This window comes from Halomonas citrativorans (assembly GCF_900163645.1).
GTDB lineage: Bacteria > Pseudomonadota > Gammaproteobacteria > Pseudomonadales > Halomonadaceae > Vreelandella > Vreelandella citrativorans.
In genome coordinates, this window is record NZ_FUKM01000007.1 from 1 (window position 1) to 57,671 (window position 57,671).

47 protein-coding genes are annotated in these 57,671 nt (G+C 52.6%); 40 read left to right on the plus strand and 7 right to left on the minus strand.

Going from position 1 to position 57,671, the window contains the following annotated elements:
- Both CZ787_RS02085 and dsbG read right to left on the minus strand, forming a co-directional pair.
- The coding region (locus CZ787_RS02085) for a cache domain-containing protein (RefSeq protein ID WP_254908537.1) at positions 1-712 on the minus strand (712 nt) is incomplete at its 3' end.
- 177 nt (positions 713-889) lie between these two features.
- The gene (gene dsbG / locus CZ787_RS02090) at positions 890-1,771 is read right to left on the minus strand and encodes a thiol:disulfide interchange protein DsbG (RefSeq protein WP_087105676.1); all 882 of its coding nucleotides are present in this window, start codon (positions 1,769-1,771) and stop codon (positions 890-892) included.
- A gap of 345 nt (positions 1,772-2,116) precedes the next feature.
- On the opposite strand from dsbG, the gene nrdR reads away from it, so the two are divergent.
- The 12 genes from nrdR (at position 2,117) to CZ787_RS02150 (ending at position 16,978) form a co-directional block, all read left to right on the plus strand.
- Positions 2,117-2,605, plus strand: a complete 489-nt coding sequence (gene nrdR, locus CZ787_RS02095) for a transcriptional regulator NrdR (RefSeq protein ID WP_087105677.1) — start codon at positions 2,117-2,119, stop codon at positions 2,603-2,605.
- Entirely contained in the window at positions 2,605-3,765 is a 1,161-nt protein-coding gene (gene ribD, locus CZ787_RS02100; protein ID WP_087105678.1) for a bifunctional diaminohydroxyphosphoribosylaminopyrimidine deaminase/5-amino-6-(5-phosphoribosylamino)uracil reductase RibD, read from the plus strand. Before nrdR ends, ribD begins: the two co-directional genes overlap by 1 nt.
- A gap of 212 nt (positions 3,766-3,977) precedes the next feature.
- A complete protein-coding gene (gene ribBA, locus CZ787_RS02105) occupies positions 3,978-5,144 on the plus strand; it encodes a bifunctional 3,4-dihydroxy-2-butanone-4-phosphate synthase/GTP cyclohydrolase II (RefSeq protein ID WP_087105679.1) in 1,167 nt (388 codons plus the stop codon).
- A gap of 4 nt (positions 5,145-5,148) precedes the next feature.
- Positions 5,149-5,637, plus strand: coding sequence for a 6,7-dimethyl-8-ribityllumazine synthase (ribE, locus tag CZ787_RS02110; RefSeq protein WP_087105680.1), 489 nt, complete (start codon positions 5,149-5,151; stop codon positions 5,635-5,637).
- Positions 5,634-6,137 carry a transcription antitermination factor NusB gene (gene nusB / locus CZ787_RS02115; RefSeq protein WP_087105682.1) on the plus strand — a complete coding sequence of 168 codons (504 nt, stop codon included), beginning with the start codon at positions 5,634-5,636 and terminating at the stop codon, positions 6,135-6,137. The genes ribE and nusB overlap by 4 nt, the downstream gene beginning before the upstream one ends.
- 36 nt (positions 6,138-6,173) lie before the next feature.
- Positions 6,174-7,151, plus strand: a complete 978-nt coding sequence (thiL, locus tag CZ787_RS02120) for a thiamine-phosphate kinase (RefSeq protein ID WP_087105684.1) — start codon at positions 6,174-6,176, stop codon at positions 7,149-7,151.
- Positions 7,148-7,621 carry a phosphatidylglycerophosphatase A gene (locus CZ787_RS02125; protein ID WP_087105686.1) on the plus strand — a complete coding sequence of 158 codons (474 nt, stop codon included), beginning with the start codon at positions 7,148-7,150 and terminating at the stop codon, positions 7,619-7,621. Before thiL ends, CZ787_RS02125 begins: the two co-directional genes overlap by 4 nt.
- 66 nt (positions 7,622-7,687) lie before the next feature.
- Positions 7,688-8,944, plus strand: a complete 1,257-nt coding sequence (locus CZ787_RS02130) for a DUF945 family protein (protein WP_087105688.1) — start codon at positions 7,688-7,690, stop codon at positions 8,942-8,944.
- 93 nt (positions 8,945-9,037) lie between these two features.
- Positions 9,038-11,500, plus strand: a complete 2,463-nt coding sequence (gene lon / locus CZ787_RS02135; RefSeq protein ID WP_087105690.1) for an endopeptidase La — start codon at positions 9,038-9,040, stop codon at positions 11,498-11,500.
- Between the two features lie 198 nt (positions 11,501-11,698).
- Positions 11,699-13,861, plus strand: coding sequence for a methyl-accepting chemotaxis protein (locus tag CZ787_RS02140; protein ID WP_087105692.1), 2,163 nt, complete (start codon positions 11,699-11,701; stop codon positions 13,859-13,861).
- 198 nt (positions 13,862-14,059) lie between these two features.
- A complete protein-coding gene (gene ilvD, locus CZ787_RS02145; RefSeq protein ID WP_087105783.1) occupies positions 14,060-15,904 on the plus strand; it encodes a dihydroxy-acid dehydratase in 1,845 nt (614 codons plus the stop codon).
- Positions 15,905-15,922: 18 nt separating this feature from the next.
- Positions 15,923-16,978 carry an oxidoreductase gene (locus tag CZ787_RS02150; RefSeq protein WP_087105694.1) on the plus strand — a complete coding sequence of 352 codons (1,056 nt, stop codon included), beginning with the start codon at positions 15,923-15,925 and terminating at the stop codon, positions 16,976-16,978.
- A 542-nt stretch (positions 16,979-17,520) separates the two neighbouring features.
- Here the strand turns inward: CZ787_RS02150 and nudE are convergent.
- Positions 17,521-18,120: an ADP compounds hydrolase NudE gene (nudE, locus tag CZ787_RS02160; protein WP_176372155.1), complete on the minus strand. Its 600-nt coding sequence runs from the start codon at positions 18,118-18,120 to the stop codon at positions 17,521-17,523.
- 71 nt (positions 18,121-18,191) lie between these two features.
- Between nudE and yrfG the strand changes: the two genes are divergently transcribed.
- From yrfG to CZ787_RS02210, 10 genes are all read left to right on the plus strand, one after another.
- Positions 18,192-18,869, plus strand: a complete 678-nt coding sequence (gene yrfG / locus CZ787_RS02165) for a GMP/IMP nucleotidase (RefSeq protein WP_087105701.1) — start codon at positions 18,192-18,194, stop codon at positions 18,867-18,869.
- Complete coding sequence (gene hslR / locus CZ787_RS02170) at positions 18,869-19,258, plus strand: ribosome-associated heat shock protein Hsp15 (protein WP_087105703.1); 390 nt, start codon at positions 18,869-18,871, stop codon at positions 19,256-19,258. The genes yrfG and hslR overlap by 1 nt, the downstream gene beginning before the upstream one ends.
- A gap of 93 nt (positions 19,259-19,351) precedes the next feature.
- Positions 19,352-20,227 (plus strand): Hsp33 family molecular chaperone HslO, encoded by an 876-nt coding sequence (gene hslO / locus CZ787_RS02175; RefSeq protein WP_087105705.1) that lies wholly within the window; start codon positions 19,352-19,354, stop codon positions 20,225-20,227.
- Between the two features lie 311 nt (positions 20,228-20,538).
- Positions 20,539-22,095: a phosphoenolpyruvate carboxykinase gene (locus tag CZ787_RS02180; protein ID WP_087105708.1), complete on the plus strand. Its 1,557-nt coding sequence runs from the start codon at positions 20,539-20,541 to the stop codon at positions 22,093-22,095.
- A gap of 628 nt (positions 22,096-22,723) precedes the next feature.
- Positions 22,724-23,677: a glutaminase A gene (gene glsA, locus CZ787_RS02185; RefSeq protein ID WP_217883831.1), complete on the plus strand. Its 954-nt coding sequence runs from the start codon at positions 22,724-22,726 to the stop codon at positions 23,675-23,677.
- 171 nt (positions 23,678-23,848) lie between these two features.
- On the plus strand, positions 23,849-26,191 hold the full coding sequence (locus CZ787_RS02190; RefSeq protein ID WP_087105710.1) for a Tex family protein: 2,343 nt from the start codon (positions 23,849-23,851) through the stop codon (positions 26,189-26,191).
- Between the two features lie 193 nt (positions 26,192-26,384).
- Positions 26,385-28,025 carry a glutamate--cysteine ligase gene (gene gshA / locus CZ787_RS02195; protein ID WP_087105712.1) on the plus strand — a complete coding sequence of 547 codons (1,641 nt, stop codon included), beginning with the start codon at positions 26,385-26,387 and terminating at the stop codon, positions 28,023-28,025.
- Entirely contained in the window at positions 28,022-28,522 is a 501-nt protein-coding gene (locus CZ787_RS02200) for a disulfide bond formation protein B (protein WP_087105715.1), read from the plus strand. The genes gshA and CZ787_RS02200 overlap by 4 nt, the downstream gene beginning before the upstream one ends.
- Positions 28,523-28,653: 131 nt before the next feature.
- Positions 28,654-29,124 carry a sigma D regulator gene (gene rsd / locus CZ787_RS02205; protein ID WP_087105718.1) on the plus strand — a complete coding sequence of 157 codons (471 nt, stop codon included), beginning with the start codon at positions 28,654-28,656 and terminating at the stop codon, positions 29,122-29,124.
- A gap of 255 nt (positions 29,125-29,379) precedes the next feature.
- Positions 29,380-30,534, plus strand: coding sequence for a linear amide C-N hydrolase (locus CZ787_RS02210; protein WP_087105720.1), 1,155 nt, complete (start codon positions 29,380-29,382; stop codon positions 30,532-30,534).
- 86 nt (positions 30,535-30,620) lie between these two features.
- On the opposite strand, the gene CZ787_RS02215 is transcribed toward CZ787_RS02210, so the two are convergent.
- The gene (locus CZ787_RS02215) at positions 30,621-33,698 is read right to left on the minus strand and encodes an efflux RND transporter permease subunit (RefSeq protein ID WP_087105722.1); all 3,078 of its coding nucleotides are present in this window, start codon (positions 33,696-33,698) and stop codon (positions 30,621-30,623) included.
- Positions 33,698-34,780, minus strand: coding sequence for an efflux RND transporter periplasmic adaptor subunit (locus CZ787_RS02220; protein ID WP_087105725.1), 1,083 nt, complete (start codon positions 34,778-34,780; stop codon positions 33,698-33,700). The genes CZ787_RS02215 and CZ787_RS02220 overlap by 1 nt, the downstream gene beginning before the upstream one ends.
- Before the next feature lie 222 nt (positions 34,781-35,002).
- Here CZ787_RS02220 and CZ787_RS02225 point away from each other — a divergent pair, with 222 nt between their 5' ends.
- A complete protein-coding gene (locus tag CZ787_RS02225; protein WP_087105728.1) occupies positions 35,003-35,977 on the plus strand; it encodes a malate dehydrogenase in 975 nt (324 codons plus the stop codon).
- Positions 35,978-36,649: 672 nt separating this feature from the next.
- Here CZ787_RS02225 and CZ787_RS02230 read toward each other — a convergent pair.
- Complete coding sequence (locus CZ787_RS02230; RefSeq protein WP_087105733.1) at positions 36,650-37,306, minus strand: HAD family hydrolase; 657 nt, start codon at positions 37,304-37,306, stop codon at positions 36,650-36,652.
- 199 nt (positions 37,307-37,505) lie between these two features.
- On the opposite strand from CZ787_RS02230, the gene CZ787_RS02235 reads away from it, so the two are divergent.
- Both CZ787_RS02235 and ptsP read left to right on the plus strand, forming a co-directional pair.
- Positions 37,506-38,000 carry an RNA pyrophosphohydrolase gene (locus CZ787_RS02235; RefSeq protein WP_087105735.1) on the plus strand — a complete coding sequence of 165 codons (495 nt, stop codon included), beginning with the start codon at positions 37,506-37,508 and terminating at the stop codon, positions 37,998-38,000.
- 83 nt (positions 38,001-38,083) lie between these two features.
- Entirely contained in the window at positions 38,084-40,345 is a 2,262-nt protein-coding gene (gene ptsP / locus CZ787_RS02240) for a phosphoenolpyruvate--protein phosphotransferase (RefSeq protein WP_087105737.1), read from the plus strand.
- Positions 40,346-40,358: 13 nt separating this feature from the next.
- On the opposite strand, the gene CZ787_RS02245 is transcribed toward ptsP, so the two are convergent.
- A complete protein-coding gene (locus tag CZ787_RS02245) occupies positions 40,359-41,117 on the minus strand; it encodes an NRDE family protein (RefSeq protein ID WP_087105739.1) in 759 nt (252 codons plus the stop codon).
- A gap of 140 nt (positions 41,118-41,257) precedes the next feature.
- On the opposite strand from CZ787_RS02245, the gene CZ787_RS02250 reads away from it, so the two are divergent.
- From CZ787_RS02250 to rfbB, 15 genes are all read left to right on the plus strand, one after another.
- The gene (locus CZ787_RS02250) at positions 41,258-42,433 is read left to right on the plus strand and encodes a response regulator (protein WP_087105741.1); all 1,176 of its coding nucleotides are present in this window, start codon (positions 41,258-41,260) and stop codon (positions 42,431-42,433) included.
- Positions 42,430-43,227, plus strand: a complete 798-nt coding sequence (locus CZ787_RS02255) for a sulfite exporter TauE/SafE family protein (protein ID WP_087105743.1) — start codon at positions 42,430-42,432, stop codon at positions 43,225-43,227. Before CZ787_RS02250 ends, CZ787_RS02255 begins: the two co-directional genes overlap by 4 nt.
- A 56-nt stretch (positions 43,228-43,283) precedes the next feature.
- On the plus strand, positions 43,284-44,072 hold the full coding sequence (gene lgt, locus CZ787_RS02260) for a prolipoprotein diacylglyceryl transferase (protein ID WP_087105745.1): 789 nt from the start codon (positions 43,284-43,286) through the stop codon (positions 44,070-44,072).
- Between the two features lie 485 nt (positions 44,073-44,557).
- Positions 44,558-45,385 (plus strand): thymidylate synthase, encoded by an 828-nt coding sequence (locus CZ787_RS02265; protein WP_419866531.1) that lies wholly within the window; start codon positions 44,558-44,560, stop codon positions 45,383-45,385.
- The gene (locus tag CZ787_RS02270) at positions 45,382-45,921 is read left to right on the plus strand and encodes a dihydrofolate reductase (protein WP_087105747.1); all 540 of its coding nucleotides are present in this window, start codon (positions 45,382-45,384) and stop codon (positions 45,919-45,921) included. Before CZ787_RS02265 ends, CZ787_RS02270 begins: the two co-directional genes overlap by 4 nt.
- A gap of 21 nt (positions 45,922-45,942) precedes the next feature.
- A complete protein-coding gene (locus CZ787_RS02275) occupies positions 45,943-46,743 on the plus strand; it encodes a ProQ/FINO family protein (protein ID WP_087105749.1) in 801 nt (266 codons plus the stop codon).
- Positions 46,744-47,007: 264 nt separating this feature from the next.
- A complete protein-coding gene (locus tag CZ787_RS02280) occupies positions 47,008-48,129 on the plus strand; it encodes a porin (protein ID WP_087105751.1) in 1,122 nt (373 codons plus the stop codon).
- Positions 48,130-48,508: 379 nt separating this feature from the next.
- Positions 48,509-49,825, plus strand: coding sequence for a polysaccharide biosynthesis C-terminal domain-containing protein (locus CZ787_RS02285; protein WP_087105753.1), 1,317 nt, complete (start codon positions 48,509-48,511; stop codon positions 49,823-49,825).
- A 21-nt stretch (positions 49,826-49,846) separates the two neighbouring features.
- Complete coding sequence (locus tag CZ787_RS02290; RefSeq protein ID WP_087105755.1) at positions 49,847-50,521, plus strand: WecB/TagA/CpsF family glycosyltransferase; 675 nt, start codon at positions 49,847-49,849, stop codon at positions 50,519-50,521.
- A gap of 3 nt (positions 50,522-50,524) precedes the next feature.
- Positions 50,525-51,166: a glycosyltransferase family 32 protein gene (locus CZ787_RS02295; protein WP_087105757.1), complete on the plus strand. Its 642-nt coding sequence runs from the start codon at positions 50,525-50,527 to the stop codon at positions 51,164-51,166.
- 62 nt (positions 51,167-51,228) lie between these two features.
- Positions 51,229-52,512, plus strand: coding sequence for an O-antigen ligase family protein (locus tag CZ787_RS02300; protein WP_087105759.1), 1,284 nt, complete (start codon positions 51,229-51,231; stop codon positions 52,510-52,512).
- A complete protein-coding gene (locus CZ787_RS02305) occupies positions 52,513-53,919 on the plus strand; it encodes an undecaprenyl-phosphate glucose phosphotransferase (RefSeq protein WP_087105761.1) in 1,407 nt (468 codons plus the stop codon). It begins immediately after the preceding gene.
- Between the two features lie 9 nt (positions 53,920-53,928).
- Positions 53,929-54,939 (plus strand): UDP-glucose 4-epimerase GalE, encoded by a 1,011-nt coding sequence (galE, locus tag CZ787_RS02310; RefSeq protein WP_217883832.1) that lies wholly within the window; start codon positions 53,929-53,931, stop codon positions 54,937-54,939.
- Between the two features lie 193 nt (positions 54,940-55,132).
- Positions 55,133-56,398, plus strand: coding sequence for an O-antigen ligase family protein (locus tag CZ787_RS02315; protein WP_087105765.1), 1,266 nt, complete (start codon positions 55,133-55,135; stop codon positions 56,396-56,398).
- A gap of 180 nt (positions 56,399-56,578) precedes the next feature.
- On the plus strand, positions 56,579-57,646 hold the full coding sequence (rfbB, locus tag CZ787_RS02320) for a dTDP-glucose 4,6-dehydratase (RefSeq protein ID WP_087105767.1): 1,068 nt from the start codon (positions 56,579-56,581) through the stop codon (positions 57,644-57,646).
- Positions 57,647-57,671: the final 25 nt, after the last annotated feature.

Here is a 57,671-nt window from a genome sequence, read left to right on the forward strand (position 1 = left end):
GCTGGGTACTACGGGTAAGGTCGCCATCCGCAATATAACGCACCACCGTTGCCGCGTAGCGCGGGTCGCCGCCCAAGCGGCGAGAAACATCACGAATGACCCAGCTCATCAGCACCGCAACAGGAATGCCAATAATTAACAGCGCAATCAGCGAGCGAATGATACTGCTAACAAAAGCAGTTCTAATATCATCTACATACACACCTGCGCCAAAGGCCCAGTTCCATTCGGGAATATAGGCAAAATAACTGATTTTAGGGAACTGTTCGTCACCGGAGATTCGGCGCGAAAAGTAATCAACGTGCCCACCCCCTGAGCGTGCAGCATCAAGAAACGCGGCGTACAAATGCATGCCTTGTGTGTCTTGGTAACCACTCATGTCCTCGCCAAGCGGTCGATTTGGATGTGATACGATCTTTAGTTGGTCGTCAAAGGCAAACAGATACTCCCCTTCAGCGAAGCTGGCGTTTGCTAGACTGTCAATTCCGCGTTGCTGCGCTTCGGCGAGAGTGAGTTCGCCGCTGGCTACCTTGTCTTGAAGTGCCCCTAGCTGAGAGTGAAGACTTTCAACGACGTTTTGAATAGTGTTACGACGTTCCTGCTCAATGGTTTGACGAGTCTCCCAGGTTAGCCAGCCAACCAGCGTTAGCATGGCAAGGCAAATAATTCCCAGGATGCTCCAGAGTTTTTGATTCGTGGTTAATCGTGTCATGGTGTTCTTATCATAGCCTTTCAAATAATGATTGAAGCTTGTATATCGGCCGAATTGGCGATGTATTTAAGAGAAAGGCCGTTTAATTTTTCAAGAAGGGGACAAAAACGAAATGCCTGCGGTGCAGGCATTTTTAAAACAGCACGTTAGCTATTTTTGTTAAGAAAAATTAATGTGTTATTGTGTTTCTGGCGCCGGGCTGCCCATCAGTTCGATCAACTGTGCTTCCTCCGGCATTCCTTGAATGCGATCAATGCGCACAACGCCGTTGGCTACTTCACGCTGAAAAGCGCTGGTGGGTGTTGCGTAAAGCCCTAATGCGTCAAACAGCTGGTTATTCGTGTACACCTGCTCTTCAATATCACGGGGTTGTGCGCTGGCTGTTATTGCTTCCCCCTCTTCATGACGCTTGAGGGCTGCACTTGGGTCATCAGCCGCCAGCAGCGTTGCGGCTTTGGCAGGGCTGTCAGGCGCTAAAACACCCACCATGATATGGCGTAACTGTACCTCTCCTGCCTCTACCCACGGGCGGGTTTTCTTCCAAAATGCCTGACAGTAGGGGCAGTTGGCATCAGTGAAGGTATATATCACCCTGGGGGCTTCGGTGCTGCCATCCTGTATCCAGTGACTATCTTCGAGTAGTTGCCATGTTTCGGCTTCCAATGCTGCGCGGACATGCTGGTCCAGCTGGGCTTCCGTCAGGTTCTCGCCCTGGCGATCCGTTAGCGTGCCGACAATCGCGTGCTCACCATCTGGTGTTAAATAAATGGCTATTTCCTGGCCCTGGGCGCTCGCACCGAAACCGCTTAGCCCTCCTGGCGCTTCAAACTGACCATGAATTTCCCAGCCCTGGTCGGCCAATGCCTGCACCGGTGCAGGTAACTCGTTAGCTTGGCTGATATTGAAGCCTGCTAACAGTATCAAGCCGCTGAGCGCGGCAGGCAGCGTGAGCGCAGAGCCTTGGAAGGCAGGAAGTTTAAACGCAAACAATGTAAAAGCAGGGCGTTTTTTAATAGAGTATTTAATAGAGTAGTTTGATGTGCCAAACGTAAGCGGCATTACAACATCCTTGCGTAAGAACCAGAATAAGGTGACTAACTTATCAGAGCTTGTTCTGGTGGCATACCTTAACCCCCCGTGAACGTGTTGATAGAAGAAAAGGCAAACGCAGGTATTGAACCAATGCAGCGTGTGTGTCAAATCGTTACAATGGCGGGCTAGACACTGCTGTTATTGCATCATGGTCTGCGCTTAAACGCTGCAGGCATAATGTTTGGGCGATTGATGAATGAAAACGCGTTTGAGAACAGTCTTGAAAAAGTCTTGAAAAACAGTGAGTGATAACAGGTTGTAACATGCTTACTCGTGCGGCTTACAGCACGGACTGACAACAGGTTGACCGCTATGCATTGCCCTTTTTGTGGTGCTAATGATACTCGAGTGAGCGATTCGCGCTTGGTAGCGGATGGTGATCAGGTGCGTCGGCGCCGACAGTGCGCCAGTTGCCAGGAGCGCTTTACTACCTATGAAACGGCAGAGCTTTTGATGCCAAGGGTAGTAAAATCGGATGGCTCGCGCGAAAGCTTTAATGAAGTAAAGCTACGTGACGGAATGTTGCGCGCCTTAGAGAAGCGCCCGGTCAGCGCTGAAGCCATTGAAGCGGCGGTTGAGCGTATTCGCCAAACCCTGCGCGCCCGAGGCGATCGTGAAATCAATGCGCGTGATATTGGTGAATCTGTGATGCAGGCATTAAGCAACCTGGATCAGGTGGCGTATATCCGGTTTGCCTCGGTCTATCGTAAGTTCCAGGACATAGACGAGTTTCGCGCTGAAATTGATCGTCTCTCCCAAGCGCCCTCTTTGCCATCGGAGCGTGACAAGGAAGATACGTAATGAGCACCGTTGCCGCGTTTAGTGACGCTGACCACCGCTATATGGCTCGTGCCTTGCAATTAGCCAGGCAAGGGCTTTATACCACTGACCCTAACCCGCGCGTAGGCTGCGTCATTGTACAGCAGCCGTCTGGCCAGCCCGGGCATATTGTGGGGGAGGGTTTTCATGTGCGGGCGGGCGAGCCGCATGCGGAAGTTCATGCGCTTAACGCTGCGGGTGAACAAGCCAAAGGGGCAACGGCTTACGTCACGCTGGAGCCCTGTTCCCATACAGGGCGGACAGGACCATGTGCGTTGGCGCTTAAAAATGCCCAGGTGGCACGTGTTGTGGTCGCCATGGTCGACCCTAATCCGCAAGTCAGTGGGCAAGGAGTTGAGCTACTAAAGGCGGCCGGTATCGACGTGCAAATCGGCTTGTTAGAGCAAGATGCACGGGCGTTAAATCCTGGTTTTATCGCTCGTATGCAGCATAAACGGCCCTTTGTGCGTCTAAAAATGGCCATGAGCCTGGATGGGCGTACGGCGATGGGGTCGGGTGAATCGCAGTGGATAACGGGTCCTGAAGCGCGCAGCCATGTTCAGCGCCTACGTGCGCGTTCGAGCGCTATTTTGAGTGGCGTTGACTCGATTATTATGGATGATTCACGGTTGACGTTGCGGGCTGATCAACTGCAAGTAGAGCATGCTGATATCGTGGCGTTACGTCAGCCGCTGCGCGTTATTGTGGATACGCGTTTGCGCCTGCCTTTAGCGGCGGCCTGTTTAAGTGAGCCTGGCCGTACCTTGATAATGACCACGCCCGCACACTCGTCAGAAAAACGCGCCAAGTTAACGGTGGCTGGCGCAGAGGTGCATGTGTTTGAGGCGGGGAGCGATGGGCGTCTTCCGCTGGGCGAATTGCTTGGTTGGCTGGCTGAAAACGAACAGGTCAACGAGCTGCTGGTGGAGACTGGCGCCACGTTAGCTGGGGCGCTGCTGGATGCCAGGTTGGTGGATGAGCTGCAGCTTTTTGTGGCGCCTACTTTATTGGGTGGTGAGGCAAAGCCGCTCTTTGCGCTACCTGGGCTCTTACAAATGGCGGATCAGCGGCGTTTAACCATTCATGATATACGAGCGATAGGGCGAGATTGGCGTATTATTGCCTCTCCAGAGCCCGACTAGCGCAGGCGGCGATAGCAAGGTACTCTGTCGCAATTAATCGTGTCGCAATTAATCGTGTCGCAATTAATCGTGTCACAATTCAGAGGGTCGCTATCGGTCATTGATGGTTGCCCGCTTATTGTCATCAACGTGGTGTCACGATGGTTACGTAGTGCGCAGCCCAAGTGTTGCGCAGCATCGCATACTCTGCGAACTCATATTTAGGAGCTTCCATGGCGCACTCTTCCTCGGGGGGCTTGGCCTCTATTGCTGAACTGATAGACGATATCCGCCAAGGCAAGATGGTGATCCTTATGGATGATGAGGGTCGCGAAAATGAAGGCGATATCATCATGGCGGCCGAAAAAGTTCAGGCCGAGCATATCAACTTTATGGCGCGGTTTGCCCGTGGCCTGATTTGTATGCCGATGACGCGTGACCGGTGCGAGCAGCTTAACCTGCCATTGATGGTACGCGACAATGGCTCAGGGTTTGGTACCAAGTTCACGCTCTCTATTGAAGCAACCCAAGGCGTGACCACAGGTATTTCTGCGGCAGACCGTGCGCGAACGGTTCAAGCGGCCTGTGCGCCTTATGCCAAACCGACCGACCTTGTTCAGCCGGGGCACATTTTTCCGTTAATGGCTGAACCCGGCGGAGTGTTGCGTCGTGCAGGTCATACCGAGGCGGCCTGTGATCTGGCGGCGCTGGCGGGCTGTGATCCTAGCGGCGTGATTTGTGAAGTGATGAACGATGATGGCAGTATGGCGCGCCGCCCGGAGCTTGAGGCGTTTGCCCAGCAGCATGGTATCAAAATCGGTACCATTGCCGACTTGATTCATTACCGTATTATTCATGAGCAAACCGTTGACCATGTTGAAACATCAACGGTAATGACGTCCCAGGGCGAGCTGGCGTTGCATGTTTTTCGTGATCGTATTCAAGGCGCACATCATTTGGCGCTGGTGAAAGGGCAGCCGACGCCTGAGCAGACCACTACCGTACGCGTTCATTTAGCCGATACGCTGCGTGACGTGCTTGGTTTGGCGAAAGATGATCAGGGGCGCTGGAATGCCCATCGTGCCCTGGAAGAGGTCGCGAGTTCTTCCGCCGGTGTGCTGGTGCTTATTGATGACGGCCGCCCACATCAGGATTTGAAAGACCAGTTGGATGTGTTTTTAGATCGTGTGCGCACCCCGCGCACCAGTGAATCTGATGGCACAGGCAACTATTTAACGATTGGTACTGGCTCGCAAATTCTACGCCATCTAGGGGTAGGTAAGATGCGGCTACTAAGCTCACCGTGGAAATTTTCAGCGCTCTCGGGCTTCGACCTTGAAGTGGTCGAGCTTGTGGGGCCTGATGACATCACGTGTGAGCCAATTTCTCAGCAGGAATAAATTGATGCAATCCCTCTCTCAAGTAGAAGGCACGTTTGTCGACGTCGATGGTCGCTACGTTATTGTGGTTGGCCGGTTCAATCACCATGTGGTTGATAGCCTTGTAGAAGGCGCGATTGATAGTTTGACGCGTCATGGCGTAGACGCCGAAAACATTCACCTTGTTCATGTGCCGGGCGCCTGGGAATTGCCGCTCGCTGTGAAGCGTGTTCTGAAGGTCATGAAACCTGATGCAGTGATTGCGCTGGGCGCGGTTATTCGTGGCGGTACGCCGCACTTTGAGTACGTGGCGGGCGGCTGTAATACGGCTATCAACCATTTGCAGCTGGAGTTTGATACACCGGTTGCCAATGGCGTTTTAACCGTTGAGTCCATCGAGCAGGCAATTGAGCGTGCGGGTACCAAAGCGGGTAATAAAGGAACGGAAGCTGCAATGGCCGCGATGGAGATGGTCTCATTGCTGCGTGCGTTACCGCTAGGAGAGTCACAATGAGCGAGCGCCGTGAGCGTAAGGCCTCTGCTGCCCAGCAGAGCCGCCATGCTGCCCGTGAGCTTACCGTCCAGGGTCTTTACCAGTGGCAGATGACGGGTAAATCAATCACCGCCGTTGAAGCCGAGTTCCGCAGCCAGGTCGCCGATGACGATCTGGAAGATCATGAAAATTGGGTTAAGGTAATGGAGATTGCTGACAAGGCACTCTTTCATGAGCTTTTGCACAATACGGCACGCTATAAGACCGAGCTGGATCGCGAAATATCACCGTTGCTGGATCGCCGTCTGGAAGACCTGGACGCCGTCGAACTGGCTATTCTACGCTTGGGCGCCTATGAGCTTTCTCGCCGTATGGAAGTGCCGTATCGCGTGGTGATTAACGAAGGCGTTGAACTGGCCAAATCCTTTGGCGCAACCGACGGCCATAAATACGTAAATGGTATTCTCGACAAGCTGGCTAACCGCTTGCGAAGTGCCGAGGTCAGCGCCCGCCGCCTGTAACGGCGCGCCGTCTGGTACTGTGGTTAAGGGGCCTTTGTGCTTGCTGAATTTGATTTGATTCGCCGTTATCTGATGCCGTCGCAAGCGCCACTCCCGGCAGATGGTGTCGCACTGGGTGGTGGCGACGACGCCGCACTGTTAGTGCCTAAAGCGGGTCATCAGCTAGCGGTGAGCGTTGATACCTCTGTCGTTGATGTTCACTTCCCGCATGATGCGCCCGCCTTTGCGGTAGGGCATCGTTCGCTCGCCGTCGCATTAAGCGATTTGGCGGCCATGGGGGCAGACCCTCGCTGGTGTTTTATGGCGCTCACGCTTGATCAGCGTACCTTTGCCAATGATCAAGCGATTCATGCCTGGCTTGAAGCGTTCGCCAAGGGGTTTCATACGCTTTGTCAGCGTCATGCCACCACCTTGGCCGGTGGCGATGTTACCTCAGGTGCGCTTACGATTGGCGTTACCGTGATGGGAGAGGCGCCTACGGGGCATGCCTTGACCCGCTCTGGGGCGACGCCTGGCGATATGATCGCCGTGACCGGCGCCTTGGGCGGCGGGGCGGGTGGGCTAGCCCTTTGGCAACGTGGCGAGCGTGATCTTCAGCATCCCCTGCTACGTCGTTATCTCCTGCCTGAGCCACGTTTGGCCGCAGGCGTTGCGCTTCGAGGGCTAGCCAACGCCGCTATTGATATTTCTGACGGGCTGCTGGCGGACCTTGGTCATCTACGCAAGGCATCAGGCGTTGGGGCGGCGCTTGATATGGCATCGCTGCCGCTGGCTGAGGCGCTGGAAAGTACCCTTGGCCGTGACGCTGCCTGCAACGCTGCGCTCTCGGGGGGGGATGATTATGAACTGTTGGTTACTCTGCCTGCTGAGAACGTTGCCAGCGCGCAGCGTGCGCTTGGCAAGCTGGGGCTACCCTTAACCGTTATTGGCCAATGCAGCGACACGTTGGGTGTAAAAGGGATTTCACCTAACCTGGATACTGGCTGGCAGCATTTTCATGAGGGGGCGCCATGAACCGTGCACCACCAAGTGTGTGGCGTCGCCCAACGCATTTTTTTGCGTTTGGTTTAGGCAGTGGAACGGTGCCCTGGGCGCCAGGCACCTTTGGCACGCTGGCCGCTATTCCTTTCTACTGGATTATGGCGGAGCTGCCCTTGGGTTGGTATTTGGGCATCGTGTTCGTGGCCTTTGTGGTTGGCGTTTGGCTCTGTGATAAAACATCGCACGATTTAGGGGTACATGATCATTCCGGCATTGTTTGGGATGAGTTTGTCGGCTACTGGATCACCATGGCTGCCGTTCCCTTCTCCTGGGAGGCGGCGCTGTGGGGCTTTATTGTATTTCGCATTTTTGATGTGTTTAAGCCTTGGCCTATCCGCTGGGCTGACCGACGTGTGGCTGGTGGCTTTGGTATCATGATTGATGATGTCATGGCCGGGATCTATGCCTGGAGCACCATGCACTTATGGTATTGGTTGCACTAAAACGCAACCGCAGGTGACACTGGGCAGCACTCACTTCCTATTCGTGCGGTTGCTCAAGGAGATGGCATGCGCAAGGAACGCTTAATTGTCCCTATTGTGGCAGCACTAGCCATTGTTTGGATGGCGGGGCAGCTGCTATCCAGCGTACTGTTTGAGCGTAGCCTCCGCCAAGCGCTGGAAGACCTGGAGGCACGAGGCGAGTGGCGCGTGTCTCGTGTTGAGAGCAGTCGGGGATGGTTAAGTTCTCAGGGGCGCCTTCTGCTTTCCCCCCTGCTGGGACGCCCCTGGCAGTTGGAGCTTACTTACCGTGCACGTCACGGTATTTTAAGCACGGACGTCGAAGGTACTTTTTTGCCCCGGTTGGATACGGCGTTACAGCGTGCGGTAGGGGAGGTAACCGCCGCCTCCGCACCACGTTGGAAAGGCCGTTACCACACGCTTACTGGGCATAGTGAGCTACAGCTGGCGCTGGCGCCGTTTATCATTCAGCAAAGCGGGCGGGAGCTTGAGGTCCGTGGGGGGCGGCTGCGGTTGGAGGGCGTGTTTGGCGATTGGCGATTACGCGTTCGCATGGACCAGTTGGCGCTAACCGATGGTGCGGCACAGTTAACCCTGGGACCGCTGCTGCTTGAAAGCCGTTACACCTATATCGAAGATGCCCACCACTTCGCTCAACGCGACCATCTGCATATTGAGGCCTTGTCACTTCACTACCCAGCGTATGACGTAAAACTGGCACCGCTGGATATACACAGCTACATGGTGCTGGATGAAAGTGAGTTGCGCCTCACCGGAGAACTCATTATGGGCGACGTTATGGTGCCTACGGAGGCACCCGATACGGCGCTGCTTAATGGGCATATTGTCATGGAACTATCACGCCTTAACGCTGATGCGATACGTCAGGCTATCCGTCGGCTGCGCCAGGAAGCTGCTTGGGGAGATGCCAGCTTGCCGATGGCCGAAGGGCTGCTATCCCGGCTTGAACCTGATCTACTGAAAATATTGAGTGACTCTCCGCGATTGGATGTTCTCACCGTGGACGTGGATAGCCCGCTGTTGGGAATTCGTGTTGACGCCGATGGCGCTCTCTTTTTCGATGCTCGAAAGCTGGATCAGCTCAATGTCACCTTGCTTGATAAGCAGGAAGAACGTGACCGTTGGCTTGAGCGCCTTGATGGCGATTTTATTTGGCATGATGCACCGACGGTGGCCGCCTTATGGCTGGGCTTGCCGTTAGGAACCCGTGAGCTGCAGTTTGACGTTATACGCGGGAATTGGCGTGTGAATGGTCGTCCCATGCCGGACCTCTGGTCGCAATAGGCGGCTCCAAGGGTTGAAGTTTAAGCCGGTTGCCCGCATTCCATAAGCAATGCTAAGCGGTATATCCGCTAGTCACTGTTTACCGGAGGGTATATGAGCGACCAGGATTACGACCGCGATGATGATAATCTCGGCTGGCTGGGAGAAGATGTCCCGTCATCTGCTGAGACTGAACATACAGGTGAAGAGCATCATCGCTCCGATGGCGAGCGGACAAATTCGCTTGTTCCTGCCAGTGATATGCTGCCTGAACGTATTTATTTACTGCCCATTCATAACCGCCCTTTTTTCCCCGCCCAGGTTCAGCCACTGGTCATTAACCGTGAACGCTGGGAAGAGACCATGCGTCGTGTAGGTAATACGCCCCATAAAACATTGGGCGTTGCCTTTGTGGGTGAGGGCGGTGTGGAGTCGTTAGGTCATGACGATTTTCCCGAGATAGGCACCGCCGTTAGAGTGCATAAACTAAAGGGCGAAGATCAGCAGATTCAGTTTATTGCCCAAGGCGTGCAGCGTTTTCAAATCAAACGCTGGCTGTCTAAAGAGCCGCCGTATCTCGTTGAAGTTACCTATCCCAAAGAGCCCGTTGATGCGGAAAACGAGGAGACGCGTGCGTATGCCATGGCGATTATTAACGGCATCAAAGAGCTGCTGCCGATTAATCCGCTGTATGGCGAAGAGTTAAAGCACTATCTGAACCGTTTTAGCCCTCATCAGCCAGGCCCCCTTACCGATTTTGCCGCCGCAATTACGTCAGCCAAAGGTCCTGAGCTTCAGGATGTGCTGGATACGTTGCCGGTGGAAGAGCGGATGCACAAGGTGCTGCCACTGCTGCGTAAGGAAATTGAAGTCGCGCAACTGCAAAGCGAGATCAGCGAGCAGGTTAATGCGCAAATGCAGGACCGACAGCGTGAATTCTTCCTGCGCGAGCAGTTAAAGGTCATTCAGCGTGAGCTGGGTATTTCCAAGGATGACCGCGAAAACGACGTTGATACCTTTAAAGGCCGTTTGGAGTCGCTGGTTGTTCCTGAGCGCGTCCAGAACCGTATCGATGATGAGCTTAATAAGCTAAGCGTGTTGGAAACCGGGTCACCCGAGTACGGTACGACCCGCAACTACCTGGATTGGCTAACGTCATTGCCTTGGGGAGTCACCAGCCAGGATAAGCTTGATCTAAGCCATGCCCGTGAGGTGTTAAACCGCGACCACGATGGTTTGCAGGACGTTAAAGAACGCATTGTCGAGTTTCTCGCGGAAGGCACATTTAAAGGCGATGTAGGCGGTTCCATCGTTTTGCTCGTGGGCCCGCCAGGGGTCGGCAAGACGTCTATTGGCCGTTCTATCGCAGAGGCGCTGGGCCGCGAGTTTTATCGTTTCTCTGTCGGCGGAATGCGCGATGAAGCCGAGATTAAAGGCCATCGACGTACCTACGTGGGCGCCATGCCCGGTAAGCTGGTGCAGGCGTTTAAAGAAGTCGAAGTCGAGAATCCGGTGATTATGCTGGATGAAATCGACAAGCTGGGGCAGTCGTTCCAAGGGGACCCTGCCTCAGCACTGCTTGAAGTGTTAGACCCTGAGCAGAATGTCGACTTCCTGGATCACTACCTGGATGTCCGGATGGACCTTTCCAAGGTGCTGTTTATCTGCACGGCTAACACGTTGGACTCGATCCCCGGCCCGTTGCTGGACCGCATGGAGCAAATTCGCCTTTCAGGTTATATCGCGGAAGAGAAGCAGGCGATTGCCAAGCACCACCTGTGGCCGAAGCTTCTTAAGCGCAATAACATGCCTAAAAAGTGTATTAACTTAACCGAGGCAGCGTTAAAGCAGGTTATTGAAGGCTACGCCCGTGAGGCCGGGGTTCGGCAACTCGAAAAGCAGCTTCACCGTATTGTACGTAAAGCGGCGGTTAAGCTTCTGGAGGAGGAGATCGAAACCGTCAAGATTTCGGTCAACAATCTGGAAGAGTTTTTGGGAGCGCCTCTTTTCCGTAAGGAAAAAGTACTCAAAGGCGAAGGCGTGGTAACAGGGCTTGCCTGGACATCCATGGGTGGGGCAACCTTGCCTATTGAAGCGGGTAAAGTTCACGCGCTGGACCGTGGGTTCAAGCTAACCGGCAAGCTTGGCGATGTCATGAAAGAGTCTGCCAACATTGCCTACAGCTACACCCTGGGCCACCTGCAGGAGTATGGTGCAGATGCTGACTTCTTTGATTCAGCCTTTGTTCACCTGCACGTGCCCGAGGGCGCAACGCCCAAGGATGGCCCTTCAGCGGGTGTCACCATGACCACGGCATTACTCTCGCTTGCCAAGCATCAACCGATTACTCGGCCACTGGCAATGACGGGAGAGCTAACCCTGACAGGTCAGGTGCTTCCTGTTGGCGGCATTCGTGAAAAAGTGATTGCAGCCCGGCGTAGCGACATTTTTGAGGTGATACTGCCCGAGGCCAATCGCCGCGATTACGAAGAGCTCCCTGATTATCTTAAGAAAGGTATGACGGTACACTTCGCTAACCGCTATAAAGACGTGGCTAACGTTGTCTTTAAGAATTGAAACATACGCCAGGGAAGGGCTGAGCGAGGATAGATGAGTTAAAACATATTTTCTTATGTATAAATAAGAGCTTATTAAACGCCGCACAGAAGTGCGGCGTTTTTTTATAGCTATTTTTGGATTTAATGGCAGGCTAAGTAGAGATTAAGTAAAGATAATGGTGTAAATAAAAAGAAGTAATCTTTCCGAGGGTCCCTAATGCGAAATAATCAACCTGTTACTCAGCGCGAATATGTGTTGGATGAAGAGGCGGTGCTGATTTCACGCTCTGATTTAAAAGGGCGGGTAACCTTTGCCAACTCTACGTTTGTCGAGGTCAGTGGTTATACGCGGGATGAGCTTTTGGGAGCACCGCATAATTTATTACGACATCCCGATATGCCTGAAGCGGCATACGCTGACTTCTGGAAAACCATACAGTCAGGGGCAACATGGCAGGGGGTAGTCAAAAATCGTCGTAAAAATGGCGATTACTATTGGGTCAATGCCACGGTGGCGCCGCTCCGTGATGGTGACAAGGTCGTAGGGTATACCTCCGTTCGGCGCAAGGTTGCACCTGAAACCGTAGCATTAGCAGCGCCCGTTTATGCTGAAATGCGCGAGAAAGGCTGTGCCAAGCGCTATACGCTGGTGCAGGGTGCATTACGCCGCAAAGGCGTGATTGGCCTGTGGTCACGGTTCAGTTTGGTCAGTTTGAAAGCCAAGCTGATCGCCATGGTGATCGCGGCGCTGACGCTGCTTTGCCTTGCGGGAGGCCTGGGTATTTATGGTGTGGTGGTGTCAGGTGAGCGGCTGGATACGCTTAATCAATCAGGTCTTGAGTCCATTGCCAACCTGCAGCAAATCGAGCGCCACTTGGGGCAGGTGCTTGAAACGCTTGAACCCGCCGTACGTAATCCACGTCGGGCTGATATAGAGGCGCTTGGCATAAACATTGAGCAGCACATCGAAGCCATGAGCGCGACGTGGCAGCAGTTCAGGTCCGTTGAAGAGAGCACGGCGCAAGTGATGGCCTTCGATGCGCTCTTCGCTGAGTGGCTGGATAGCGTTAACGTGGCGCTAGAGGCTGTTCAAACCGGCAATGGGTTTGTCGCCTTTGAAGCCCTGACCGACACCCTTCAGCCCCAAACCGCAGCGCTACGCGAGATAAACAGTGAACTGGTCGACGATGAGCGTGTGCAAGCCCAAGTGTTAGTGTCCGATGCACAACGCAGCCGCCAGCAGATGCTGATAGCTCAGCTGGCGCTGATCGCGATTGGCATGCTGGTTCTTATTGGCCTGAGTACGTTTATTCTACGCAATGTACTCAACGGCTTAGCGGGTGCGCGCCACCTGACCTTTCAGATTGCGGCAGGGAACCTGGCGGCCAGCAACAAGCAAACCAGCCACGACGAGCTCGGGGAACTGCTCTACTCGCTGGATACCATGCGCTTTAGTTTGGCCAGTATCGTCACTGATCTGGATAGTCGAGTGTCTATCGTGACTCCGGCCGTTAGGCAAATTGCTGCTGAAAACGAAGAGCTTTCATCACGTACCGAGCAGCAAGCATCATCGCTTCAGCAAACCGCTGCCAGTATGGAAGAGATGACCTCCACCGTGCAGCAGAATACTGAAAACGCGCGCCAGGCAACCGAGCTTGCCATGCAAAATGCCGACAGCACACGCGATACCGGCAAACAGATGGAAGCCCTGGTTGAGCGTATGCAGCGCATTGCTCAAAGCGCAGAAAAAATGACCGAAATGATCAGCGTGATTGATGGCATTGCCTTTCAGACCAACATACTGGCGCTCAATGCCTCTGTCGAGGCTGCCCGCGCGGGCGATCATGGCCGCGGCTTTGCCGTTGTCGCCAGCGAAGTGCGTAATCTAGCGGGGCGGAGCGCGACGGCCTCCCAGGAGATCCGCAAGATGATCGACAGTACTACTCAAGAGGTCAGCGGCGGGCGGAGTGCTGTAGAGCAGGCAGAGCGCGCCATTGAAAATGTGATGCAGCAGGTAAGCCGTGTCAGCGTGTTAATGGAATCCATTAGTACGGCCTCTAATGAGCAGAGCAGCGGTATCGGACAAATTAATTCAGCCGTCGCTGAAATGGATCATGTGACACAGCAAAATGCATCAAAAGTGCAGTCAATCGCGGCGTCAGCCGACAATCTGGCGCTAGAGGCCTTTGAGCTGGCCAACGTGGTCGATGCGTTCCGGTTAAAAGGCTTTCAAGAAGAGAGTGCCAAGGCCGCCCGCGATAAGCTTTCGTTTACGCATAAGGCTCAGCAGAAAACAACCAGGCAGCTGTCCGCCGCCAGTAATGCCGCGCCTAATAAACTCGCCGCCCAGCCTCAGCACGACCAGTGGGAAGAGTTTTAAGCGTCTAACGCCTCAATACTCGCTTACGTGATAGATGCCACCCTAGTGGGTGGCATTTTAGAAACGCGTCAGCGGATTAATCTCGTCGGACGCTACATCTGGTCTGTTGGCAGCGCTCATGCCACAATCATGGGCGCTGGATTCATCTGCCCACCGCCGAGTTGGCAGCGGGCCAAAAAAAAAGATGTAGAGGACACTATGCCTGAGTATCGCTCTCGTACGACCACCGCTGGCCGCAATATGGCTGGCGCCCGCGCTTTATGGCGCGCCACGGGTATGAAGGATGAAGATTTTCACAAGCCGATTATCGCGGTCGCCAACTCCTTCACCCAGTTTGTACCCGGTCATGTCCACCTGAAAGATATGGGCCAACTGGTGGCGCGTGAAATTGAAAAAGCCGGTGGCGTTGCCAAGGAATTCAACACTATTGCCGTCGATGACGGCATCGCGATGGGCCACGATGGCATGCTGTACTCGCTGCCCAGCCGCGACATTATCGCCGACAGCGTTGAGTACATGTGTAACGCGCACTGTGCAGATGCGTTGGTATGTATCTCCAACTGCGACAAGATCACCCCTGGAATGTTGATGGCCGCTATGCGCCTGAATATTCCGGTCGTCTTTGTCTCAGGCGGACCCATGGAAGCCGGCAAAACCAAACTGTTAAATCATGGCCTGGATTTGGTAGACGCCATGGTAATGGCGGCTGACGACAGCGTGGATGATGAAACGCTGGCCGAAGTTGAGCGTAGCGCTTGCCCCACCTGCGGCAGCTGCTCAGGCATGTTTACCGCTAACTCAATGAACTGCCTGACCGAAGCGCTTGGCTTGGCGCTTCCGGGTAACGGCACCGTGCTGGCGACGCACTCGGACCGTCGTCGTCTGTTTGAAAACGCGGGCCACAAGATTGTTGAGTTGGCCAAGCGTTACTACGAAGGCAATGAGGTGCACCTGCTGCCTCGCGCGATTGGCTCGAAAGCCGCTTTTCGTAACGCGATGACCCTGGATATCGCCATGGGCGGTTCCACCAATACCATTTTGCACCTGCTGGCGGCCGCGCAAGAAGCGGAAGTCGACTTCACCATGTCGGATATCGATCAGCTTTCCCGTGAAGTGCCTCAACTGTGTAAAGTGGCGCCCAACACTCAAAAGTACCACATTGAAGATGTGCACCGTGCGGGCGGGATCATGGCGATCCTGGGCGAGCTTGATCGCGCGGGCGTGCTGGATACCTCGGTACCCACGGTTTACGGTGATAGTCTCAAGACCGCGCTGGACGAGTGGGACATCATGCGCTCACCCAGCCCGGAAGTGGTTGAGTTCTTTAAAGCAGGCCCAGGCGGCGTGCCCACCCAGACGGCCTTCTCGCAAAGCACGCGCTGGCCGAGCCTGGACGGCGACCGAGCGACTGGCTGTATTCGTAACCTGGAGCACGCGTTCTCAACCCAGGGTGGCTTGGCCGTGCTTTACGGCAACATCGCGCTGGACGGCTGTGTGGTTAAAACCGCCGGTGTTGATGATTCGATTCTACTGTTTGAAGGCACTGCTCACGTCGTGGAGTCCCAGGACCAAGCGGTCGCCAACGTACTGGATGGCAAGGTAAAAGAGGGCGATGTCGTGGTAATCCGCTACGAAGGTCCTAAAGGCGGTCCCGGCATGCAGGAAATGCTATATCCAACCTCATACCTTAAATCCAAAGGGCTGGGCAAAGCCTGCGCGCTACTGACCGATGGTCGTTTCTCGGGTGGTACCTCGGGTTTGTCCATTGGTCACGTATCGCCTGAAGCGGCAGCGGGTGGCGCAATCGGCCTGGTGGAACAGGGCGATACCATCATCATTGATATCCCCAACCGCACGATTAACGTCAAGCTTTCTGATGCTGAGCTTACCGCTCGTCGCGAAGCGATGGACGCCAAAGGAAAAGAGGCTTGGAAACCGGTCGAGCAGCGCCCCCGCAAAGTGACGCCTGCGCTAAAGGCTTATGCACTGTTAGCGACGTCCGCTGACAAAGGGGCGGTGCGCGATCTTTCCAAGCTCGATTAAACGTTCGCAAGGAGCTTTATGAAAGCAACGATCAATGTGGGCCTGGTAGGTTATGGGTTCGCGAGTAAAACGTTTCATGTACCGCTCATTCAGGCCACGGAAGGCCTGGATTTGGTCGCGGTGTCCTCAAGCGACGCCGCTAAGGTGCAGGCGGATTTGCCTGATGTAGAGGTCGAGAGCGAGGCGCGGGCATTATGCCAGCGTTACGATATTGACCTTATTGTGATTCCTACCCCCAACGATACCCACTTTCCGCTTGCCAAAATGGCGCTTTCTGCGGGCAAGCACGTTGTGGTGGATAAGCCGTTTACCGTGACGCTGTCAGAAGCCAAGCAGTTAAAATCGCTGGCCGTGGTGAAAGAGCGTTTGATCTCGGTGTTTCATAATCGCCGTTGGGATAGCGACTTTTTAACGGTTAAGGCTTTGCTTGAGACAGGCACACTAGGACGTGTGACCGGTTTCGAGTCGCGCTTTGATAGGTTCAAGCCAGAAGTACGCGACCGCTGGCGAGAGAAAGCCGCGGCGGGTGGCGGTCTCTGGTTTGATCTGGGGCCACATCTGCTGGATCAGGCATGTGAGCTGTTCGGGATGCCCAACGCCATTTTACTGGAGTTGGGTACGCGCCGCGATGGCGCGCAAGCCGATGACGATTTTCTCGCGCTGCTGGCCTATGATGACCGGCGCGTTCAGTTAAGCGCCAGTGCGCTAGTGGCCGAAGCGACACCACGATTTCGACTTCATGGCACGCAAGGCAGCTATGTAAAGTACGGACTTGACCCTCAAGAAGACCGTTTGAAGGCAGGAGAAGTGCCTGCCGTTAATTGGGGAGAAGATACCCCAGGCACGTTGACGCTGCGCGATGGGCAGGGTGAAAAGGCATCACTGTCAAGCCATGAGCATCCTACTCAGCCGGGTAACTACCTGGCCTATTACCAGGGAATCGTCGAGGCTATTCAAGGCCGTGCTGCGCTACCGGTAGATATCGAAGCCGCGCTACGCTCGATGACGCTTTTGGAAGCGGGGCAGGATAGCTTCCGCCAGCGCCGCTGGATAGCGCTTAAACCCCACTTTTAACCCCAATACGAATGTCGGCACCCGCTTCACGCGGGTGCCTTATTTGCTCGTTCCTCGCAAAACGTTACCACGCGCAACGATTCTTGCTAGATCCGAAAGTAGCGCAAATTTGTAGCGCGTGGTAAGCGCCAGCGCACCCGCAGCGGCGGCCCGGCGCGGAAGCAACGCGAAGCGTTGCCGGGGTTGGGTGGCGGGGTGCAATGGCATAGACATAAGCACGGTGGCACAGCCAAGGCGGCTTGGCGCCGCCACCCGCGGGTGCCTTATTCGCTCGTTCCTCGCAAAACGTTACCACGCGCTACGATTCTCGCTGGATCCGAAAATAGCGCAAATTTGTAGCGCGTGGTAAGCGCAGCGCACCCGCGGAAGCAGCGCGAAGCGCTGCCGGGGTTGGGTGGCGGGGTGTAACACAGCCAAGGCGGCTTGCGCCGCCACCTGCGGGTGCCTTATTTACTCGTTCCTCGCAAAACGTTACCACGCGCTACGATTCTTGCTAGATTCGAAAATCGGGGCCCGCGCTGAAAGGCGGGTCCGACATTACCTCACAACAAATCAGCAGCGTCCTGGCGCTTCTCGTCACGTAATTTATCGCGGGCGATATACAGGGCTGCTATGGCACGCCCTTCATGAAAATCGTCGCGTAGCAAAAGGGCAGGCAGCTCTTCGATGGGGTGGGTCTCGACAATAAGCGGCTCTGGCTCATCACCCGGCAGCCGTTTGGCATACAGGTCGGTCGCGATTAATACCTGCATGCGATGGCGCATATAGTTGGGGGCCAGTGAAAGCTCAACTAAAGGCTCGATGCGGTGAGCGCCAAAGCCGCACTCTTCCATCAATTCACGGTTAGCCGCGGTAATAATATCCTCGCCCGGGTCCACCAGTCCTTTGGGAAGCGTTAATACGTAGTCTTCAAAACCTGCCGCATACTCGCGAATCAGTAACACATGATCAGGGTCAGGCATGGCCACAATCATTACCGCACCACGGTCGGCGCCAGTTAAGCGCTCAAACTGGCGCTCTTCGCCGTTTGAGAAGCGTAAATCCAGTGACTCGATATGAAACAAGCGGCTTTTGGCTACGCTCTCACGGGCCAGTATCTGCGGCTTGCGCAGGTAGCCGGTGGGAGAATCAGATGCTGACATAAGGGCCTCCATGGCTGCTAAATAAGGGTTAGGCTACAATAGCACGCTTACTCTTTTAGACTGGAGCGGCAATGATTGATTGGCGCGAAATTGATACCGTGCTGCTGGATATGGACGGTACGCTGCTGGACCTACACTTTGACAGCCACTTCTGGTTGGAGCATCTCCCGCGCCGTTATAGAGAGCTTCATCAGCTTGATGAAGCATCTCAAAATGCACTCCAGCAGCGCATTATGGGCGAACAGGGCACGCTAAACTGGTACAGCCTGGCGTACTGGAGCCGAGAACTGAATGTCGACGTCGTTGCGCTCAAACGGGAAGTGCAGCATCTAATTGGTCTACGTAGCGATGCACTCGACTTTTTAACGTGGCTAAAGCAGGCCCATCCCCGAGTGATATTGGCCACTAACGCTGATAGAGCCAGTCTATCGCTTAAATTGCCGTTAACAGGGTTGGAAAACTACCTGGATGCCATCATCTCCTCTGAAGATGTAGGGGCGGCGAAAGAGGAGCAGGCGTTTTGGTTTGCACTGCAAGACATCGAACCCTTTGACCCTGCCCGTACCCTGTTTATAGACGATAACTCCCGCGTGCTGGAAAGCGCCCGCGAATTTGGTATCCGGCATTTGTTGGGTATTAAACAGCCAGACAGCCAGCGCCCTGAAAAAGAGCTGCAGGAATTTATCGCTTTGGATCGATTTGCCCAACTGCTGCCAGAAAACCTACCAGGGCAGCAAGGAGAGCGTTAATGAGCGACGCCGTTCGCTTGGATAAGTGGTTATGGGCAGCGCGGTTTTTTAAAACCCGCGCGCTCGCTAAAAAAGCCATTGAAGGTGGCAAGGTGCATTACGACGGTGCGCGTGTCAAAACCAGTAAAAATGTTGAGTTGGGGGCGCTTATTCGCGTGCCTCAGGGGTGGGAAATTTACGAGGTCGAGGTAACAGAGCTTTCTGACCAGCGTCGTGGTGCGCCTGAAGCACGAAAACTCTATGCAGAGACCGCCGAGAGTACCGAGCGGCGCGCCCGTGAGACCGAAGCTCGCAGGCTTACTAATCAAGCCATGCAGCACCCCCTCAAACGGCCTGATAAAAAGCAGCGCCGCGATATACAGCGCTTTCAGCGTCAGCCCGGCGAGTAGCTGACGCTTCCTGCCTTGGGCTGTCTTCACGGCCAAGGCAGACTAGCCCGCCAAGCGCCCATTTTAAGTACCCTTTTACTGCAGGACCTTGTTATGTCTGATCAAATTCAGCGGTTTATGTTTGACCAAACCAACGTACGTGGCGAAATCGTAACGCTAGCCACTGCCTACCATGAAGTGCTCACGCGCCACGCGTATCCGCCCGCCGTTAATGAACTGTTGGGTGAGCTGTTGGCCGCTGTCGCGCTACTAACCGATACCATTAAGTTGGACGGCACCTTAAGCATTGAAGTGCGTGGCCAGGGCGTGTTGTCGCTATTAATGGCGGAGTCCAACCCAGGTGGTGAGCTCCGTGCGATTGCGCGTGTGGCGGAGGATAGCCACTTGCCCAGCGAGCGGGCAGATTTTCGTGAGTTGGTCGGAGAAGGGCAAATTGTCATTACGCTCGACCCGCGTGAAGGCAATCGCTACCAGGGCATTGTCGCGCTGGATCACGAAACGCTCAGTGGCTGTCTGGAAGCCTATTTTGGCAAATCCGAACAGCTGCCTACTCGCTTGTGGTTAGCGGCAGACGGCGAGCGCGCCGGTGGCTTGCTGCTGCAGCGCCTGCCAGATGCCTCGCAAAATCAGGACGTCGATGCGTGGGAGCGCAGCGTCGCGTTGGCCGATACGATCAAGCCTGAGGAGCTTTTGGGGTTAGAGCAGCGCGAAGTACTTTATCGCCTTTACCATGAAGAGACGGTTCGGGTCTTTGATCCTAAAGCGTTGCGCTTTGGCTGTACCTGTTCGCGGGAGCGGATGGCGGGTGGGTTGATCACGTTAGGCGCTGATGAACTGCGCGATATTGTGCGTGAACATGGCGCTATTGATACGCAATGCCACTTCTGTCACACGAAATATCACTACACTGCGGCTGATGTTGAGACATTATTGGAGAACCCGGATGCGCCATCACCGGTTATTCACTGATTATGTAGTCGTTTATCAAGGTGCTGATTAACAGGTTCCTCTCGTAAGGGGCAGCAGTTACAGCGCTTGTAGCGATTCCAACCTAAAAACATTTGAAAACTCACTGCGCTGCAACAAGGAATGTTGTGTATTTGTAGTAGTTTAACTACAAAATGTTTGGTCAAAGCCCCCGTTCCCCGGGGGCTTTCTTTTTGTAATAATGCGCCTGACTTCAGCACCCCCAGCACAATGTATGTTGTTGGGGCGACCTTTTTTGGTGGCGTTAATGACGCCCGGTAACGAGAAAATGGCCGCAAGGCCCAGGAATCGAAATGACCACGACTCAAGCTGCTCCCCAAGCCCATGTGAATCTTAGCAGCGCCGAATTAATCGAGCGCGCCGTGGCCCGTGGTGAAGGCCGCTTGTCGGCGGATGGCGCCTTGGCCGTCAATACTGGCGTACGGACGGGGCGTTCGCCAGCTGACCGCTTCATTGTCGATGAGCCGTCGACGCGTGACAGTATTGATTGGGGCAGCGTCAACCGCCCGTTTGATGCCGTTAAATTCGATGCCCTATGGACGCGGGTTGAAGAGTATCTAAGCCGTCGTGAGTATTTTGTATCTGAGCTGCACGTGGGTAGTGATTCCACCCACTATCTGCCGGTTCGCGCAACCACTGAAACGGCTTGGCAGAATCTTTTCGGCCGCACCATGTTTGTACGTCCGAGCTCTTACAACCCAGCGGGTAAAGATGAGTGGGTCATTCTCAACGCGGCAAACTTTGAGTGCGAGCCGAGCCGTGATGGCACCAACTCTGACGGTTGTGTGATTATCAATTTCGCCGAGAAAAAAGTGCTGATCGCCGGTATGCGTTACGCAGGCGAAATGAAAAAAGCCATGTTCTCGGTACAGAACTTCCTGCTGCCAGCGTCGGACGTGCTGCCTATGCACTGCTCGGCCAACGTGGGTGAAGATGGCGAAACCTGCCTGTTCTTCGGTCTTTCCGGTACGGGTAAAACCACGCTTTCCGCTGACCCGGCACGTTACCTGATCGGTGATGACGAGCACGCTTGGGGCGACGGTATCGTCTTCAACATGGAAGGTGGTTGCTACGCCAAATGTATCGACCTTTCCGAGAAAAACGAGCCGGTTATTTGGAACGCGATTAAGTTCGGCACGGTGCTTGAAAACGTGGTGCTTAATGACCGTCATGAGCCGGACTACGCCGACGACAGCCTAACCCAGAACTCGCGTGCCGCGTATCCGCTTGAGCATATTGAAAAGCGCGTTCTGGAAAATCTGGCGGGCGAGCCTAACGCCATCGTCTTTTTGACCTGCGACATGTCGGGTGTGCTGCCGCCGGTGTCCGTTCTTTCTAAAGAAGCTGCGGCGTACCATTTCCTTTCCGGTTACACCGCTAAGGTTGGCTCTACCGAAATGGGCTCTTCAGAAGGCCTGGCCGCTACGTTCTCTACCTGCTTTGGTGCACCGTTCTTCCCACGCCCGGCGCGTGAATACGCTGATCTTCTGATCAAGCGTGTTGATAAGAAAGACGCTCAGGTTTACCTGGTCAATACCGGTTGGACGGGCGGCGCGTTTGGGGAGGGCGGTTCACGCTTCTCTATCCCAACGACGCGCGCCATCATCAGTGCGATTCAGTCAGGCGTGTTGCGCGATGTAGAAACTCGACATATCGAAGGCTTGAACCTTGACGTGCCTGTCGCTGTGCCAGGCGTTGACGCCAGCCTACTTGACCCGCGCGAGACTTGGCAAGACCGCGCTGCCTACGATCAGCACCTGAAAGAGCTAGCGACTAAATTCGTGGATAACTTCAAGAAGTTTGAAGGGGTGAGCGAAGCGATCCTCAAGGCAGGCCCGCAGTTGGGTTGATATTGAGTAGGGTGCAAAGCACGTCTTCCAGAAAGCCGCCTCACTTTGAGGCGGCTTTCTGCTATCCGCGTCGATGAACGACGGGTAATGAGCAAGCCTTTGCTGAACAATGCTTGAATACTGCAACTGTGTTATCGGTATCGCTGTACATTGGGTACTCATTAGTATGTGTTGTTGACATAAGTTTAATCATGATTAAGGTTAAGTGTGCCGTTGATGGTCTCTAGAGGTAATAACGTAAAGAGAAATACCGCGCAGGGAGATAGCGTACGGCGGTAATTGCCTCTATGGGTTTTTAAACGACAGTGTTCTATCCGTTCGATATAACGTATTAGCGAGAACTGTAAAAATCCTTCAGTGGATTTTTTTAAACGTAGTTTTTCAAAGACCACTGATTAAAAAAATGCTTAGAAGCAAGGAATAAACGAGACTTACAGAGAATAAATGAGTATTCCGAGCTGATGTTTAACGCAGTAGTATCAGGCGCAGCCACGCTATCAACGGTAGCTAATGCGCTCAACCGTTCTGGCACGACGATCATGCTTCAGTATAAGAAGCAGCGCTGGTAAATGGCTTCCATGATAACTGTCCAGAGCTGAATGAAATATGCCATTGAAGAGGCAAGCGAATGGGGCTATCTACTGGAATGAAAACGGATATCGAAAGCGCGTTAAAGGCAGGCATGGAGGCGGGGCGAGCAGCGCATGGAGGTAAGAACGCTGATTATATCCCCTATCTAGCCTCTGTTGATCCTGAGCTGTTTTCACTTGCCATCATAACGGCAGATGGCCAAGTCTATACCGAAGGGGATTGCGACTACGCGTTTGCAATTGAGTCGATCTCAAAAGTATTTACGTTGGCGATGGTCATGGAGAATATCGGCCCTGACGCTGTTCGCGATAAAATTGGAGATAGCCCAACGGGACTGCCCTTCAATTCCATCATCGCACTGGAGTTAAATAACGACAAGCCTCTCTCTCCGCTTGTCAATGCCGGCGCTATAGCGACGGTAAGCCTTGTGCCAGGGGAGAGTGCAGACGAATGCTTTGAGGCTATTCTCCAGTGCCAGCGTGAATTTGCGGGACGAGATCTTGCCATGAGCGCCGAGATTAATGCATCCGAGCAGTCTACCAACGCCCATAATCGGGCTATCGCATGGCTGCTTGAAAGCGCTGGTGCGTGTTATAGCGACCCGGTACGCACTGTCGATGTCTATACACGGCAATGCTCTACCCTGATTAATTGCAAGGATCTTGCCACGATGGGAGCAACGCTTGTTGCAGGTGGTATTAATCCGTTAACCAAGCGACAGGTCATGGATGCGCGTTATGTCCATTATATATTGGCTGAAATGATGATGGAGGGACTTTACACGGCTTCTGGAGACTGGGCTTATGAGGTAGGCTTGCCCGCGAAGAGTGGTGTTGGTGGGGGTATTCTCGCTGTCATGCCGGGGCAGCTTGCGATAGCTGCTTTTTCTCCTCGCTTGGATGAGGCTGGCAATAGCATTCGTGGTCAGGCCGCCGTCAAGGCTGCTGCGGCATCGCTGGGTCTCAATCTCTTCAAGGCTCCTTGCCAGTAAATGCCTTGAAGAAAGAAGGTGACTGTTCATGGCAATTAAGGGGGCGGCCACGACCTGAACGATCTTTTATCCCCATTGCTATAAAGGGAGCCTTGTGCAGATAAAGCGGTAGTAGGCTGATTGTGATACCTTGTCAGCACTAAAAAATGCTGCATGAGTTAGTTGCAATTTATGGATGTCAATCAGCGAATTATTTCCCGCTTAGCCGGCGAGCTAGGCGTGCGTACCCAGCAAGTAGCGGCCACGGTAGAGCTGTTGGATGGCGGTGCCACCGTGCCGTTTATTGCCCGTTACCGTAAAGAAATTACCGGGGCATTAGATGATACCCAACTGCGTCAGTTGGATGAGCGGTTGCGCTACCTGCGTGAGCTTGAAGAGCGCCGTGTCGCCGTTCTGGCAGCCATTGATGAGCAGGGTAAGCTGGATGCATCGCTCAAGGCGAGCATTGACGCGGCAGAAACCAAGCAACGCCTTGAAGATCTCTATTTACCCTTTAAGAAAAAACGCCGTACCAAGGCACAAATTGCCCGTGAAGCGGGGCTTGAGCCGTTGGCGGATGCGCTGTTAGCGAACCCCGCGCTTGATCCTGAAACAGAAGCAGCCGGTTACCTGTGCCCGGCAGAGGGTGATGTTCCCGCCATTGAAGATGCCAAAGCGGCGCTAGACGGCGCTAAGCAAATCCTGATGGAGCGTTTTGCCGAAGACCCAGAACTGATTGGGCGACTGCGCGAGCGGCTCTGGCAGGAAGGCGAGCTTAGCGCCCGGATGTTGGATGGCAAGGAGCAGGAAGGCGCTAAATTCGCGGACTACTTCGAGCACGATGAAAAGCTTGCCAAAGTGCCTTCACACCGTGCGCTTGCCATGTTCCGTGGCCGTAATGAAGGCGTGCTGAGCCTCGCTATTCGCCTGCCCGGTGAAGATGATGCCCCTATTCATCCCGCTCAGGTGGCAATTGCCAAACAAGTCGGTATTAGCGATGAGGGCCGCGCTGCTGATAAATGGTTGGGCGAGGTGGTCCGTTGGACGTGGCGTGTAAAACTCTACACAGCGCTTGAAACCGAGCTGCTTGGGCGTTTGCGCGAGCAGGCTGAGCAAACCGCCATTGAGGTGTTTGCCGCCAATCTGAAAGATCTGCTGTTGGCCGCGCCCGCTGGGCAAAAAATCACCCTGGCGCTTGATCCTGGTTTGCGTACCGGCTGTAAGGTGGCGGTCATTGATGCAACCGGGCAGTTTATTGATCAGGCCACCATTTACCCGCATGCGCCACAAAACCGTTGGGATGAGTCGCTCAACGTGTTGGCTAAGCTCGTTAAGCAGCATGGCGTTCAACTGGTTGCTGTTGGGAATGGTACCGCCAGCCGTGAAACCGACAAGCTGGCAGGGGAGCTACTGAAAGCACTGGCGCCCGAGTATCGGGTCAGTAAAGTGATGGTGTCGGAAGCTGGAGCGTCTGTTTACTCCGCTTCGGAATACGCTTCTCGTGAATTGCCGGATCTTGATGTCACCATACGCGGTGCGGTGTCGATTGCTCGTCGCTTGCAGGACCCGCTGGCTGAGCTGGTTAAAATTGAGCCCAAGTCGATTGGCGTAGGCCAGTATCAGCATGATGTTTCTCAGGTGCAGCTATCGCGTAGCCTGGAGGCTGTCATTGAAGATTGTGTTAACGCCGTGGGGGTTGACCTTAACACGGCGTCCAGCGCCTTGCTCTCTCGGGTGGCAGGCCTAAGCGCAGCGATAGCTGAGAATATCGTGGCCCAGCGCAATAGCCTTGGTGCGTTTAAAAGTCGTAAAGCACTGCTGGATGTTAGCCGCTTGGGCCCCAAAACCTTTGAGCAGTGCGCCGGCTTTTTGCGCATCAGCAATGCGGGTAACCCGTTGGATGCAAGCGCCGTTCACCCGGAAGCCTATACCCTGGTCGAGCGCATCGCCAAACAGAGTGGCCGTGATGTTAAGGGCTTGATTGGCGATAGCGCTGCGCTGAAAGCGTTAAAGCCCGCTGATTTTGCCGATGAGCGCTTTGGTGTGCCCACGGTCAGCGACATTCTGAGCGAGCTTGATAAGCCGGGTCGTGACCCACGGCCTGAATTTAAAGCTGCGGAATTCCGTGAGGGCGTAGAAACGCTCAAGGATCTGAAGCTGGGCATGGTGCTGGAGGGTACCGTGACGAACGTAACGCCCTTTGGTGCGTTTGTAGATATTGGCGTCCATCAGGATGGCCTGGTGCATATTTCCGCACTGTCTGATCGCTTTATTGACGACCCGCGCAGCGTGGTTAAAGCGGGTGATATTGTGTCGGTAAAAGTGATGAGCGTGGATATTGCCCGTAAGCGGGTGGGGCTTTCCATGCGCCTGAATGATGAGCCGGAGAGTGAGCAAGAGCGCGCGTCATCAGCCGTTAATAAAGGGTCGCAAAAATCACCACGTAGCCAACGACCTGCCAGTAAGAACGCGGAAACTTCGGCGCCAATGGGGGCGCTGGGGGCGGCATTGCTGAAAGCCAAGCAGGGCAAGTAGACGCATACGTTGAGTGCTAACGTAACTTGAAGGCTTGCGTGGCTTGAAAATACGTGTCTTGAAAATACATGTCTTGAAAATATTAGGGTTGCCGCCATATCCTGCCTTTTATTATTGATGGATATGCTGGCGATGCCACCTGATTTCACCATGGCTCGTCCAAAATGGGCCTTACTGACAAGGAGTGTTCACCTTGCCTGAACCACTCACTGTGCCATCTTCGTTGACCTCTCAGGTTGAGCGCTTGTTGCCCAGCGCGCGCTTGGGCCGCATGGGTCGCTTACGCCGCGGGCTGGAAAAAGAAGGACTGCGGGTTGATGCAAACGGCCATATTGCGCAAACCCCGCACCCAAGAGCTTTGGGTTCCAAGCTAACGCACCCGCATATCACCACTGATTATTCAGAAGCGTTGATTGAATACATTACCCCGGTGTATTCGCAGCCACGTGAAGCCTTGGCCTTTTTATCGGATCTGCACACCTTTACCTATCAGCACCTTGACCAGGAGTGGGTCTGGCCGGGGAGTATGCCGTCACGGCTTTCAGGTAATGCCAGCGTGCCCATTGCGGATTACGGCTCTTCCAACGTCGGCACCATGAAGCACGTCTACCGTAAAGGGCTGGACGTACGCTATGGGCGGATCATGCAGGCAATTGCTGGCGTACACTACAACGTCTCGTTACCTGATGATATGTGGCACGCGCTGCGCGAGCTGGAAGGTGCGAATAATATCCCGTTTAACGACTATCGTTCGACGCGCTATTTTGGCCTTATCCGTAATTTTCGACGTCATAGCTGGCTGCTGCTTTATCTGTTTGGCGCTTCGCCTGCGGTAGATAAAAGCTTTTTGCCTAACGGCAATGTGCCTGAAAAGTTGAAGCCACTCAACGACGATACGTTTTATGCACCGTTCGCTACAACGCTGCGTATGTCGGATTTAGGCTATCAAAACAAGGTCCAGGCTCAGCTTAAAATTTGTTTTAACTCGCTATCCAATTATGTGAACACGTTGCGCCATGCGATTTCAACGCCATGGCCGGATTATGAAAAACTCGGCGTTAATGTAGAGGGTAACTGGCAGCAGTTGAATGCCAATATTCTCCAGATAGAGAACGAGTACTACAGCGATATTCGTCCCAAGCGCGTCGCCAAGCATAACGAAACGCCTAGCCAGGCGCTTGAAGCGCGCGGTGTTGAGTATATTGAAGTGCGCTGTTTGGACCTGAACCCCTTTGACCCGCTGGGTGTCACCGAGACACAGATGCGCTTTGTAGACACCTTCCTGATGTGGTGTTTACTCAGCGATAGCCCGTGGATTTCTGATGATGAGTGCGACCGCCTGGACGACAACCGTCGTTGGGTGGTGGAGCGCGGCCGTGACCCAGAGTTAACGCTGATTCGTAATGGCCAGACCACCTCGGTTAGTGAGTGGGGCGAGCAGATTTTTGCAGAATTGCACGAAGTCGCCCGCCTGCTGGATGCTGTGGAAGACGATGCGCCTCACGCGGCAGCACTCAAGGAGCTGGCCCCGCGTTTGCGAGATCCTTCGCTGACGCCCTCGGCTCAGCTGTTGGCGCTTATGAAAGAGGGTAATGGTTCGTTAAGTGATACGCTGCTTGGGCTGGCCAAGGAGCAGAGCGAAAAGCTTAAAAATACACCCATGCAACGCTCACGCGAAGCCTTGCTTGACCAGTTGATTGAGACCTCGCATCAGCAGCAGAAAGATATAGAAGCGGCAGACCAGGAGAGTTTTGCTGACTTCCTCGATACGTACTTTACCAAAGCGCGTGAATCGCGCGCGTTGTCTGCGTTACTACTTGAGGAGAGGCAATGAAGCCCACAGCACTTCGCCCCGTGGCCCTTGCAGGCTTGGCATTTTGTGTCTTGATGATGGCCGTCGCGCTGGGCCTTGAGCATATTATGGGTCTTGAACCCTGCCCGCTGTGCATTTTTCAGCGCGTAGCGGTCATTGCTGCAGGCGTGATCTTTGCGGTTGCGGCTATCCACAACCCAAGCGGCTGTGTGGGAAAAGGCATTTACGGCGTGTTGGGGTTGATAGCGGTATCCGCCGGAGCGTTTATTGCAGGTCGTCATGTGTGGCTGCAAACCCTCCCGGCCGACGAGGTACCGTCCTGTGGCCCAGGCCTTGGCTACATGATGGATATCTTGCCCATGCAGGATGTCGTTGCCATGGTGTTGACCGGCTCGGGTGAGTGCGCCGAGATTGATTTTACGTTCATGGGAGCTTCTCTGCCTGCCTGGACATTCCTCGGCTTTGTTATCCTGGCGCTTGTACCTCTGCGGATATTGTGGCTAGCTATCAAGCGGTAGATGGCTGTTTGTGCGGCCAGCGTTTTGGCTGGCCGCGAGTATCAAGGAAACGGCCCCTAATAGAATTGACAGAGAAAGGTGGAAAAGCGAGCCTTACTCGGTTGTAGGTGGCTATTAGCAAGGAGAAGCCCATGCTCGAAGATTGCAAAAATGCCCAAGAGCGCTGGGGAGGCGTTCATGGCTTGATTGACCGCTGGCTGGAGCAGCGCCGCGCACTTTTGGTGAGTTTTATCGAGCTAAAGGATGCCTGCGACACTGAATTAGAAGCCGTTAGCAAAGAGCGCATTGATACCTTTAGCCAAACACTAATGGATTATATCAGCGCTGGGCATTTTGAGATTTACCCACAACTCGCGGAAGAAGCGAAAGCCTTTGATGATGAGAGTGCGCTGCACATCGCATCACGGCTTTTAGAACGCCTTGAGATGTCTACGCAAATGGTGCTTGAGTTCGACCAGGATTACGAGTCACCTGTGCGTTGCCAGCAGCATTTGGTGCGGCTACCCGCCTGGATTGACCGCTTGGCAAAAGGCCTCACTGAGCGTTTTGCGTTAGAAGATCAACTCATTGCCCGTTTGCACGCCGCCAATACCCCCAATTAAACCGTTTTCGGCTTAATTGCTTTACTTAGCGCCAGATATAAGCACCCTTGAAGGTGCTTTTTGCCGAGCCCCTCCCGAATGATATTCCCTGACGCCCTAGTGTAACTGGGCGATACCTGCTGCTTAATTGAGGCTAAACGAGCCAATACTGTTTCTTTTTATGAAGGAGACGTTTACGTAAGTTGATTTGGTAATAAATAAGCTATAGTTTGCCTGAAGTGTGGTTTAACTATTAATAAGATGAGGAAGAGTAGTATGCGACGTTTTTCCAAGCCTTGTTTAGCAGGTTTTTGCCTATCGGCGATCAGTATCGCCCTCGCGCCCACAGTGGCCGCATGTACTTCCCTTCTTTATAGCGACGCAAATGACAAATTTTATGCAGGTCGTACCATGGAGTTGCCCATGGAGCTACCTTATAAAGTGTCCTACTTTCCAGCAGGCACAAGCTTTGGCTCGCAGGCTGACAAACATCACGTGCTGGACTTTACCGGCCAAAACGCCTTTGTCGCCGTTACGGTGCCGGACCCCGTATCAAAAGATTTAAAAGTAGCTGAAGGCGTTAACGACAAGGGTTTGACGTTTGGCTTGCTGGCGTATGCCAGCACCGAAGGCCCCGCCGATATGGTTAACAATACGCAGGCGGTGTTGGCAGCTATCGACCTCGGCGCTTGGACGCTTTCTCAGTTTTCTACCGTTGACGAAGTAAAGCAGGCGTTAGAAGAACAACCTGTTATGGTGACGTCGCTACTGCCGATGGGCGTGCTGGATACGCCGTTTCACTACACGTTGCACGATGCCACGGGCAAATCCATCGTGATTGAGTTTGCCAATCACGAGCAGAATGTTATCGACAACCCGCTAGGGGTCATGACCAATGGGCCAGAATTTTCCTGGCACATGACCAACCTGAATAACTACACGTTTTTAAGTAACATTGACCAATCAAAGCTGGAACTGAGTGGGGTAAAACTTGCTCAGCCTGACTCAGGAATTGCGACGGCCGGGCTGCCTGCATCAAATACGTCAGTTGGGCGCTTTGTCCGCGCTATTTACTACTCCCAGTTTGCTGAAAAAGCGGAAAATGCAGACAGCGCCATTACGACGCTTGCCCATGTCATGAATAACTTTGACCGGCCGCGCGGTATTACCATCGACAACCGGTTCCGCGATTCGATTGAAAATATTGCTGCCCCCGGCGTTAATGATGACCGTGTCTACACCTCGGAGTACACCTCATGGACGTCACTGATTGACCTTCAACAGCGGACGCTTCACCTACGCTCTTACGATAGCCTTAACTACATCCATTTCGATCTGGATGAGCTCACGGATATTGATGAGATCCGTCATGTTGAACTCAAGGATGTGGTTCATGGCCCGCAAGATGCCACGCTGGCCCTGAGTCAATAAGCTAGCGTTTACAGGGCTGGTATTTACAGAGCTGGTGTTTATAAGAGAAAGGGGGCCGCTCAAATGCCCCTGTGTTCGTCTGGCCTCTACGGCTTGTGGCGGTGTAGTTTGCCACCCAGCACCAGCATGCAGGGCGTCAGCAGGAGGGTGAGGGCGGTCGCGAAGGTAAGTCCACCGGCAATGGCGCTCGACATCTGTGTCCACCACTGCGCTGAAGGGGCGTTGAACCCAAGTGACGGTGCGAACAGGTTGACGTTCATGCCCAGTACCATCGGCATCAAACCCAGTACCGTGGTGATTGCCGTTAACAGTACAGGGCGAAGCCGCAAACAGCCTGCTTCCAATGCGGCCTCGCCCGGTGCCATCCCTTCAAGACGTAGCTCATTATAGGTATCGATTAATACGATATTGTTATTCACCACGATACCGGCCAGCGCAATGACCCCCATACCGACCATCACAATGCCAAAGGCCTGGCCCGTGATCAGCAGCCCTATCAATATTCCAGCTGTCGAGAAGACGATGGCCGAAAGCACTAGAATCGCTTGGTAGAAGCTGTTGAATTGAGTCACCAGGATCAGCGACATCAGCCCAATAGCGACAAAGAACGCGCTAATCAAGAACTGCATCGCCTCTAGTTGGTCCTCTTGCTCACCGGCCACATTCACCATCAAATCATCGGGCAGCTTGTCTTGCGCTGCCTGAAACAGTGCCCTTAAACGTTCATCTGCCAGATACCCCGGCGCCAAATCAGCTTCGACGGTAATGGCTCGGCGCCCATTAATACGATTAAGTGTGCCTACTTTGGATGCTGGAGTAATCTCCACGAAGTGAGAAATAGGCACCTGCCCGCGCGGTGTGTTTATCGTCATGCGGCCGAGTTGGTCGAGTGAGCGCCAACCTTCCGGTAACCGAATTCGAATATCGACCTCATCACTAACGTCAGGCGGCCGGTAGCTGGCCACCTGTAAACCGTTGGTAAGCAGTTGCACCGCACTGCCAATGGTCGTGATATCAGTGCCCATGCGCGCGGCCGCTTCCCGGTCAACATTGACCTGCCACTCCACGCCTGGCAGGCTACGGTTATCCTGAATGGCCACGAAGCCCCCGAGCTCATGCATGATGGCTTGTAACTGGTCCACCCCCGCATCGGCAACGGCTGGGTTCATGGCGCTGACTTCCAGAACGATAGGCTTTCCGCCTCCTGGCCCCATCTCCTGCTCCTGGAACTCCAAGCGAATGCCGGGAATGTCGCTGGCGCGTTCGGCCATGTCGGCCAAAATTTCTCGGGAAGGGCGGCGTTCATACCAATCAATAAACTGAAACTGGAGCACGCCGATAACATCGTTACCCAGTTGCTCGTTTGGAACAGCAAACGAACGCGCATAGAGCGCCTGTACTTCGCTCATCCCTGATAGTCGTGCCTCCACGCGCTGAACAATGGCATCCGCCTCCAGAGCAGAGAAGTCGCCACGGGCGCGTACCAACACCTGGGCGCTGTCCGGCTCAACGTTGGGGAAGAAGTCGACCCCGTGATTGAGGCGCCCGTAGGATGTGTAAATTAACGCCAGCAGCAGCACGGCAATGATAAGTACCCAGCCAGGGCGGGCCAGTAGGCGGGAAAGTAAGCGCCGGTAGGCGCGCCCCAGCCGAGTACTTTGGTCGGGGCGAGCTCCGCCCTGTGTCGGCTCGGTTGCCGTACGGGTAAACAGTCGCCCAAGCGTGGGTAAGAAAATCAGCGCCATGGCCAGCGACGCCAGTAAACAGAGAATAACGGTTGCAGGCAGGTACTTCATAAACTGACCGACCATGCCGGGCCAAAACAGCAGGGGGATAAACACCGCGAGTGTCGTGGCGGTAGAGGCGATAACCGGCCAACTCATACGTGAGGCGGCATTCAGCCATGCTTGGTGAGGCGATTGCCCCTCGCGCAGATGACGATCCGCCAGCTCGCTCACCACAATTGCCCCATCTACCAGCATGCCCGCGACCAGAATCAAGGCGAAGAGCACCACAATGTTGAGCGTGAACCCAAACGCCCAGACCAGCAGAATACCGGTTAAAAAGGCGCCAGGAATAGTCAGGCCCACCAGAAGCGCCATGCGCAAACCCATCACGGCAACCACCACGATGAGCACCAGTACTACGGCGGTCAGTACGTTATTGAGAAGCTCTGAGAGCATATCCTCAACCGTGACCGATTGGTCGAGAATGGTGGTGATATTTAACTGCTCGGGCAGCAAATCACTTGCCTGGTCGAGTGTCTCGCGCACAGCAGCAATGGTGGCAATAATGTTGGCACCAGCGCGTTTGGATATTTCCAATACTACGGCGGGCTGGTCATCAATACGCGCAAAGCCTGCGGGGTCTTTAAAGGTTGGGTGAATCCAGGCGACGTCGCCAAAGGTAACAACGCGGTCCTCATCCACCTTCACCGGCATATTCATAACATCTTCAAGCGACTCGATAACGCCGGGCACCTTCAGCGCCATACGGCCTGCGCCAGTATCCAAGCTGCCTGCCGCTACCAGCCGGTTGTTATTGGAGACGATGTTAAACAGCTCATTGAAATCGATGCCGTAACTCTCCAGCACCAGTGGGTCGACCACGATCTCCAGCAAGTCCTCCTGTTCACCACCAATATCCACTTCCAGAACATCAGCGATGCCTTCAATCTCCTCCTTTAGGCGGCGCGCCACGGTAATCCGTTCTCGGGTATCCAACTGCCCCGAAAGGCCAATGCTGAGTACCGGAAACTCTGACACATTGACTTCCATAACCCGTGGTTCATCCGCTTCGGAAGGTAAGTCGCTGCGGGCGATATCAACGCGGTCACGAACGTCGGAAAGCGCCGTGTCAGGGTCAAAGCCTGGGTCAAACTCCAGTGAAATAGAGGCGTGGCCTTCGTTGGATTGGGCCGTGAACTTGCGCAGTCCTGCAATGCCGCGCAGTTCCTGCTCCATAGGACGAATCAGCAGGCGCTCGCCATCCTCCGGGCTCACACCCTCCAGCGTTAGCGAAACGTAAATCAGCGGAATCGTAACGTCGGGGTTGGCTTCCTTGGGAATGACCTGCCAGGCAACCACGCCTGCCAGCAGCAGGCTAACCAGCAGAAACAGCGTGGTGCGCGTATGGTGAAGCGCGGCATCAATCAACTGGCGCATTAGCGGGCCTCGGATGCAGCGTCAACAGAAACAGGCTCGACAACCTCACCTGCATTCACCAGGCCTGCGCCCAGCGTGATTAAGCGCACCTGATCGGGCAGCCCACTGACGTAGGCACTTTCAATCGTCGCGCTAACCAGCTCCACCGGCGTCTCAATCACTTCGTTATCGGCATTGATATGCTTGATAGTCAGCTGGTTTTCATGGCCAAGAGACAGCAGCGCAGGTGAGAGGCTGTGTACAGAGCGGGGCGGCAGGGTAATCGTAAGCTCCGCGCTACCGCCGGACATGGGCAGCTGCAAAGGGTTATCCAGCGTTGCTTCGACATAGAACGTACGCGTCGCTTCATTGGCCCGGCGGCTAATAAAGCTCAGCTCGCCATCAAGATGAGCGCCATTGAGCAAGCGAGCCGTAACGGGCAGGCCGACGGCCAAGTCACCTACTTGCTGTTGAGACACCCAAGCGGTGCCGGTTAAACGGCGATCATCTACCAGTCGTCCCCACTCTTCGCCGGGTTGAACAAGGTCACCCAATTCAACCTCAATACGGTCCAGCGTGCCGCTAAACGGGGCTTGGGGGCGTGAGTCGGCCAGCTGTTTTTCAAGCTGAGCGACTTGCGCTGCACTCGCGCTTAACGAGGCTTGTAAGCGTAGGAGTTCGGGCTGGGAAATAAGCTGACGATCACGCAAATTCTGGGCGCCGGAGTATTCGGCTTGGGCGAGTTCAAGCTCATCGCGGGCTTGCTGCAAGCGTTCTGGCAGGGCGTCGTTATCCAACACAAGCAGCGTATCCCCGGCCTCAACAGGGCTCCCCTGGGCAATAGGTTTTTCAACGACAAACCCGCCGACGTTGGCGCGCAGGGTGACCTCACGCTCGGCAGTTAGCTGGCCTTGAACCAATTGCTGAGGGATGTAAGGCATGCTGTCGAGTGTCATCACTTCAACGCGAGGGCCACTTACTGAACTACTTTGTGCCTCGGGAGGCGCAGCTTGAAAGCGCTGAAAATCGCCCAGCACTAACCAAATGACCAGACCCAATACCAGTAAGCTGGCCAGCATATAAGAAGAGGGAAGTTTGCGCATAAAGGGGGATCTATCCCTGGCAACTGTGTGCAACGACACACGAACAAGAAAAAAGGTGCAGCGATACAATAGCGCAACCAACGGCTTGCAGCGAGTGATTGGCAGGCCCGATGAAGGCAAAGTCACCGTATGGATGATTGAGTTTTTGCATGACTGCGCATAACATCTTGGCATCTTGAGTTCTGTCGACCCATTTGAAGGCGAACCAACCAAGGAGCAATGATGAAAGATCCAGTACGTATTGCGATTACCGGCGGTGCCGGCCAGATCAGTTACTCTCTTATTTTCCGCATCGCCGCTGGCGATATGCTGGGGCCGGATCAGCCTGTCATTCTTCAGCTGCTCGAAATTCCGCAAGCAATGGACGCGCTGAACGGCGTAGTAATGGAAGTCAACGACTGCGCCTTCCCGCTGGTACAAGACATTGTTGCCACTGACGATGCCAACGTTGCATTTAAAGATGCTGACTTCGCCCTGTTAGTCGGTGCGCGCCCGCGTGGCCCGGGTATGGAGCGCAAAGATCTGCTGGAAGCCAACGCCGCGATCTTCTCAGTACAAGGTAAAGCGCTGAACGATAACGCTAGCCGTGACGTTAAAGTGTTGGTGGTGGGTAACCCGGCCAACACCAACGCGCTGATTGCTTCCTGCAATGCGCCGGACCTGGACAAAGGTCAGTTCACTGCAATGACGCGCCTGGACCATAACCGCGCCCTGACGCAGCTGGCCCAGAAAACTGGCAAGCACGTGACCGACGTTGAAAACATGATCATCTGGGGCAACCACAGCGCGACCCAGTACCCCGATATCGCTCAGTGCAAGGTTGACGGTAAAGCGGCGTTTGATCTGGTTGAACGTGACTGGTACGAAAACGACTTTATCCCGACGGTACAGCAGCGCGGCGCGGCCATCATCAAAGCACGCGGCGCGTCTTCTGCCGCCTCCGCTGCCTCTTCAGCCATCGACCACATGCGTGATTGGGCACTGGGTACCAACGGCATCGTCAGCATGGCGATTCCATCTGACGGCAGCTACGGCATCGCCGAAGGTATCATCTACTCCTACCCGGTGCGTTGCCAGGGTGGCAAGTATGAAATCGTTCAAGGCTTTGAGCTTGACGAATTCAGCCAAGAGAAGATGAAAGCAACCGAGAAAGAATTGCGTGAAGAGCGCGCAGCCGTTGAGCACCTGCTCGGCTAAACGCTCGGCTGGCGCTGCTAGCTAATGCAAACCCCGCAAGCACTGCTTGCGGGGTTTTTTATTGCTGTTATTTAGCCCAGGGCGGCTTGGCGCCGCCATTCGCGGGTGCCTTGCCGCTCGTTCCTCACGGCGCGTTACCGCGCGCTACAATGTGTGCAGCCATCTGAGGGGATTCTTGTAGCGCGTGGTAAGCGCAGCGCACCCGCAAAAGCAGCGCGCAGCGGTGCCGGGGTCAATGCGGTGGCACATCAGGGGCGTCGTACCGCCGCCATTCGCGGGTGCCTTGCCGTTCGTTCCTCACGGCGCGTTACCACGCGCTACGATATGTGCAGCTATCTGTTAGGTGGTTCTTGTAGCGCGTGGTAAGCGCCAGCGCACCCGCAGCGGCGGCCCGGCGCGGAAACAGCGCGTAGCGGTGCCGGGGTTGGTTATGTGCCTTTAGGCGGCTTGGCGCCGCCATTCGCGGGTGCCTTGCCGTTCGTTCCTCACGGCGCGTTACCGCGCGCTACGATGTGTGCAGCCATCTGTTAGGTGATTCTCGTAGTGCGTGGTAAGCGAAGCGCACCCGCAAAAGCAGCGCGTAGCGGTGCCGGGGTTGATTATCTAGGCGCCGTACCGTCGCCATCCGTGGGAGCCGTGTGCAGCCACCTGACAGGTGATTCTCTTAAAGCGCTAATCACGAAGGCTCATGATTCGCCATTGGCGCTGTTCGGCTACCTGGCGAAGGGTGTTGTCCGGGTCAACGGCTACGGGGTGATCAACCTCTTCAAGCAGCGGCAGGTCGTTATGTGAGTCGCTGTAGAACCAAGCGCCGTCCAGCGTAAAGTCCTTGTCTTCTAACCATTCATGCAAGCGGGTAATTTTGCCTTCCCGATAACTGGGGATGCCGGAGACGCGCCCGGTATACCGGCCATTCTCCATTTCCGGGGTAACCGCGATCAAATAATCAACGCCCAAACGCTCAGCAATGGGGGCGGTAATAAAATGGTTGGTCGCGGTCACAATAAGTAGCGTGTCGCCCCGGGTGCGGTGCCGTGCCAATAGCTCTTCGGCCTTGGGCAGAATATGCGGTTCTATCTTGCTGGCCATAAATTGCTGATGCCAGGCCGCTAACTGTTCGGGCGTGTTATCCGCTAACGGTTTAAGTGCCACTTCCAGAAACGCCGCCATATCCAGCGTGCCCGCCTTGTAATCGGCCATAAAACGCTCATTGGCTTCGCGATAGGCGATGGGGTCTACAGCGCCTTGCTCGAGTAAAAACTCACCCCATGCATGATCGCTGTCGATGGATATCAGCGTATTATCCAGATCGAAAATAGCCAGGCTCACGGCGCTCCCCTTGTGGTCGATTGTCGTTTGAAATTTATAGGTATGAACGGCAAAACAAAGGGGCGGATTATCGCAGAGTCCTTGGTTCTTTCCCACCCGAGCCGCGCACGCGTTCACGACTTAGCGTTATATTGTATTGATACGCTTGTCGCCCTTGTGGAAAAATGGGGATAACTGAAAATTTAATAAGGTGATGTCCGTGATCGACGCTGACGGCTTTCGCCCCAATGTTGGCATTATAATTGCCAACAGCCAGGGGCAGCTGCTTTGGGCGCGTCGTGTAGGACAGAATGCGTGGCAGTTTCCCCAGGGAGGCATTAACGCAAGCGAAACACCGCAACAGGCTCTTTTTCGTGAGCTTTTTGAGGAAATCGGCCTAACCGCCGATGATGTTGATATTATCGCCTGTACCCGGGGATGGCTGCGCTACCGTCTACCACGACGCATGATTCGTACCCATTCACGGCCAGTGTGTATTGGCCAAAAACAGAAATGGTATTTGCTAAAAATTCGCTGTCAGGAAAATCGAATTTGTATGACGGCAACGCCCAAACCTGAATTCGATGGTTGGCGGTGGGTGAGCTATTGGTACCCACTCGGGCAAGTGGTACCGTTCAAACGAGAGGTGTATCGGCGCGCGCTAAGAGAGCTTTCTCCCCGCGTTCAGCGCTTGGCACAAGATGATGAAAGATAACGTGCTCCACGGCTCTGGATGAGCGGTGAAAGTCTGTCGAAAAGATCCTCAGCGAGGCAAACAATGTGAAAAGTAAAACGTCCATGCTTGAGGTATTGCGTCGTGTTATTCAGGAAGTAAATGGTGCACGCAACCTGGACGTCGCGCTGTCGACGATGGTGCGTCGTATCCGTAAGGCCATGCAGACCGATGTGTGCTCATTCTACCTTTATGATAAAGAGCTTGAGTCGCTCGTTTTAATGGAAACGATTGGTCTGCGTACTCAAGCGGTAGGACACGTTGTGCTGCCGTTAGGGGAGGGGCTGGTGGGCCTGGTAGCCAAGCGCAGCGAGCCCTTGAACCTGGAAGACGCACGGCTCCACCCTCATTTTCGCTATTTTGAAGCGACCGGTGAGGAGCGCTATTCCAGCTTTCTAGGCGTCCCGATTATTCACCAGCGCCATATGCTGGGTGTGCTGGTTGTTCAGCAAGCTGAAAAACGCCGCTATGATGATCAAGATGAAGCCTTCCTGGTCACCATGGCCGCTCAGTTGGCAGGCGTGCTGGCTCATGCGCTGGCAACGGGTAACCTTGCGCGGCCTGCATTACCGGGCGGGCAGGCCATGTTTAAAGGGGTCGCGGCGTCACCTGGTATTGCCATGGGCGAGGTGGTCGTTATTACGCCACCGGCTGACCTTAATAGCGTGCCAGACCTTATTCCCAATAATGAAGCGTATGAAATTGCGCGTTTAAAAGAGGCGATCGGTAAAACGCGCGATGAAATTCGTGCAGCGGCCGAGCGGCTAGCCAGTCGAATCTCCACCCAGGAACTGGCGCTTTTTGATGTTTACCAGCAAATGCTGGGTGAAGCAGCCCTTTCTGAAGAGGTCGAAAAGCGTATTCGTGAAGGGCAATGGGCGCCAGGTGCGCTGGCCGATGTGGTGCGACGCCACGTTCAATATCTGGAGCGGGTAGATGACGATTATCTCCGCGAGCGCGCTGCGGATATTCGTGATTTAGGCCGCCGGGTATTAGCCCATTTGCAAGAGGGGGCACCTTCAACGCCCGAAACCTACCCCGATAATGCCATTTTAGTGGGCGATGAAATTAGTGTCGCCATGTTGGGCGAAGTGCCGCGAGAGAAGCTCAAGGGGCTGGTTTCTGTGCGAGGTTCAGGTACATCGCACGTTGCCATTGTCGCCCGTGCTATGGGGATCCCCACGGTGCTGGGCATGATGGATTTACCATTGCCACGCTTAAATGGCGCACCGGTTGTGTTGGATGGTCACCGTGGGCGGCTGTTTGTTCGTCCGTCGGCTGAGCTGACGTCGCGTTATGAAAGCTTAATTGCGGAAGAGCAAGCGTTAAGCGAGCTTCTGGAGCATGAGCAGGACCTGCCCAGTACGACCCCGGATGGCCATGAAATGCCGCTTATGGTCAATACGGGGCTAGCGGTAGATGCCACCGCACTGCTTAAAAGCCGTATTGCAGGTGTTGGGCTTTATCGTACGGAAGTGCCGTTTATGATTACTGAGCGCTTCCCCGGCGAACAAGAACAGATGCGTATGTATCGCGAGCAATTGGAAGGGTTTGCGCCCTTGCCCGTGGTGATGCGTACGCTGGATATTGGGGGCGATAAAGACCTGCCTTACTTCCCTATTGAAGAAGCCAATCCTTTTCTAGGCTGGCGCGGGATGCGGGTAACGCTGGATCATCCTGAAGTGCTCATGGTGCAACTGCGTGCCATGCTGAAAGCTTCCCATGGTTTGAACAACCTCTATGTGCTTTTCCCGATGATTACCAATGTCGAGGAAGTGGATGAGGCGCTGCGACTATTGGATCGCGCGATTATTGAACTGGGGGAAGAGGGCATCATCATAAAACGTCCCAAAGTGGGCGTGATGATTGAAGTGCCAGCGACTATTTATCAAATGGATGCGCTGGCAAAGCGGGTCGACTTCTTCTCTGTGGGCAGTAACGATCTAACCCAGTATTTGCTGGCAGTTGACCGTAACAATGCACGGGTTTCCAGCCTTTATGATGCGATGCATCCAGCACTTTTATGCGCCCTGCAGGAACTTTCCCAGGATGCCAAACGGCTTAATAAACCCATTTCTTTATGCGGCGAATTGGCCGGTGACCCAGCGGGGGCGCTGTTATTGATGGCTATGGGGTTTAACACGCTTTCAATGAACGCCCCCAGCTTACCCAAGGTGCGTGCGGCCATTCGACGCGTGACACTTCATGATGCCAAAACTCTACTGGCTGAAATCATGAACCTGGATACGCCTTCCCAGGTACACGAGCATCTTAATAAGCGCATGGACGAGTGGCAGCTTTCGCATCTGTTGCCTCCACGCGATTAATGCTGCTGCCTCACTATATGGCCAGGGTCGTTTCGCCTTTGAAACGACCCATGGGCCCAAAGCGTTGCTCGGTGATGTCTATATGGCCTTGGTGATCAAGCGTTAACCAGCTCGTGGCGCGCGTGCCGTAAGTCTCGCCCAGAATAAACGCAGCAGAAAGCCTTCGCTCAAGCGCAAGCTCAACACCTGTCTTGGGTAGCTGGGAGTCCGGCGCTTGTTGAGCATTATGCAGCGCTTGGCTCAAAGGGGAGCGCCAGTTATCCGGCGAGCTTTGCGCTAGTGCTTCTCGCACGCTTTGCACTTTTGGCCAGGGAGTGTTCAATTCCGCATTGGAAAGGCCATGCACGCCGGGCGGCACATCGCAGAGCGTAATGCCGTGCTGGCCGCGATGGAGATACCAAAGTCGCTCTGTGGTGGCGACTAACAAATTAAACCCTGCGTAGCGTTGAGCTTTATGGTGAGCAAGGTCGGTTAGCCACTGCTCAATATTGCTGCACTGAAGCGCATTAGCGACAAGTTCGCCTCGACTGGGCGCATCGGCTGGTGTCATCATCGCAAGGTCGCGTACATTGGTAAGCGCCGCGACTCTGCCGCCTCGTGTGGCAGCAAGCCATGAGCCGCCTGCTTCAAGGTCACGCCCGCCTAAAATGGAGGGTGCATCATCCCAATAGCCTAAAGGCGCCGTTGGCCGGACATGAAGTTCATCACGATTACCTGCCAAGCGTAAGGGCAGCGCTGTGCCAGGTTGCCAGGCGAATGCCATCAAGCACATAGTGAGTCCTCAGCGTTGGTCATTATCAACAAGCTCAGCATGACAGCTTAAGGGCATCGTCGTACACTTGTGCGAGTAACGTAACACTCATCACCTCATCGGGGTGAATTGTCTCTAGCCAATCAGGAAGGCGCGAACGCATGCAACGCAATCGCGAAGAGCATTTCTGGAACGCCATCATTTGGCCTATTCTCTGGCCAATATTGCTTATCCAGGCAGCGTTAATCGTGCTGTGCATGCTGGTTGGACTCGCCGTTTGGTGGATGTCGCCTACACAGGCGCCATGGAGCACCACCTTGTGGATGGCGCTTGCACTGCTATTGGGCAGTTCCATGAATGTATCCGCCTTTCTGATGCTGGTTAAAGTACGCACAAAACAGGAAGAGGCCTATTTTATACAGGAACTGGACGAGCTTGAACGGCATAGTGAGTCGCTGCGTTTTAGTGTCTTGCAAATGTTGCCTGACAAAAAGCACACCCTGCCTGAAATCAGCAGGGCGCCTGTTCGACCGCTGAGACGCCTGGCCCAAATGAATGAAATGTTTTCAGGGCTTGGGCGCTATATTGAAAGCGCTCAGCGATCACGCCACCCCACCGAGCAAGTAAAAGAAGATCAGGCACTGCTGGATGATATTCACCATCAACAGCAGCAGTTAAAGCGACTTGCTGCCGGGCGTGACCGGGCTCGAGAAGAGTCACGTTTAAAATCAGGTTACTTAACACTGCTTCAGCGTGAAACTGATGACTTGAATGAGCATTTAGGACGCATCCTGGAAAGTGACGAATGTTCGCAGTGTCGCCATCAGGTCGTGGATATCCGTGAGCACTTGGCGGATGTGCGCACGTTGCTGACCAATCTGGTTTATCAAAGTGTTAATGAAGATGACGTGACACCTGCCAATACAGTATCAAACCACGTTTTACGCGTGCTTGTGGTTGATGATGGTCCGGTTAACCTGATGCTGGCGCGGCAAATGCTGGAAGTTCACGGGTTAGATGTCGAGGGTGTAAGTAGTGGCGAACAAGCGCTTGAGCGCCAACAATCTACCTCGTTTGATTTAGTATTTATGGATATTTTTATGCCTACTCTTGATGGCTTGGAAACCACCCGGCGCTGGCGGGCTTATGAACAGGCAAGCGGAAAGCGCCCTAGCATCCTGATTGCGCTAACGGCCAATGCGGACAATGCAGGCATTGCCGGATGCAAAAAAGCAGGTATGAATGACTTGCTCACCAAGCCTTATCAACCTGAAAAACTACTGGGAATGATTTCCAAATGGCTGCCCGATAGCGCAATCAAGGCACTTGGCCAATGAGTGTGATGTCTATCTTGCTGGGTTACTTAGCCTTGGGCGCGGCTGCAGGTACGATGGCGGGGCTCTTTGGTGTCGGTGGTGGGATTATTATCGTTCCGGTGCTGGTCGTTGCATTTGGCCTGCAAAACATACCGCCAGAGATCACCATGCATCTTGCCGTAGGCACGTCGTTGGCCACTATTGTCATCACCGGGGCCTCCTCTGCGCTGGGGCATTTTCGTCAAGGAAGTATTTATCGGCCCTGGTTTCTAGCGTTGCTCCCGGGTTTGATGGTGGGCGCCATTGGCGGCGTGTTTATTGCGGGTAGTCTTTCGGGTGGCGTATTGGGCACGCTCTTTGGCATCTTTGTTCTGCTGTTAGCAACCAAGATGGTTTTTGGTCTATCGCCCAAGCCAGACTCTATTGCCCCAGGAAAATTTGCGATGGTCGTGGCCGGCGGTATAGTAGGCGCCATATCCGCTTTATTTGGCATCGGCGGCGGCGCAATGACGGTACCATGGTTGTCTCGGTGTGGGGCCACCATGACACAAGCCGTAGGTACCTCTGCTGCATGCGGGCTGCCTATCGCATTAGTGGGCGCCATTACCTTTATTGTAATGGGGTGGGGTCATCCCCTCTTGCCTGCCTGGGCCACCGGGTTTGTGATGTGGCCTGCTTTTTTTGGCATTGTCGTCACCAGCGTGCCATTTGCGCGTGTTGGCGTTCGCCTGGCCCATGTGCTACCTGCTCATGTATTAAGGTTGTGCTTTGCGCTGTTGTTGGCCGTGGTCGGTCTACGCTTCGTTTTGGCTTAACCGATGTAGTAATGGTCATAGTAACTTTCTTCTTCCTCCGTAATTAGAGTATTTCAATGATTAATTACCCAGCAATTGATCCTGTGGTGTTCTCCCTCGGGCCGCTTCAAGTGCATTGGTACGGCCTTATGTATGTCGTGGGGTTTATCGCCGCGTGGTGGTTGGGCTGTCGGCGAGCTTCTCGGATAGGGCTTACTAAAGACGATATTGGTGACCTGATATTCTACTGTGCGATAGGTGTGGTCGCTGGTGGACGGCTGGGGTATGCACTTTTTTACGGATTAGGGCAGTGGTCGGCTGACCCGCTATGGATCTTCCGGGTGTGGGATGGCGGCATGAGTTTTCATGGCGGATTGCTCGGTGTGCTGCTGGCAGCCTGGTGGTTTGCGCGCCGCAAGCAGCTTGCCTTTTTTACCCTGACGGATTTTATTGCTCCGCTGGTTCCCATTGGTTTGGGCGCTGGTCGAGTGGGCAACTTTATTAACCATGAGCTTCCCGGGCGAGTAACATCGTTGCCGTGGGGGATGCCGTTCCCCGGGATGGGGCCAGAGCCACGCCATCCCTCAGCGCTTTACGAAGGCCTGCTTGAGGGGTTGGTGCTGTTTGTGATTTTGTGGTGGGTATCTGCCAAACCTCGCGCGCGAGGATTTATTTCAGGGCTGTTTTTACTCGGCTACGGCGCATTCCGCTTCCTGGTTGAATTTGTCCGCATGCCCGACGCGCATATTGGCTATCTTGCATTCGGATGGGTCACCATGGGAATGTTGCTGACAGTGCCCATGGTCGCGCTAGGATTAGTGCTTATGGCATGGTCACGCTCGCAACCGGTGGATGCCAAGGTATAAACGTTAGTGGTGAAGTAAGCGCCAAAGCAACGGCGCGTACACCCGAATAATCAAAAAGTTAGCCAATTTGTAGCGCGTGGTAAGCGCAGCGCACCCGCGGGAGCACCGCGCAGCGGTGCAAGGGTAAAGGAGGTGCCAATGGGCGTCGTTCCGCCACCTCCCGCGGGTGCCTTGCCGTTCGTTCCTCACGACGCGTTACCACGCGCCACATTTAAATAATCAAAGCGTTAGGTGAAATTGTAGCGCGTGGTAAGCGCAGCGCACCCGCGAGAGCACCGCGCAGCGGTGCAGGGGTAAGGGCGCAAGGGTAAATGAGGTGCCAAGGTGAACGAGGTATCAATGGGCGTTGTTCCTTACGCCTTGCGGATGCTTCATCAGTCATTAACCCCTCGCGCTAGACCCTCGCAGCCAAGCGGCCTAGAATACGCCTCTATATAGCCTGCAATTTTGGAAACTCTGTGACTGTTACCACGCCTACATCAAATATGACGATGAATGCCAGCGCTCAACCTGCGCTTGAACAGCCGTATTTGGATCTAATGCGCACTGTGTTGGAGCATGGCGTAGACCGCGACGACCGTACCGGGGTGGGCACGCGCTCGGTGTTTGGTCATCAAATGCGATTTGATTTATCACGCGGCTTTCCACTGATAACGACGAAAAAGCTGCATTTGCGCTCTATTATCCATGAGCTCTTGTGGTTTCTGAAAGGCGATACCAATATTGCCTATTTACAGCAAAACGGCGTACGCATCTGGGACGAATGGGCGGATGAACACGGCAATCTTGGCCCTGTTTATGGTTATCAATGGCGCAGCTGGCCTGGCCCTAAAGGAGGCAGCGTCGACCAAATTGCCAACGTATTGAAGCAAATTCGTACCACACCACAGTCGCGCCGGTTGATAGTCTCTGCCTGGAATCCTGCTCAGGTTGATGAAATGAAACTACCGCCTTGCCACTGTCTGTTTCAGTTCTATGTAGCAAATGGGCGCCTTTCCTGCCAACTTTACCAACGCAGTGCCGATATTTTTCTTGGCGTACCGTTCAATATTGCAAGCTACGCGCTACTGTTGGCGATGGTGGCGCAGGTAACGGGGCTTGAGCCGGGAGAGTTTATTCATACGCTGGGGGATGCACATCTCTATAGCAACCATTTTGAGCAAGCGAAAGAGCAGCTCACGCGTGAGCCGAAAGTACCGCCTCGGCTGGTGCTGAATCCTGAGGTGAATGATCTATTTGCATTTACTTTTGATGATATTCACATCGAAGCGTATGACACCCACCCCCATATAAAAGCCAAGGTAGCGGTATGAGCCTTACCAGCAATGAATTTGAATCTTTAGTCCCTGTTGCCATGATTGTAGCAATGTCCAAAAACCGTGTTATTGGTGTGGATGGTAAGCTGCCTTGGCATCTTCCGGAAGATCTTAAATTCTTCAAACGTATGACTCAGGCAAAACCGTTGGTCATGGGGCGCAAAACCTACGCCTCCATTGGCAAGCCGCTGCCGAATCGGCTTAATATAGTCGTAACGCATAATAATGAGTTCGCACCTGATGGTGTTCGCGTCTGTCATGACTTGCCCGCCGCTTTGGCACTGGCAGACCAGCAGGCAACGATTGATGCGGCTGAAGAAATTATGGTGATGGGGGGAGGAGAGATCTACCGCCAAGCGCTACCGTTTGCACAGCGGCTTTACATCACAGAAGTAGATATTGAAGTGGTAGGTGATGCTGCATTCCCCGCATTGGCAGCAGGTGAGTGGCGGGAAGTGCAGCGTGTGGCTGGAACACCTTCTGAAGGCAAGCCAGCGTACGATTTTGTAGTTTATGAGCGCACTGCTGACTAAAAAAAGGTCAAAGGAGAAGGTATGGCCGCCAGCGTAATGCAGTTATTAGACAGCCTGGAGTCGCGCCTTGAGCAGGCTCAAGTAGAGTTGCAAGCCCTACGGCGGGAGAACGTGCAGTTAAAAGAGCAGCTCGCAACGCAAGCAGTTACGCAGCAACAAACGCCCGACGATTCCAGTGCGCCGAGTCAAAAAGCAAACACGGATGGCGTGCATGAAGGCACAGAACAGGTGACATTGGCTCAGCCTACGGTTGAGCCGCCCCGCCCAGTGTCAGCAAATTCAAATCCCGAAGCAGATGTAGCTGAAGCCCTGGCTGCTCATGATGCGCAGCCACCGTCGCCTCATGCCCTTCTAAAAGAGTGGTATAAGCGTTACCCGGATACCTTTTTCAAAGGCCACACGAAACCCTTAAAAGTCGGTATTCATCAAGACCTGGCGGCGCGCGAGCCCTGGTCAGGAAAGCTGATTCGCCGCGCCTTGGCTAATTACGTGAATTTACCGCGTTATTTAAAATCAGTACGTGAAGGGGTAGAGCGTATTGATCTGGATGGCCAGTTGGCCGGAAAGGTAGATAAAGAAGCAGCTTTGCACGCTGCGGAGAAGCGTAAGGCTAAACAAAAAAGAGTAGAGGCAACAGAGCGTGTAGAGCACACGCCACAAGGAAAGCCCTTAGAAAAAAAGAGTGCCCACCTCTCAATACCGGCGATAACGACGCAAACCATCCAGGCCAAGGGTGAAGAGGCGGATAAGGTTAGACAAGAAAAGCCGTTGAGCATGGAAGATAAATTAAAAGACCTACAGCAAAGGTTCAAAGCGCGCTGAGACCTGATTACGCTGGTGGGGTTCCTCAAAATTGCTTATTTCATAAAAAAACACTGTTTTTTTTATTGCGTTAACTGAAATCCCGGTATAGAGTTTGACGTGCGAGCATTGGACTATAACAAGGTTTGTTTGAGGATGTGCCACATACCACTGGGAAAAACCAGAGGATGAGAAAACGAGCACGGCCCGCGAGCCAACTGCTGAAGGCCCATATAAGCCCGGCAGCTACGATCGAAACAGTAAGCTAGTTAAGGAACCTATATCATGAAAAAGACACTTTTAGCGACTGCTATCATCGGTGCCCTGAGCGCCACGGCTGCCGCTCAAGCAGCTACCGTATATGACCAGGACGGCACCAAGCTGGATATCTATGGCCGTATTGGTCTGGGTGTTGAAGGTGGTGGCGCGCAGTACAACAATGATGGCGAGCGTATTAACCGTAGCGCTGAATTCGTCAACGTTGGTTCTCGTCTTGGTCTGCGCATGAGCCAAGCGATCACTAGCGACATGACCGCGTTTGGTCGTCTTGAGTGGCGCTTTAAAGCCAACAGCCGGGAAGACGCTGATAGCGGCTTTGACGAGCTGCGTCAGAGCTACTTGGGTATTCAGAGCCAGCAGTACGGTACCTTCCAAGCGGGTAACTTCGATAGCTTCTACCTGCAGTTTGTTTCCCAGCCGTTCGATGTTTACATCAACAATGGCCTGCACTTCGCTGGTAACGGCAAACAGTCACGTGGCGACTCCATTGGTTACTACACGCCTGAACTGTCTGGTTTCACTGCCTTCCTGCAGCTAAAAAACTACAGCGAGCGTGGCCTGCGTGAAGTTGGTCAGCCGGATGGCGTTGTTCTTGATCGCGGAGACGGCGTTGTCTCTGAACAAGGTAACGTTATCGCACCGCAAGGTGGTGTTCGTTATGAGAACGGCCCTGTTACGGTAGGTCTGGGTTTTGTTGAAGACGTACGCCGTGGCGGCGGTAACGGTGAAATGATGTACGGCCTGATCGGTCAGTACGAGTTCACCGACCAGTTCTCTGCACGTCTTGGTTACGAAAATCGTCAAAATAATAACGACCAAGGCTACAAAGATAGCATGCGCGCGAAAGACGAAAATGGCTACAACACTGTTGGTTTAGGTGCTACCTACACCACTGGTCCTTGGGCATTCACGGGTGACTTCTACAACATCAACCGTGACGGCCAGGACAGCAGCAAAGCTTGGTCTCTGGGTGGTTACTACAAAGTTTCCAGCGCTATGGACGTGTTCGTGGAAGTTAACGATAACGATGCCAAAGCTGGTAGCGGCAGCGACAACAGCACTCGTCGTCAGGTTGATAACCTGACTGATGATGCATACTGGCTGACAGGCGTTCGTTACTTCTTCTAAGCCTGGTTTAATAACCTTGCTTTGAGAGTAACCTGCCTAGCAGACCTAATAGAACCGGCCTCTTTTGAGGCCGGTTTTTTTATACTTTTAAAAAAGAACCCTCATCGGGAGACTTCAGCTAGCTCAGAAAAATTTGTTTCGTAAGCTTTAGTCTGTTGGCGAGTAAAGAAGTTATCAATAAAGCGGAAGTGCAAGCGTCGAGCCTTTCTAGCTCGTGCATGCGCTCTATAAAAAAAAACCGGTTGTTCTTAAGCTTTATTAGCGGCAGGAGGGTAGGTTATGATACTTGGTTCAAACCCGTGACCATAATGCTCGAAAAAAATATGCTATATAAAATATGTTGCTTAATTACCTGTCGATAACTTTATAAAGAGTACCTATGAGTTTGGTTAAAAATCAGTTATTAACGACATTTGCTGCGAGAGGGGTGGCCGCGGGTGGCACTTTTTTACTCTCCTATGTGCTCGCTACACGAGTAAGCGTTCAGGATTTTGGCTCTTTCATGATATGTTTTTCTATTATGATTGGCTTACAGGTGTTTGCCAGTATAGGTACTGATAGAGCAACACTGAAATTTATGGGCGTTGCACTTTCAAATAATAGCAGAAACGAAGTGCGTTGGATTTATAAGCAAGCTTTTATTATAAATCTGATAGTTAGTGCTTTGTTGGCTATCTTGTTATGGCTATTGGCACCTATCGTATCCAAGTGGTTCTTTTCTACCCATGATTTGGGGGTATCAAGTTTAAGGATAACTGCGTTTGTTTCACCTTTATACACCATTATTTACCTATGTAACTTTATTCTAAAGGGGTGGGGAAGAGCTAATGTTTCATGCTTATTTGAAATAGGCTGCATCTCAATTGTGCTTAGCCTCATGATTGCCATTTTTACAATGCTATTAGAAGTTACATTAAATGTTGTTCATTTAATGTCGATGTTGTCAGTCGTGCTAGCAATATACCTATCAATTGCGGTTGGGTTGGTAATAAGTGTTTATAAGAGAAGTGGTCTTCTTTCTACAAATAAAATAACATTTAATAAAAAGTTTTATGGTAGTTTGCCTGATTTTTTATTGGTAGGTGTTATATTTTTTTATACTCAATGGGGGTTAAGCATTGTTCTAGGCCTTTTTGAAACCGAGCGTCAAGTAGCGATATTTAGCCTTGGCTTAAGAGTAGCAATGGTCGTTGGGTTTATTCTAACGGTGTACGACAGTATTTTGGGGCCTCGGTTTTCGCGCTTGCATCATGAAAATGACCTACAAGCCCTAAAGCTGCTGGGGCAAAAAAGTGCTCTGCAGATGTTTTGCTTTTCACTTGTTCCTTCAATTGTTTTTTTGGTGTGGCCCGAATGGATACTATCCTTTTTTGGTCCTGAATATACCTCAGGTGAAGGTGTATTACGTATTATGGTTATCGCGCAGTTAGTCAATGTAATGACAGGCTCGGTTGTGTTGTTTTTATTAATGACCGATAATCAAAAAGCAGCAAGAAGCATTCTCGTCTATTCAGCGCTGGCGGCGGGCGCCGCTTCTGTTATTTTAATTCCGAGGCTAGGTGCAGAGGGCGCCGCATACTCACTTCTTTTATGTTTGGTAATACAAAACTTTCTGGCTGTGTATATTGTTCATAAAAGGTTTGGTTTTATTATTATCGATTGGCGTGATGTTTTGAACTTCCGTAGGAAGTGTTAATTATTAACCAGGAATACGGTGATGATCAAAATAGAAAAGAAATTCCTTTTTAAGTTGGGAGAAAATTACAGCTTTATAAACCCATACTCGCTTGGCGTAGTATGCCAGTCATTGACGGCATCAGAATGTCAGAAGATAAAGTTTCTGGCTGATGGTATTGCAATTGTTATCTATGCTCGATTGTTCAAAAAAAAATCTATTAAGCGCACTAGTTTTGATGATACCTCCTTGGCACCCATTGTTTTTCAGTATGCCTGTCATAATAATTTATCTATCGCTCTGGTCGGAGGAACACCAGAAAACATTCGACAGGCAAAAAGTTTGCTGGAAAATAAATATCCTGGCTTAAGGATACTGTTTTCTGAGTCGGGCTATTTTGCTAATCAGGACGCCTATCAAAGCTGCCTGGATAAGGTCGTATCTGCTGATATTTTGATTGTAGGTATGGGAGCAGGAAAACAAGAACAAGTGTTGCTAGATGCTCGTGCAAAGGGGTGGCAGGGGACTGGCTTTACCTGCGGTGGTTATCTGGACCAGATAGTGCAAGCACGTGGCGATGAATACTATCCAAGGCTTCTAAATAAACTTCATCTGCGTTGGCTTTATCGTCTATTAAAAGAGCCGCGCCGCCTGTCAAAGCGCTACTTTAAAGACTATCCTTATTTTTTAATCAAATTTGGTAATAAAATAGAGTAATTTATGATACCCAAGAAAATTCATTATTGTTGGTTTGGTGGGCGTGAAATGTCCTCATTGTATAAACAATGTGTTGAGACATGGCGCCAAGCTATGCCTGATTTTGAAATCATGGAGTGGAATGAAAGCTCTATCGATAGTACCCACCCCTTTATCGCTTCCTGCTTGAAAAAAAAACAGTGGGCGTTCCTTTCAGACTATATGCGGATGGTAGCGTTGCGTGACCATGGCGGGGTATACCTCGACGTAGATATTGAAGCCGTTAAAAGCGTAGCACCTCTATTAAAGCATGACTGCTTTCTAGGTTATGAAGATGAAGGTCGGCTCAATACTGCTGTATTGGGAGGTATAGCGGGCCACCATTTTTTCCATAATGCTATTGATCTTATTGAAAGCCGGCACCGCAGGAACAAACCTTTCCTGATAGCGCCAGAAGTGGCCAATATATGTGTGGAGAAAGATGCATCAGGTATTGAACTGTTACCCTGGCCTTGCTTTTATCCTTATAATCCCTATGCCAAGGTACATGATAGAAAGCAGCTTATGTATAGCTATATAGAAAAAAATACTTATTTAATACACCATTGGGGCAAAGGCTGGAAGATGAGCTTTGCAGAAAGACTTAAAAGAAAACTATTTAAGTAGTTGAACGACTGTGCAAAAGGACCTGTTTTCAGAAAACTAACTACTCAGGAAATGAGAGTTGAATGAAAAAAATTAATGTAACATTAATGTTTCTGGGAGGCTGGTTTTTTTTAAGCGGCGGAAGTATTGATGATAGAATTTTATCATTTTGGCAGCAGTATAGTTTGATGCTTATTATATTGGCATACTTTGGTATTCTAATTTTCGCCAGAGGTATCGTTTTAAGCCCTTGGGTTTTTCTTTTTCCGGCCCTATTTGTCTATATGTTGGTGACTGGTTTTTTTGTTGGCGACGTAGGAATGGAAGTAATCAAGGTCATCGCTTATAGTTTTGTTGTTGTGATGGCTGCTTTTACGGCTAATAAGTTAACATTGCTGGCGTTTCTTGAAACGCTGGTTGTGTCACTTTTTTTATTACTAATAGCCAACATCGCTGTGTCCGAGTTTTTACCCCATATTGGGTTAGAAGTTGGAAAGTTTGAAGGTGACTGGAAGGGTATTTACGATCAGAAAAATGCACTGGGAAGAGTAGGCGCACTGCTGATGGTATTCTCTATGCTGCTAATGTTTTATAGCAAGGATCGAGCTGTACAGCTGTATTCTCTTTTTGCCTTGGTATCTGCTGTCATCGTCACCTTAAATACAGGGTCACGCACTGGTCTGGCTACAGGAGTGTTAGTCGCTTTAATTACGTTTGCGTTCGGGTTGATATATTATGTGCTGAAAAGCAACTATTTATATAAAAAGGCATTTATAACGATCCTGGCTGCAGAGCTTCTAATAGCCTCTTTACTTATCGCTATGAATATAGAAGTGATTGATTTATTTTCAGGTGATGATGGGATTAGCATTTATGGTAATTTTTTGTCTCTAACGGGACGTCTTACTATTTGGGATTTTGCGCTCACACATACAAATGGCGTGCATTTTTGGTTTGGTTATGGATTGGATGGCTTTTGGACAAAGGAAAACTTTTACTTGTTTGGCCCGATTCAGGGGATGGGAGATTTTTTTCCGGAAGATGCTCATAACGGCTATATTGATATCGTTGTTCAGGGTGGCTTTTTAGGGGTGGTTTTATACGGGATTATATTTTATTTAATTATGAAGAAATTTATAAAAAATGATAATTTAGAATTTAAAGAAGTGATCGTTTGCTTCGCATTTTTAATGCTTTTTTTGATCTCAAATATAACTGAGTCCTACACAACAAAATCCACTAATATAATTGGTTTTCTATTTGTGTATATATCAGCCTTTGTTTTTTTCAACGATAGCTATGGCAAAAAAAATCACATTTCCCCTTTGGATTATATTAAAAAACACCTTAAATGGGATGGTGAATAAATGGGTGGCGCAACTAATCGACAAAAAAAAGGTATAGCCTTCTCAGAACGCTTCCCGCCAAAAGTCATATTCCCAGTGCTGGATATACTGATTATTTTTCTTTGCGGGGTAGGGGTCTATCTGCTGAGGTTTGACACCATCGCTTTGCATGAACGATATGTTCTCGCTTTGACATGTATATCGCTAACAGTCGTAATGGTTAATAGCTCCACAGGCAGCTATAAACGTTGGCGCGTATCCTCCACGATAGACTTACTCAGTAAGTTACTATTTGTATGGCTTGCCGTGGGGATCGTTGTTACATCAATTATATATTTTGCAGATGCGTCGGAGCGTTACTCTCGGTTATGGGTGGGGTTCACGCTGCTGAGTTCCTTTATGCTGGCCGCAATCGCCCGGGTGCTTGTGCAGCTTGGCCTGCATAGTATTCGTCTTCGTGGAGGGGCTCGACGGCCCATATTTTTAGTGGGCCCTGGTCAAAACGTGCTTAAGGTTGCCAAAGGAATGAGGGCCGCTGCTTGGGAAGGGCACTCTATCGCAGGGGTAGAGCGCTTTCATACAACATCAACCCCTACGGATAATCAACTAAGAAACATATCGAATAGGATTGGCCGCTCTGGCGCCGCTGAAATATGGATTTGTGCTCCGCTGGAGATGGGCGAAACAGTACATGCTCTGTTTTATGCGCTCAGGAACCATACCGAGGATATTCGACTAATTCCTGACTTTAAAGATATGCGTTTGCTGAATCATCGTACTAGCGAAATGGCTGGGCACTTGGTGATTGACCTGAGTGTGTCGCCCATAAACGGCATGGCACGTTTTTCTAAACGTGCTGAGGACATTGTGTTGGGTACACTCATTACGCTTCTGATTTTGCCGGTATGCGCCGTTATCGCCGTGATCATTAAGATGACATCGCCAGGACCTGTCTTGTTTAAACAGTACAGAACTGGCTCAAGCGGTAAGATTTTTAAAGTATATAAATTTCGCTCAATGAAGGTTCATAAAGAGAAGCGGGGGGTCGTGACCCAAGCGACCAAGGAAGACAGCCGCCTTACGCCGATAGGTGCTTTTCTGCGTAAAACCTCATTAGATGAATTACCGCAATTTTATAACGTGTTACAAGGAAGAATGTCGATAGTTGGGCCACGACCACATGCACTCGCCCATAATGAGTATTACAAAGAGCTTGTCGAATCCTATATGCGGCGCCATAAGGTAAAACCCGGTATTACGGGTTGGGCGCAGGTCAATGGGTTAAGAGGCGAAACTGATACATTGGAAAAAATGCAAAGACGCGTTGAGTACGACTTATGGTATATCGATAACTGGTCCATCTGGCTGGATTTGAAAATTATCTGTATGACGATTTTTAAGGGATTCAAGCATAAAAATGCGTATTAACGAGATGTTGTGATGATGTTGTTAACGGGCGGTGCAGGTTATATCGGCTCTCATATCGCCGTAGAACTGCTTCATGCTGGCATTGAAGTGATTATTGTCGATAACCTTTGCAACAGTAAACACAGTGTTATCGAGCGTATAAAGACGATCACACAGCGCTCGGTTTTATTTTACGAGGGCGATATCCGCGATACTGCTTTTTTGGCTTCTGTCTTTGCTGAAAATTCGATTGATGCGGTGATTCATTGTGCAGGCTTAAAGGCAGTGGGAGAAAGCGTCCGCATGCCTTTGGCTTATTATGAAGTCAACGTCTATGGCACGGTATGTTTGTGCCAGGCCATGCAGCAAGCCAACGTCAAGAAGCTGATTTTTAGCTCATCAGCAACCGTATATGGACCCGAGTCAGAGGTGCCTTACCTGGAGAATATGCCAAGAGGTATCGCGGCAAGCCCATACGGCGTTTCCAAGGGAATGGTTGAAAAAGTACTTGAAGATTTGCACACAAGCGACCCGGATTGGTCTGTCGTTCTGCTGCGCTATTTTAATCCTATTGGAGCACACCCTACAGGGCTTATTGGTGAGTCTCCCCAAGGGGCGCCTAATAATTTGATGCCCTATATCAGCCAGGTAGCAGCGGGAGTGCTTCCACACGTCATGATTTTTGGTAACGACTACCCAACCCCGGACGGCACCTGCATGCGTGACTATCTGCACGTTGTCGACCTCGCCAAGGGGCACCGTGCTGCATTATGTGTATTGGAGGCGCCAGGAGTGAATTACTACAATTTGGGTACTGGGTGTGGAACCTCGGTACTCAATATGGTGCAGAGTTTTATAGAGGTAACGGGGGTCAATATTCCTTATCAATTTGCGCCACGACGCCAGGGCGATCTTGCTGCTTTTTGGGCTAATGTCGCTAAAGCCGAGGAGGATTTGTCTTGGCACGCTGAAAAATCACTCGATGAGATGTTGTTAGACACATGGCGCTGGCAGCAATACGCGATGGTTAACCATACCTGAACCTAAAAAGAGCAGATTCTCTCCCGCGAAAGTCCGTGGGCATATTGTAAGGCTGCAAGCCAAAAAGCGGCACGGGGTGCTTGGGGAGCACGCATGCTTTTCTTGGACAGGTTTTAATTGTGGTAGCATTCGCGCTCTTTCTGCTGCCGTTTATAGCAGCGCTTATCGAAGGGTGCTTGTCTTGAAGCCTGCAATGAATATGCACGACCCCTGTGCGTCTCGCTCGTTTTCTGTGATGCTAACGGATGCCGCTGTTTTCCTACTGGTCAGCATTGCACTCATTATTCCCAGCGGTTACTCACTAGGTGCCGCTGTTTTAATGCTAGCGGGTCTTTGCTTATTGTTGCGTTGGCACCTCCCAGCGCTTGCCCGTGAAGACTGGCTGATTGTGGCAGTGTTATGCGCTTATGCACTAGTAGGTATGGCCGAAGCGTTATGGGATGGACAAGGCAGTAGCGGAATCGATAAGCCTGTACGCTTTATATTGGCCGTGCCTGCACTATGGTGGGTGCTACGCTACCCGCCCCATTTAAGTGTTGTATGGACCGGTATTGCGTTAGGAGGAATAAGCGCAGGAAGCTGGGCAAGCTGGCAAAAACTGGCCGAAGGTATTGAAAGAGCGCAAGGGTTTACGCACGTTATTCAGTTTGGCAATTTAAGTATGCTGTTAGGTGTGCTCTGCTTAGCGGGGCTGGGGTGGGCGCATGCCCAGCGCCAGCATCGTATTCTATGGATAACGCTGCTCTTTGCCGGTTTTTTTGGCGGTGTGCTTGGGTCGCTTTTTTCTGGTAGCCGTGGCGGCTGGGTAGGTTTTCCCATCGTTTTACTTATACTCTACCGCGCTTACGGAAGCCTCTTTGTTACCTGGATGAAGCTCGCCATTGTTGGCACTGTTATAGCAGCGGGCCTGACTGTTTACTTGATTCCTCAAACAGGGGTTCAGGATAGGGTGCACTACACCTTTTACGATCTCAATAATTATATAAGTGGTGAGAACCGCACTAATTCGTTAGGTGCTCGCTTTGAAATGTGGCGGGGCGCCAGTCATTTAATAATGGAAAAGCCACTCACAGGGTGGGGCACGCAAGGCTACGTACAGGCAATGCAAACACTGGGCGAGCAAGGGATTATTGAACAGCAGGTCACTCAGTATGGGCACGCGCATAATGAATTTATAGACGCGTTTGCAAAGCGGGGCGTACTTGGTTTTGCCGTGCTGTTAGCGCTTTATCTAGTACCCATGCATTTATTTGCCAAACAAATAAATGCAAAAGATTTAGCGACGCGTGCGGTTGCAACAGCGGGCGTGCTGCTACCGGTTACCTTTATGGACTTTGGATTATCGCAAGCATTTTTAACGCACAACAGCGGCGTAATGATGTACGCGTTCTTGCTGGCTGTGCTCTGGGGGATCTACGCTAATCAAACGCAAATGACCCGTCAGGCACCAGTGTCGTAATCGGGTTTCTTGCCACTATTACAGAGTGTGCTGGTTACAAGCCTACGCCTAGCCTCCCAGGCGCTTGGCTTTTTACATCTATGTGTCGTTGCTAAAGAGCCTACATGCCAAAACATTTGGCTTGAAGCGCAGGCGCATGCATAACGGTGAATCATTAAATTGACCTTTTGTGAAGAAACTATGTCTACGAAAACTTTTTTAATAACAGGCGGCGCGGGCTTTATTGGCTCGGCGGTTGTGAGAGCACTTATCAAAAAGACCGAGCACACGGTCGTCAATGTCGATGCGTTAACCTATGCCGGTAATTTAGAGTCGCTAGCAGCGGTTGAAGGCAGCGAGCGCTACGCTTTTGAGCAGGCCGATATTGGTGATGCATCGCGTATGGCGGCTATTTTTGAGCGCTACCAGCCGGATGTGGTGATGCACTTGGCGGCAGAGTCGCATGTAGACCGCTCTATAGATGGCCCAGCGGCATTTATTCAAACCAACATTGTGGGCACTTACACGCTGTTGGAAGCGGCTCGTCATTACTGGAAAGGCTTGCAAACAAGCGCACCGGAAAAAGCCTCGGCGTTTCGCTTCCATCATATCTCGACCGATGAAGTGTATGGCGATTTAGAAGGCCCGGAAGACCTCTTCACCGAAGAAACGCCGTATGCGCCCAGCTCGCCCTATTCGGCCAGCAAGGCAAGCTCGGACCACCTGGTGCGCGCTTGGCACCGTACCTACGGCCTGCCGGTACTGTTAACCAACTGCTCCAATAACTACGGGCCGTACCACTTCCCTGAAAAGCTGATCCCGCTGATGATTTTAAACGCCCTGGCGGGCAAGCCGTTGCCGGTATATGGCAATGGCCAGCAGGTGCGTGACTGGCTGTACGTAGAAGACCACGCCCGTGCGCTGGTAAAGGTCGCGACGGAAGGCGTGGTAGGCGAAACCTACAACATCGGCGGCCATAACGAGAAGGCGAACCTTGAGGTGGTCGAAACCCTGTGTGATTTACTGCAGGAACTGGTGCCCGCTGAGCATTGTTACCGCGATTTGATCACCTTCGTACAAGACCGCCCAGGCCACGACCTGCGCTACGCGATTGATGCCAGTAAAATCGAGCGCGAACTTGACTGGCGCCCAGAAGAAACCTTTGAAACTGGGCTGCGCAAAACCGTTCAGTGGTACCTTGATAACCGCGCATGGTGGCAGCGCGTGCAAGACGGCAGCTACCAGGGCGAGCGGTTGGGTAGTTTGTGAAGGGTGTAAGCGCTTCGCTTGTAAG

Bases quoted from the DNA above. Each gene is read 5' to 3' on its own strand.
- hslR (WP_087105703.1), top strand. From the start codon at position 18,869: ATGAGCGACGCCGTTCGCTTGGATAAGTGGTTATGGGCAGCGCGGTTT.
- CZ787_RS02295 (WP_087105757.1), top strand. From the start codon at position 50,525: ATGATACCCAAGAAAATTCATTATTGTTGGTTTGGTGGGCGTGAAATG.
- glsA (WP_217883831.1), top strand. From the start codon at position 22,724: ATGGGGCTATCTACTGGAATGAAAACGGATATCGAAAGCGCGTTAAAG.
- yrfG (WP_087105701.1), top strand. From the start codon at position 18,192: ATGATTGATTGGCGCGAAATTGATACCGTGCTGCTGGATATGGACGGT.
- ribE (WP_087105680.1), top strand. From the start codon at position 5,149: ATGCAATCCCTCTCTCAAGTAGAAGGCACGTTTGTCGACGTCGATGGT.
- nrdR (WP_087105677.1), top strand. From the start codon at position 2,117: ATGCATTGCCCTTTTTGTGGTGCTAATGATACTCGAGTGAGCGATTCG.
- CZ787_RS02280 (WP_087105751.1), top strand. From the start codon at position 47,008: ATGAAAAAGACACTTTTAGCGACTGCTATCATCGGTGCCCTGAGCGCC.
- CZ787_RS02265 (WP_419866531.1), top strand. From the start codon at position 44,558: ATGACGATGAATGCCAGCGCTCAACCTGCGCTTGAACAGCCGTATTTG.
- CZ787_RS02255 (WP_087105743.1), top strand. From the start codon at position 42,430: ATGAGTGTGATGTCTATCTTGCTGGGTTACTTAGCCTTGGGCGCGGCT.
- CZ787_RS02190 (WP_087105710.1), top strand. From the start codon at position 23,849: ATGGATGTCAATCAGCGAATTATTTCCCGCTTAGCCGGCGAGCTAGGC.
- ilvD (WP_087105783.1), top strand. From the start codon at position 14,060: ATGCCTGAGTATCGCTCTCGTACGACCACCGCTGGCCGCAATATGGCT.
- CZ787_RS02150 (WP_087105694.1), top strand. From the start codon at position 15,923: ATGAAAGCAACGATCAATGTGGGCCTGGTAGGTTATGGGTTCGCGAGT.
- ribBA (WP_087105679.1), top strand. From the start codon at position 3,978: ATGGCGCACTCTTCCTCGGGGGGCTTGGCCTCTATTGCTGAACTGATA.
- CZ787_RS02300 (WP_087105759.1), top strand. From the start codon at position 51,229: ATGAAAAAAATTAATGTAACATTAATGTTTCTGGGAGGCTGGTTTTTT.
- CZ787_RS02215 (WP_087105722.1), bottom strand. From the start codon at position 33,698: ATGCGCCAGTTGATTGATGCCGCGCTTCACCATACGCGCACCACGCTG.
- lon (WP_087105690.1), top strand. From the start codon at position 9,038: ATGAGCGACCAGGATTACGACCGCGATGATGATAATCTCGGCTGGCTG.
- rfbB (WP_087105767.1), top strand. From the start codon at position 56,579: ATGTCTACGAAAACTTTTTTAATAACAGGCGGCGCGGGCTTTATTGGC.
- CZ787_RS02270 (WP_087105747.1), top strand. From the start codon at position 45,382: ATGAGCCTTACCAGCAATGAATTTGAATCTTTAGTCCCTGTTGCCATG.
- hslO (WP_087105705.1), top strand. From the start codon at position 19,352: ATGTCTGATCAAATTCAGCGGTTTATGTTTGACCAAACCAACGTACGT.
- nudE (WP_176372155.1), bottom strand. From the start codon at position 18,120: ATGTCAGCATCTGATTCTCCCACCGGCTACCTGCGCAAGCCGCAGATA.
- CZ787_RS02225 (WP_087105728.1), top strand. From the start codon at position 35,003: ATGAAAGATCCAGTACGTATTGCGATTACCGGCGGTGCCGGCCAGATC.
- CZ787_RS02290 (WP_087105755.1), top strand. From the start codon at position 49,847: ATGATCAAAATAGAAAAGAAATTCCTTTTTAAGTTGGGAGAAAATTAC.
- CZ787_RS02200 (WP_087105715.1), top strand. From the start codon at position 28,022: ATGAAGCCCACAGCACTTCGCCCCGTGGCCCTTGCAGGCTTGGCATTT.
- dsbG (WP_087105676.1), bottom strand. From the start codon at position 1,771: ATGCCGCTTACGTTTGGCACATCAAACTACTCTATTAAATACTCTATT.
- nusB (WP_087105682.1), top strand. From the start codon at position 5,634: ATGAGCGAGCGCCGTGAGCGTAAGGCCTCTGCTGCCCAGCAGAGCCGC.
- ptsP (WP_087105737.1), top strand. From the start codon at position 38,084: ATGCTTGAGGTATTGCGTCGTGTTATTCAGGAAGTAAATGGTGCACGC.
- CZ787_RS02250 (WP_087105741.1), top strand. From the start codon at position 41,258: ATGCAACGCAATCGCGAAGAGCATTTCTGGAACGCCATCATTTGGCCT.
- lgt (WP_087105745.1), top strand. From the start codon at position 43,284: ATGATTAATTACCCAGCAATTGATCCTGTGGTGTTCTCCCTCGGGCCG.
- CZ787_RS02140 (WP_087105692.1), top strand. From the start codon at position 11,699: ATGCGAAATAATCAACCTGTTACTCAGCGCGAATATGTGTTGGATGAA.
- CZ787_RS02125 (WP_087105686.1), top strand. From the start codon at position 7,148: ATGAACCGTGCACCACCAAGTGTGTGGCGTCGCCCAACGCATTTTTTT.
- CZ787_RS02210 (WP_087105720.1), top strand. From the start codon at position 29,380: ATGCGACGTTTTTCCAAGCCTTGTTTAGCAGGTTTTTGCCTATCGGCG.
- CZ787_RS02180 (WP_087105708.1), top strand. From the start codon at position 20,539: ATGACCACGACTCAAGCTGCTCCCCAAGCCCATGTGAATCTTAGCAGC.
- CZ787_RS02130 (WP_087105688.1), top strand. From the start codon at position 7,688: ATGCGCAAGGAACGCTTAATTGTCCCTATTGTGGCAGCACTAGCCATT.
- CZ787_RS02305 (WP_087105761.1), top strand. From the start codon at position 52,513: ATGGGTGGCGCAACTAATCGACAAAAAAAAGGTATAGCCTTCTCAGAA.
- ribD (WP_087105678.1), top strand. From the start codon at position 2,605: ATGAGCACCGTTGCCGCGTTTAGTGACGCTGACCACCGCTATATGGCT.
- CZ787_RS02245 (WP_087105739.1), bottom strand. From the start codon at position 41,117: ATGTGCTTGATGGCATTCGCCTGGCAACCTGGCACAGCGCTGCCCTTA.
- CZ787_RS02285 (WP_087105753.1), top strand. From the start codon at position 48,509: ATGAGTTTGGTTAAAAATCAGTTATTAACGACATTTGCTGCGAGAGGG.
- CZ787_RS02315 (WP_087105765.1), top strand. From the start codon at position 55,133: ATGAATATGCACGACCCCTGTGCGTCTCGCTCGTTTTCTGTGATGCTA.
- CZ787_RS02275 (WP_087105749.1), top strand. From the start codon at position 45,943: ATGGCCGCCAGCGTAATGCAGTTATTAGACAGCCTGGAGTCGCGCCTT.
- CZ787_RS02220 (WP_087105725.1), bottom strand. From the start codon at position 34,780: ATGCGCAAACTTCCCTCTTCTTATATGCTGGCCAGCTTACTGGTATTG.
- rsd (WP_087105718.1), top strand. From the start codon at position 28,654: ATGCTCGAAGATTGCAAAAATGCCCAAGAGCGCTGGGGAGGCGTTCAT.